Origin of the sequence: Gandjariella thermophila, assembly GCF_005405885.1 — a bacterium.
GTDB lineage: Bacteria > Actinomycetota > Actinomycetes > Mycobacteriales > Pseudonocardiaceae > Gandjariella > Gandjariella thermophila.
Genome location: NZ_BJFL01000019.1, coordinates 57,672 through 106,376, shown reverse-complemented (window position 1 = coordinate 106,376; position 48,705 = coordinate 57,672). Strand labels below are relative to the sequence as shown.

Sequence of the window (48,705 nt, the reverse complement as noted above, 5' to 3'; positions counted from 1 at the left end):
CCCCGGCCCTCAGCGCGGTCGGCGACTGGGTGAAGGCCCACCTGAAGGACATCCACGCCGTCCTGTCCACCGTCTCCGCCATCGCCGGCCTGGTCGCCCTGGTCACCCCACCGCCGGTCGACGCCGTCGCACTCGGCGTCTCCGTGGTTGCCGGCGCCGGAGCCCTGGCCACCGACCTCGCCGACCCCCAGTTCCGTCACGGCATCAGCGAACTGGTGCGCGGCCACTTCAACAAGGATTCGATCGGCGCACTCACCACCGGCGGCGCCGACGCCGCCAGCCTGATCCCGGGTATTGGCTTCGGTGCTAAGGCGATCAAGGGCGCCGAGATCGCTACCGAGGCCGGAAGTCGGGCCGCAAACCTCGGTGAGATCGCAACCATGGTGGCGAACAAGCCCGGCCTGCTCGTGAGGGGAATGGCCAAGATCCCCGGCGTCGGCGCGCTCGGTGACGCGGCGAGATTCGCGGACAGAGCATTGGAATTCGGGCATGTCGCGGATCCCGGTGCCGCTGATCGGCTGAACCTGCTCTGGAAGGCCAAGGGCGTGGCATCGCACCTCTACCATGACGTGCGGCAGGAGGCGTCCTGATGGGAATCATTGCCGCATTGCAAGGAGCTACGCGTAACGAGGACATTCCGCTGTGGGTAGCTGTTCCGCCTGGCTACTTTTCGCTGCCACTCGGTGATGTTGTCGGGAGCCTGGAACGTGCCGAATCGGTGCTCACCGATGTCGCCGACGAAGCGCAGGAAATATCGATTCGCGCCCTGATCGGTGTATTGTCCGTCCTCCTGTCGGATCTGGCTTCCTGTGGCGCGCTGTACTGCGGAATCGGTCGCCATATCTCTCCAACTGACAGCACTGTGGTCACGTCCTCGCTGGTCGTCTCGTATCAGGAATACGAGGGCACCCGGAACCCTCGGCTGCTACTCAACGACCTCATCCAGGCCAAAGCGGATTCCAAGGAGCACGGACAGCCTGAACTGATCGACGTGTTGGAGCGGCCGACGCTTTTCTTCGAACGGACCCGGCATCTGCCAACGCCCCAGTTGCCGGGCCAGCCTGACGTACCCGAGGGCTCGACCAGCGCGGTCTACCAACTGGAGGCGTTCGTGCCCTCCGATAACGGCGACAGACTGGCTGCCATCGAGTTCTCCACGCCATTCGATTCGCATGGCCCGGAATACCGGGCCATGGTCGTCCAGATGGCGGCGTCGGTATCCTTCGAACCGCCTGCTGTGTCCCCGGACGCGGGCAACAAGATCACTCGACTGCTTTGGTAACCATGACCATTGACGTACCTATCAGGCCAGGAGCAGCGCTCAACGACCCGGAAACCCGCCGGTTCGTTGAGGATAACATCATCAATGCCAAGTACAACTGGATCATGCGCCACTCGTACATCCCCGATCGTGCGTACAATAAAGAGGGAATCGTCAACATCCTGGCCAACTATCCGTGGCAAGAGTACGGCTACAAGTATGGTCGGTGGCAGAGGGAGCTATTTTTCGACGAGCTGCCCTTCATTCCGCTTCGTACCTGGGAAAAGAAGTACCAGACTCTGCTGCTGATCGACCCCCGCGACGGCAGTCCGGTTGAAGAAGTCAATGGCATGGCAAAGAGCGTTGAGCCCCCATCGGGGCGGCTGCTGTTCGCCGGTGATCCGCACCTCGCCGGTGTGATCAGCACGATGCGCGACGGCAAGCGGAATATCTCCATCGTCGGATCCACGCGCCTTGGCAACCCCGAGGGAGATCAGCAAATTGGGGCGCGTGCCCGCGATCTCACCAAGGTTATGGTGCCGGAACATGCGCCGCAGGTACAACTGTTCAACCCGCCGAAAGAGTATGTGAAATATCTCGGTCCTTGGCTGGCTGACCATCCCGAAAAACCGTCCAATCGATTGTGACGGGATGCGGCACGGCATCGGTCATCTGACGCTATACTACGCCAGTGGACATGTTCGATGTCGTTGTTGTTATGCTCACCCGCAAAGGCCGGGCTTGGGTAGCTGGTTTGCTTGCGGCTGCCCTGGTATATTTTGGGGTTTTTGTGCAGGCTAACCCGCGTGGCTATATGGGTGCGGCGATTTGCGTCGCCGCCGCGGTCGGTGCGGTGGGCTCCGTGTTCATCCCTCAGCGGTGGGTTAGCCGGACGGTTTCGTTGGCTTCGTTCGGGGCACTCATCGGAGGTGCGCTGATCGCTGGAGTGGTGATTACGTTCGGTTGAGCCACGTGCGGTGGCAGGTGACTGAATGGGTCTTGTAAGCCGACCGCCGTCAGGGTGCTACGCCGTCAGCGATGGTCGAGGCGGCTTGACTTGATCTCGCGGAGGAAAGTCGTCGCCGGAGCGAAGGTCAGCGTGGGGCCGCAAGGGTTCTTGGAGTCGCGGGCTGTCGCCCCGTCAGTGGCGACAGCCACCTCGACGCAGTTGGCGCCGTTGCTGCTACGCGTTGACTTCCGCCATGCCACCGGCTCGCCGTGGGTAGGCATCGCCGTCCTCCAGATCAGGTCAGCGCAGTTGAATCGCCGCCGCGGAGTCGGCTGGTGACAACGCCACTGTGCGCATACGCTCCGCAGCCTTAGTGTACGCATCCACCTGGTCTGGATCTTGGACGTACACGGCGCCGTCCGGAACTCGACGTAGCCGATGCTCTGGGGCTCTGCGAACTCGAGCAGTGTGAACTCGCCGTCGAGACCATCGTGGACCGGCACTGAGAGCGGCATGACATGGAGGGTGATGTTGTCCCGGTCCGCCAGACGGAGCAGGTGTTTGAGCTGCTGGCGCATGAGCGTGCACCGGCTCTTCTCGTTCGGCCGGAAGTTGCACCTGCTGTGGCTCGATCAGCGGCGGACCGACGGAGGCCTGCTGACCTGCGGCTGACTGAGGCTGCTCCGTTCGTGCGGTGGACGGCGAAACGGCCGCTGGTGATCGGTCGAGATCCGTAACGTGGGGAGGGGACGATCGCTTCGTGGTCGTACCGCTCGGCGGTGCGGCCGGTGCTGGGGGATTTCGATGAGCGAGACACAAACCCGTTGGGTGTTGGCCTTTGACGCGTCCTGCCGGGCGTGCTGGTGGCTTTCCCGGCTGGTCAGCCGGACCTCGGGCGGGAAGCTGGAGGTCCGGCCGCTGGCGGACCAGGATGTGCGAGAGTGGCGGGACCGAGCCCTCGGTGCGGGTGCGGTTCAGCGGCCGACACTGATCATGGTGGACGGGCCGGACGTCGTCGCCTGGACGGGGGCGTCCATGGCCGTCAAGGTCATGCGCCACCTGGGGCCGTGGTCCACGATCCGGGCGCTGGATGCGCTGAGCCAGTCGCGGCACGCGGGCGGCCGACCGTCGCCGGCGAGGATGGGCAACGCCGGCGCGCGGCTGCTGTGACCTGACCGACTCGCGGCGACGCGGGTCTAGCGGCGGCCGCCGAGGCGGTGCAGGAGTTCTTCGGCGGCCCGGTGTTCCGGGTCCCAGGCGAGTGCCTGCTGCAGAGCCTGGCGTGCCTCGTCCTTTCGCCCGGCCCGATGCAACCCGCTGCCGTGCAGGTAGCTGCGCTCGGCCAGCAGGCTGCGAATCCGTGCGTTGCTCGGGTCGTGACCGAGCGCGCAGCGTAGCCACTTCTCGTCCCGGCCGAACCCGGCGATGGTGGGGTTGGCCATGGCCGCGACGCAGTGGATGTCGATCATCGCGTCGAACACGTCGGCCCGGTTGGGTTCCCGCTGCCACGCCAGGTGCGCGAGGTTGATCGCCTCCGGGTACTGGCCCTTGTCCAGCCGGCGGCGGGCGAGGCTCAGCAGGTCGGGGGCGTTCCGCCCGCCGGCGGCAGTCTCGTCGGGAGTGGCCGGCGGCTCCTCGGACCCGCCGGCGGTGATCTCGTGGAGCAGTTCCTGCGCCGCGGCGATCAGGCGGCGCAGCTCCGCGGCGGCCTCCTCGCGCCGACCCTCCGCGATCAGCCGCTGCGCCACGGCCAGGCCGGTCGCCTCCTCCGCGGCCGCGGCGGAGGAGGCGCCGCCCGGGGCGGTGAGCAGGGTCGCGGCGAGTGGTGGGGTGTCCAGCACCGGTTCCGCCGCGCCCCCGCCGGCCATGCCGAGCTGATCCTCGTCGCCGGGCGAGGACCGCCGCACGAGCTGGTGGGCGTGCAGCACGGCGCCGCGGGCGAGGTGTTCGTCGGCGGTGGGTACCACGGCGGCGCCCAGCCCGGACACCAGCTTGCGCAGGTGCGGCATCCGCGTGCTGCCGCCGACCAGCACCACGGCCTCCACACTCTCCCGGTCCAAACCGGACCGCTCGAACAGCGCATCCGCGCGGTCCAGCGTTCCGGCCACCAGCACCCGGGTGAGCAGTTCGAACGGCGGCTGTTCGAACTGGACGGTCAACCGCGGCTGCCCGTTCGTTCCGGAGACGAACATCGGGAAGAGCACCGGACCCTCCGCGGCCAGCTGCTCCTTGACCTTCTCCGCCGTGCCGCGCAGCCGTAGCCAACCCGTCTCGCCCTGCCGCACCTCGTCCGGCAGGCTGCCGCGGTCCCGCAGGGTGGCGAGCCAGCCGCCCAGCACCTGCTCGTCGAAGGTGCTGCCGCCGGGCGCGCCCGCCCCCTCGTAGCCGAGCACCCGGTACCGGCCCCGGACCGCCCGGACCAGGCCCAGCTCGAAGCCCTCGTATCCCATGCCGTACACCAGGAACGTGCCGGTGGCCTCACCGCCGGTGTGCCCGACGACCGCGGCGACGGAGTCGGTGACCAGGCTGACCTCGCCGAGGCCGGCGGCGCCCGCCACGTCGAGCAGCGCGCTGCGCTGGCTGGCGAAGAACCGCGCGGGCACGCTGATCACGGTGTGCCCGATCGGCGCGGCGGTCTCCGCGACGATCCGCGCGCGCAACCGGCGCAGCGCCGCGGCCACCAGGTCGGCGGGATTGACGGTGTGCCCGCCGAGCTGGACCGAACCGGCGAGACCGAGCTTGCTCTTCACGCTCGGGAAGGACACCGGCAACGGCCCCCTGGGCACCGGTTCGCACAGCGGCCACGGCCACTCGTTCCCGGCCAGCGCGACGAACCGGGCCGGCTCGCCGGGCGTCCCGTACGCGGCGCGCACCCCGGTGCTGCCGAAGTCCACCCCGACGTTGATCACCGCCACCGCGGGCTCCTAGGCATCGTCGAGTAGCTTCAGCAGACCGGCGAAGTCCTCGGCGTCACCGACCTCGGCCACCTCGTACTGCTGCCCCACCTTGGCGACCATCAGCTTGAGCACCTGGGCCTGCTCCGCCACGGCCTCCTGCTTGCCCTGCTGGAACGACTGCTGCAGGGCGGCGACCGCCTGGTTGATCTGCTGCGCGTCCGTCGCGGTGGCCCGGTCGGCCGCCCGTTCGGCGATGTAGAGCTGCGAGGCGAGCCCCGAGCCGAAGAGGTCGGACTGCAGCACGCTGATCATCCGCCGGCATTCCGCCGGGTCGGAGAACACCAGCGTCTGCTGGGCCCGTTCCAGGTCGCCCTGGATCTTCATGGCCTGGCTGGGACGCAGGTACTGCTCGTAGGTGCGCAGGAACCGCCGGGTGACCTCCTCCAGGTAGACCAGGTCCTCGCGGTAGGTGGCGTCGTCCTCCTCGAAGTCCGCCTTCGCCGGTGCCTCGGCGCGAGCGGTGTCGAAGCGCAGCTTCTTCCGGTACTCCATGTTGGTGCCCGGAACGGCGATCGTGACGTGCAGCTCGCGGTTGCGGTCGAACAGGAAGCTGACCTCCACCCGGGTGTGGATGTCGATCTCCTCGGGCAGCTCGTACTCGATGACCCCCTGCTCCTGGTTCTCGCTGGCGGTGGCGCTGTCACCCTCGTAGACCGGGACCCGGATCACCCGGCCGTCGGTGGTCTGGAAGGTGTGCCGCATCGGCTCGCTCATCGGATACGGCGTGCCCCGGGGGATGATCGGCACGAACGTGTCCGCCTGCGAGCCGCGCACCGCGGCGACGCCGAGCGCCATCCCGGTGACGTCGTAGACGTGGGTGTCCCCGGCGGAGCGCGCGTTGACCAGGCTCTGCCGGCACTTCCGGCACTCGCTCGCGGTCTCGTCGTTGACCGTGGCGCAGCTCAGGCACTCCACCCCGTGCAACGTGCTGGCCAAGATGCCCGCCCCGACCGCGACGCACTCCATCGGGTCGATGTGTCGGCGCACCTTGCCCGTCCCGAAGAAGTTCTCCACTGCCTCCCGCACCTTCGGGATCTGCGTGGAACCGCCGACCAGCAGCACGTCGGAGATGTCGTCGGGGGAGAGGTTCTGCCGTTCCAGGGCGGTGCGGACCAGGTGGATGGTCCTGTCCACCAGCGGCTCGATCAGCGCCTCGAAGTCGTCCCTGGTGAGGGTCATCTCGACGTCCACCGGACTGCCCGCCGCGCGGAACGCCGCCGGGATGATGATGTCCGCCCAGTCCGCCTCGCTGAGCGTGCGCTTGGCCTCCTCGGCGGCCTTCTTGGCGATGAACAGGAACTCGTCGTCGCCGGACGGGTCGACGGCGGCGTTGCGCCGCACCCACTCGATGATCTTCTCGACGATGAGCAGGTCGAAGTCGTCGCCGCCCAGCCAGTTGTCGCCGACGAAGTCCAGCACCTGGAAGTGGTTGTGGCCGTCGGCGTCCTTGGCGGTGTTGAGGATCGAGATGTCGAACGTGCCGCCGCCGAGGTCGTAGACGAGCACCCGGCGCCGCTCGCCTTCGCGGAGTTCGAGGCCGAACGCGATGGCGGCCGCGGTGGGCTCGTCGATGATCCGCTTGACGACCAGGCCGGCCTGCTCGCCGGCCTCCCGGGTGGCCGCCCGCTGCGCCTCCTTGAAGTAGGCCGGCACGGTGATCACCGCGTGGGTGACGTCCTCCTTGAGTTTCTCCGCCGCCCCGTTCTTCAACCGCTCCAGGATCATCGTGGACACCTGGGCCGGCGTGTAGGTCCTCTCGCCGATCACCACGTGCGCGCGCGGGTCGTCGTTCGGGCCGGACACGATCTGGTAGCTGCGCCGGGCCCGGGTCTCCGCGACGGCCGGGTCGGCGAAATCCCGGCCCATCAGCCGCTTCACCGAGAGGATCGTGTTCGCCGGTGCCGCCTTCGCCCAGTTCAGCGCGGGACCGCCGACGAGCAGGTCCTCCTTGCCGCCGCGCTGGCGCAGGCTGACCACGGACGGCGTCGACCGCGCGCCACCGATGGTCACCACCGAGGCGCGGTCCTGCTCCGGGTCGTATCGGGCAACCACGGAGTTCGTGGTGCCGAGGTCGATGCCGATGGCGGTCACTGCTGCTCCCTTCCGGAGGCGACGATCACGGAGGCGGGGCGCAGGAGGTCGCCCCGGTACCGGATGCCGCGCTCGATCACCCTGATCACGGTGTCCTGCGGCGCGCCGGGCTTGTCGCGCACCTCGACGACGTTGTGCGTGGCGGGCTCAGCGACCTCGCCGGGTTTGCCGAGCAGTTCCAGGCCACTGTGGTTGCACAGGACGTCTGTCAGCACGTCGGCGGTGCGACGGACGCTGGTGCGGTAGGAGTCGACGTCCGTGCCGTCGTGGGCCAGCAGCCGGTCGAACGCGTCGAGGATGTCCGCGATGCCGCGCAGCAACCGGCGGGTGTCCAGTTCCTGCCGGTTGATCTCCTTGAGCAGCAGTTCGGTCTGGTCGCGGTGGGCCTGCAGGCTGCGCACCAGGTTCGCGGTCTCCACCCTGGTGCGGGCCAGCGCGCCGAGCAGGTCGCCGTCCGCGGACGGCGCCGGCCCGGCCGTCTCCGGTGGGGCGGCGCGGTCGCTGTGGCGGCGACGTCGTGCTTTCCGGCTGCTCATCGGGTACTCCCTGCGGCTAGCGGTCGAAGGAGATCAGGCTGTCGATCAGCGACTGGGGCGGAAACGCGTCGAGGTCGCGGGGCAGCACGGGCGGCGGTGGCGTCAGCGTGACCTCGGACAGGTCGCCGGCGAGGTCGTCGAGGAACTCGACCGGGGCGGCGAGCGCGTCGGTCACCTGCGACGGCTCGCCCGGATCGGCCAGTTCCCGCCGCACGTGTTGCCGGGCTTCGTCGAAGTCGGCCGGATCGACGTCGTAGAGCAGGAAGTCCGCGAGTAGCCGGCGACGGACGTCCCGCAGCTCGTCCCATGCCTTCTGGGTGACCGGGTTCATCAACCGCCTGGTCATCAGGGTGAACGAGGCGTCCTCCACCTCCGCCTGGGTGGACCGCGGCGTGATGCCCGCCGGGGCGAGCGCGTCGTACGGAAACGGTCCATTCCAGACGGTCAGCGGATCCTTGATCATCAGCCGGTACTCCCTTCGTCCCGCAACCGGGCCAGTTCCGCGTCCAGCGCGGCGAGCAGCGCCGCCCGGATCGGCGCGCTGGACGGGTCCGCTCGGGTGGCCCGGACCAGGTCGTGCAGGGCGCCGGTGAAGTCACCGTCCGCGCGGCGCCGTTCGGCCTGCTCGGCCAGCGTCTTCGCCCGCTCGCGCGGGTCCGGCGGCGACCCGTCGCTCTCGCCGTAGGATTCGATCAGCCGGCCCAGGTCTGTGACGCTGAGTTTGTCGAGCAGCACGGACTCCAGTTCCTCCAGGACGTCGCCGAGGGTGTCCCGCAGCCGGTTGTTCGCCGCGGCACGCTCCAGACCGGCGTTCACGATGGCCAACGCCTCGCGCAGGATGGCCAGGCTGCCCGCCACGGTGTGGTCCAGGCGCAGCTCGTCCTGGCCGTAGATGAGCGCGCGGGCCAGGTTGTCCCGGGCCCGCGCGGACTCCGGGTTCAGGTCGAGCGCCCTGCGCAGGTCGGCGACCGCGCGGCGGATGTCCGGGCGCAGGCCGAAGTCGCGGCAGCCCGAGCCGTACCACACGCCGCGGTCGATGAGGAGTTCCGCCCACTTCAGGGTGAGCGTGCTGCGGCCGGCCGCGCCCACCACCGGCAGCGTCTTCTCCACCAGGGTGACGGCCTCGTCGAGACGGTTGATCTGTTGCCGGCTCTGGTCGGTCAGCGCGTCCACCCGGCCCAGGACCATCCGCAGCACCGCCTGCCTGGTGCGCACGGTCATCGCCGCGTTCGCCGAGACGGCGATCGCGCCGTCCAGTTCGGACATTGCCCGGTCGACCTGGCCGCCACTGGTCAGCAGGCCGCGGGCGATGGCGAGGTGCGCCCGTACCGCCAGCTCCACCGCGTCCTGCAGCAGCCGGGCCCAGCGTCGCGGCAGGTAGGTGTAGGCCGGGTTGCGGGCAAGGAACTCCCGGCACCGCGGGCACTCATCGAGATCCGGGTGGCCGGCCTCGGTCGGGTCGGCGCAGTCGGCCGGCAACTCGGCCAGCCGTTGCCGGTGGAACGCCGGCAACGCGGGCAGCGCCGCCTCGAACCGGTGGTGCTCGATGAGCGAGAACGCGGTAGACAGTTCGGAGAACGACCAGCGCAGCCGGCGCACCACCGCCCGGCTGGACTGGGTGTCGTCGACGCGCAGCGCGTCCGCCGCCGCGACGAACTGGCCGAACTCCCGGGCCAGGCCGACCATGCTCAGGTAGGCCGGCCCGCAGGCGAGCGTTTCCTCTGCCCGGCCGGGCAGCGGGAGTCCGCCGGCCTCCTTCAGACTCTGCGCGGCGTCCAGCTCGGTCTCCAGGAACGAGATCAGCTCCCGGTAGCGCTCGCTCTGCCGCGACCGGCCCGCGTTGGCGTGGCCCTCCGCGTGCCCGGCCACCACGTCGATCAGGTACCGGCCGAGTTCGGTGCGCAGCCGCGCGGTGTCCGCCGGCGTGACCGCGTGGCCGTAGCAGGCGGCCCTGGCCTGCCGCCAACCCGTCCAGCAGTCGTCGTCGGTGAGCACCGCCGCCCAGCAGGCCAGCGCGGTCCGCCACACCTGAGGCGCCTGCTCCCACGCCCCGGTGTCCTCCAGCTCCTTCGCCTGCCAGAACGACGCCACGGCCAGGCTGTGCGCCAGGGCCATGTCGCCCGGCGTCTCGGTGAGCCGCTGCCGCCACGCCGCGACAGCGTCGGCGCGGTTGCCGGCGAGCAGGGTGAGCAGCCCGGCGTCCTCCGGCAGCCGCTCGCACAGCCGGGCCAGCAGCGCCGCCGGGGCGCCCGGCTCCAGCGCGTTCAGCTCCCGGCCCAGGGACGCGGCGTCGCGGAACCGGTAGAGCAGTGCGTCCAGCAGCAGCCGCTTGGCCGGGGTGCGCAGCCGATCCCAGGCGACCCGCTCCTGCCACGTCATCCCGCCCCGCTCCATCAGCGCGTAGGCGGCGTCCTTGACGATCTCGGTGGCGGATGCCGGGGTGACGCCGGCGGGGAGCAACGCCCGGTAGGGGAAGGTCTCCTCGCGCAGCGCCACCGGGTCGGCGACCAGGGTGGCGCTGGCGACCCCGTCCGCCCAGGGCAGCGCATCGAGCAACCGGACGAGCCGGTCGCGTCGCTGTTCCGCCGCGGGTATGGCCGGCTCCGCCTCCAGGTAGGCGGCGACCGCAGCGGACCACTGCCCGGCGTTCTCCCGCTCCCGGCCACTGGTGTAGGCGCGCCGGGCCGCCGCGTCCGCGTAGCCCGCGCACCCCTGGTACGCGGTGCTCGCCTCGGCCCAGTCCTCCCGCTGCTCGGCGAGCCGGCCGCGCGCGTAGCCGGCCAGCACGGGGGCGTCCCGGTAGTCGCCGAGCGCGTCAGCCATGCCGTGCGCGGTGTCCCAGCGCCCTTCCGCGCCGGCGAGCCGGGCCTGCGCGTAGGCGGAGCGGACGGCTACGTCGCCGAACTCCTCGGGCATCGCGGCGTACGCCTCGATGACCCGCCGCCAGCCGGCCACCTCGTCGGTGTCTGCCGCCGCGGCCTGCTCGGCCAGCCGGGCGTGCGCGTAACCGGCGCGCACGGCGACGTCCCGGTAATCCTCGGGCAGGCCGGCGTACGCGGCCAGCGCCTCGGACCACTCCTCGTCGCGTTCGGACACTCGGCCGGTGGCGTACCGGTGGGACCTGCCGAGATCCTCGTCGGCATGCGCGGCGGGCGCGTAGATGGCCGCGGCCGAGGCCCAGTCCTCCCCCTCGGCCAGCCGGCCCCGCGCCTTGCGGCGGAGCAGGCCGACCAGGCCGTCGCGCTCCTCGTCCGGGGCCTCGCCGAGGAGGGCGAGCACCGAGGTCCACTCGGTGCCCTGCTCGGCCAGCTTGGCCCGGGCGAACCGGCGCCGCCGGCCCACCTCGCCGCCGGCGAAGTCGTTCGGCAGGCCGCCGAAGCTGTCCAGCACCCCCGCCCAGTCCTCCCGGGTGTCAGCCGCCCGCCCGGCCGCGTACTGGGCGCGCGCGGCGGCATCGAGCAGACGCCTGGGCAGCGTCGCGTACTGCTCCGCGGCGGCCTCCCACTCGCCCGCCAGCTCGGCGGAGCGGGCCCGCGCGTAGCCCAGCCGTGCCGTGGCGTCGGCGTGCTCTCCGGCCCGCTGGTAGCCCTCGGCGGCGGCCGGCCAGTCGCCCGCCGTCTCGGCGATCCGCGCCCGCGCGTACTCGGCGCGCGCCGCGGCGTCCCCGTGGTCGGGCGGCAGCACGCCGAACCACTCCGCCGCGCGCGGCCACTCCTGCGCCTGCTCGGCCGCCACGGCCCGCTGGTACAGCGCACCGCGCGCCGCGGCCAGCGGGGCGGCCACCGCCCAGCCGTCGCCGGCCAGCGCCTCCCACGCGCGCACCGCCGCCACCTGGTCGCCGGACTCGGCGGCCACGTGGCCGGCGGCGAACCGCGCCCGTCCCTCGCTGTCCAGAAACGCGCCGAGCCGGGTGAACTCCTCGGCGGCCGCCGCCCACTGCTCCGCCGCCTCGGCGACCCGCGCGGCGGCGTAGCGGGACCACTCGTCAACGGGTGCACCGAGCCGTCCCGCGGCGACGAGGTGGCGATGCGCCTCGGCCCAGTCGCCGGCGTCGGCCGCGGCCCGCCCCCGCACGGCCGCCAACCTGGCCGGCGCGTCCTCGAACCCGCCGCAGTCCTGGTACGCGGCGGTCGCGTCGGCCCAGCGCCCGTCCGCCTCGGCGAGCCGGCCCCGCGCGTAGCCGGCCCACTCGGCGGCGGCCCGGTACCCGTCGCCGCGCAGCGCGAGCACGTCCGTGTACCCGGCCAGCGCGGCCGGCCACCGCCCGGCCAGCCGGTGCTCCTCCGCGCTGGCGTAGCGGGCGGCCAGCCCCGCCTCCTGCCGCGCGGCCGCCAACCGGGCGGGGACGTTGCGGATCCCGTCGGGGCGCTGCGCCAACACCTCCTCGTAGCAGCGCACCGCGGTGGACCAGTCCGCGCCCGCCTCCGCCGCCTCCGCCTTGGCCACCAGGTCGGCGAGCGCCCGCACCTGGCCGATCTCCTGGTGGAGGCGGCGGAACAGCGCGCCGGGCAGCAGCGGGCGGACCCCGTCGAGCAGTTTCGCCGCCTGTTCCGGGTCGGCCTCGGCGGCCAGCACCTCGCACAGCCGCTCGATCGCCGGCCAGGCCAGCTCGATCTGCGCCTCCGTGATCAGCAATGACTGGTCGTGGGTCTGCTTTCGGGTGCGCGCGGTGCGCAGCACGCCGTCCCAGTCGTGCGCGGTGCGCAGGAACCGGGCGGCCGCGAGCACGCTGGCCAGGTCGACGTTGCCCGGCGCGTCGAAGCGGGCGAGCGCCGCCTCGCCGGCGCGCAGCGGATCGGTCACCTCGTCGTCGCCGCCGACCACCTCGCGCGCCTTGAACAGCCAGCCGTGGCCGCAGGCCTCGTGCAGGAACAGCGTCGGCGTGGCCCACTCGATCGTGGTGTGGCCCGGCAAATTGGCGATGTGCTGCCGGGCGGCGGTCATCGCCTCGTCCACCGTCTTGTTCGAGCAGACACCCTCCAACAGCAACGGCCCGAAGGTGATCGCGGCGCGGTCGGTCACCAGCCCGTTCATCCCGGCCACGGCGGGAATTCCCCGCCCGATCAGCGCCTGCGCGACGCCGGCGAACGGTTCCAACCGGGTGTTGCTCGCGCCGTCGCACAGGTTCAGCACGACCAGGCGCAACCGCTGTGCCCGCACCAGGATGCCGCTGAGCAGGTGGCCGGGGACGCGGTCCGCGGCGCCGTCCTCGCCCTCGAGCAGCACGACGCCCTCGTCCCGGGCCCGGTCGTAGCTGCCGTGCGCGATCAGCAGCACGGCGGCGGGCCGGTCGGTGTGCTCGGCCAACCACGTCTCAATGTCCCGCCGGGTCGCGTGCTCGCGCACCGTCATCTGCATGACCAGCGCGGGCAGCGCGGCACGCAGCGCGGCAAGCTCGTGCTCCACGTCGATCGGCGGAAGCCCCGCCTCGACGGGTGACGCGGTGGCGACCAGCAGCCGGATGACCTCCGGTTCGTCCCCCGCGGTGGGCAGCCGGTGGCCGGGGGAGTCCCCGGGCAGGGAACGGACCACGGAGAGGTTGGCGTTGAGCGCCAGGGTCTGCTCCGCCCGGTCCGACGGCGAACGCAGCGCCTCCACCGGAAGGTCGTGCAACTCGGCCGGAAGATCGAAGCGCAGCCGCAGGCCGTGCGTGTGCCGCTGCGTCTGCGCGCGTGCCCGGCGCAGGCAGGCGGCGAGTTCCTCGTCGAAGACCAGGTCGAACACCGACCGGCCGAGCTGGCGCAGCCGGGTGGACACGTTCGTGGCCCCGGTGGGCGCGTTGCCGAGTTCGATGTCGATCAGTTCGTCGAACTCCCGGCGTAGCTCCGCCGGTTCGTCCGCGACGCGCCGGATGGTCGCGGCGTGCGCGGCGCCGTTGGCCAGCACCAGGTACCGCCGCGCGCCGATGCGGCGGACCCGGACCCGTAGCTCGTCGAACTCCAGCACGGCCTACCGTCCCCCCAGCGCGCGGACCAGCGCCTGCAGCTCGGACCAGGCTGTCTCGCGCTCCTCGCGCAGCTCCGGGTGGCCCGGCTTGTCGGCCAGGGCGCGGTCGAACTGCTGGACGGACTCGCTGAGCAGTTGCACGGCTTCCAGGAAGTCGCGTGCCTCCAGCCGGTCGTGCGCCATGATGCGCAGCAGCAGGCCGAGGTTGCGCCGGGCCCGAATCAGTTGGGGCGCCAGGCGGAGCGCGCGGGTGAGATCCGCGTGCGCGGCCCGCGCGTTGCCGCGGTCCTTGTTGACCGCGTCGATGCCCCGGGTGGTCAGTAGGGACGCGAGCTGCGCGATCAGCCGTTCCGCCTCGGCGGGAGCGCCGCTGCCGACGACGGTCCGCGCGGCGTCCAGCACGTCGATCGCGCCGGTCCAGTTCTTCTTGCGGCTGAGCGCCTCGGCCCGGCCCACCGCGGTGTCCACCACGATCCGCAGCACCTCGGCGCGCACCCCGAGGCGGGCGCCGTGCCCGGCCGCCTCCCGCCAGCACCGGGCGGCCTCGGCGATATCCGTCTCGGCCCGGGTGATCGCCGCCCTGGCAAGGTCCAGCAGGGCCTCGGTGACGACCTCCGTGCCCCGGGCGCGCAGTTCCTCGTGCTTGTCCGCCAGGCCGGCGTACGCGGGGTTGTGCCGGTCGAACTCCGGGCAGTCCGCCGCGCACACCAGCGGCGGCTTGGCCCGGTCCGGACGGGCGGCGCCGGCCCCGCAGGAGCCGCACCGCAGGTCCATGGCGAGGGTCAGCGCCTCGGCCGCGCGCCCGGTGGCCAGCCGGGCCTCGGCGAGACCGACCCGGGAGAACTGGCGCAGCAGGTCCTCGAAGCACTCGGCGTCGCGCAACGCCACCACGAACCAGCCGAACTCCCGGTGCAGCCCGAGCTCGGCGATGCGCACCGGCCCGCAGACCAGCCGGTCGCCGTTCGACGGCAACGGCAGCCCGCCGAGCTCGCCCAGCAGCCGTGCCGCGTCCTGCTCCCGGCGCAGGATGAACGGCGCCTCGTCGACGCCGGCCGCGCTCGCCCGGTGCTCGACGAGGTCGCGTAACCGGGTCCGCAGGGACTCCACCATGGCCGGGGTGACCGAGCGGTCGTACCGGCGTTGCGCGCGCTGCCGCCACTCCTCCCAGAACGTCTCGTGGCACAGCACGGACGTCCACACGGCGATGCAGGTGCTCCAGCTCGCCGCCGGCGGTGGCGCGAGGTCCGGTGCGCTGAGGGTGTGCAGCAGCATCAGCGCCAGCGCGTGGCCGACGCGGGCGTCGGCCGGCGCCCGCCGCGCCGCGGCGGCGAGCCATTCGATCGCCTCGGACCGGTGGCCGCCCATGCCGTACAGCAGCGCCTCGGATGGTTCCGGGCTGTCTCGCCCGGCTGCCGCGGCCCGGTGCAGCAGGGACGCCGCCTGGTCCCACTCGGCCCGTGCCGCGGCGGCGAGCGCGCCGTCCCGCAGCAGCAGATCCCGTTCCCGGCGGACGCGCTGGTCGCCGGCGGCCGCGGCGGTGTCGTCGTCCGGAGCGCCGGCGCGCACCCGGGCAAGCGCCTGCCACGGGTTGTCCGGCAGCCCGTGCAGCTCCGCGTCCCGCCCGCTGCGGTACAGGCATTCCGGCAGCACCTGGGCCCGCCACGGGTCGTCCTCGGGGATCGCGGCGAGCGCGTCCACCGCGGCGGACCACCGGTGTTGCCGGACGTGCCACGCGGCGAGCGCGTGGGCGGCGGGCCGGCGGACACGGTCCGGGACGTCCGGCCCGCTCAGTTCGGCCAGCGCCGCTTCGTCCGGCCGTCCCTGGTGCAGCGCGCAGAGGGCGAGCCCGAGGCGCGCCTGCGGGTCGCTGGGCGTGCGGTCGAGCACCGCGCGCCAGTGCCGCTCCGCGTCGGCCGACTCGCGGTCGAGCAGGCTCAGCAGCCCGAGATACCGGGACGCCCTCGGGTCGCCGCTGGCGACGAGGTGTGCCCGCGCCCGTTCCCGGTCGCCGGAGGCGAGGGCCCGCGCCGCCGCGTGCAGGTTCAGCTCGGGAATCGCGGCGTCCAGCTCGCCGGACGGGACGGCGGACCGGGCAGCCTGGACGTCCTCGATCGCGCCGGCGAAGTCGGACCGGGCCGCCCGCTGCTCCGCGCGGGCGTGGTGCGCCGTGGCGGCGAGCCGGACCAGCGCGTCGCGCCGCGGGTGACGGTCACGCAGCGCGGTCCAGGAGTCGACGCTGGCGGTGAACCTGCGTAGCTGGTAACCGGCCAGGCCGTGGCGCAGCAGGACCACGTCCGGGCGGCAGCCGCCGGCGATGGCGTGCTGGTACGCCTCGAACGCGGCAGCGACCCTGCCCTGCTCGTGCGCGGCGATGCCGCGGATCGCCGCGGCCACCGGCTGCTCGGCGCCCGCCGCGGCCGCGAAGGACTCGGCCGCCGCCCACTGGCGGTGCCGTAACAGCAGCGCGGCGGTCAGCAACCGCGCCCTGCCGTCCAGCGCCCCGCACCGGTCCGCGGCGGCGAGGTCGGTGAGCGCGAGATCCTCGCGGCCCAGCCGCGCCCGGACCTGGGCGCGCTGCAGGTAGGCCCGGCCCAGCCCGGCGTCCCTCTCCAGTGCGGCGCCGAAGAACCATTCCGCGCGCGCGAAGTCGGCCGCGTGGGCCGCGGTGCACCCGGCCCAGTAGAAGCCGTCGGCCCGTGCCGGCCGCAGCCGCTGAACCTGGCCGAAGCGCAGGTCGGCCGCACGGAGGTCGTCGCGGGCAAGGCAGACGCGGCCCAACCCGAGGCTCGCCGCGGCGGCGATCTCCGTGGCCGGACTGTCCGGGGACGGACGGCGGACCGCCTTGTCGCCCACCTGTTTCAGTGCGGCGGTGAAGCCCCGTTCCGCCACATCCAGGTGGCCGCTGGCCAGCGCCTGTTGACCCTCGGTGTTCGCCCTGCGTGCGCGGCGTAGCCCGATGTGTGGCCACATGGCCGTGACTTACCCGGCCGCCTCGTCGCGTTCGGACCGCCATGTGCCCCGCTGCCGGTCGTAGCGCAGCCGACCGAGCCGGTAGGACGTCAGGTCGAGCGCGACAAGCTGGTGGTACGCCTCGACGGGCAGATCGTCCTCCAGCACGATCTGCAGCTTGCTCTCGCTATCTTGCAGGATGAGCGGAACCCGGTGGCCGGTCTCGGTTTTCCGCCGCCCGGTGGCGCGCCGAGCCACTGTCTTGACCGCGCGGTAAACGTCTTTCACCGCGGCCGAGCCGAGCCCGCTGAGAAAGGCGTGCAGCGGCAGGGCGGCCAGCACCAGCCAGTCGAGTTCGGCGGCGCCCCGGTGGGGCAGCTTCCTGCGGCTCTCGGCGTGGAAACCCATGGCGCCGAAGGTGGCGACGAGTTCGTGTTCCGACTCGTCGGTGACCTCTGGGTCGAGCAGCAACTCCGCACGGCGCGCAGAACTGACCATCGTGACGGTTCCTCCCCCGGAGATCGTCTGTGGTGCGTGGCGGCTGATACGTCGATTCGACCACTGATCCACGGCTGGCCGTTCCCCCCTTCACCCGGACGGCCCAAACGCGTGCCCGCCGGTCGCGGCGCGCGATCTTTTGCCGGCTCGCGGTCATAGTCGGACCGGCGGGCCCAACCGTTACGCCGGTCGTCCGATCAGCGGCGGGCGAGCCGCAGGGTGAGCACCTGGAACGGGGTGAGGCTCACCGAGAAGCCGCCGTCGGTGACGGGGTACTCGGCGGGCGTGGGCCACGGGCGTTCCAGCAGGTCGGTGGATGTCGCGCCGGCCAGGGGGAAGCCGGCGGTGACCCGGGCACGGGCCCGGCCGCCAGCGGCCTCGTACAGCCGGAGCACGACGTCACCGGAGCGGTCGTCGGCGAGCTTCACCGACTCGACGACCACGGCCGGGTTGTCCACGGACACCAGCGGCTCGACCGGGCGGCCGCCGCGGAACTCCCGGCCGGGCAGGTTGATCCGGTAGCCCTCGCGCACGGCGTCGAGTACCGAGGCGCCCGGGACCAGGGCGTGCCGGAACCGGTGCACGCCATGGTCGGTGTCCGGATCGGGGAACCGCGGCGCGCGCAGCAGGGACACCCGAACCGTGGTGGTCAGCCGGGAGTTGGTCACGTCATGGCCGTAGGTGGCGTCGTTGGCCAGGGCGACGCCGTAGCCGGGTTCCGCGACGTGCACCCACCGGTGCGCGCACACCTCGAACTTGGCCGCGTCCCAGCTCGTGTTGGCGTGCGTGGGCCGGTACACGTGGCCGAACTGGATCTCCGCCGCGGCGCGGTCGGTGCGCACGTCCAGCGGAAAGGCCAGCTTGAGGAACTTCTCGGTCTCGTGCCAGTCCACCTCGGTGTCGATCTCCAGCCGTTTCGCCCCGGCGGGCAGCCGGAGCACCTGGGAGACCGTGGAGCGGGAGAACGAGCGCGTCACGCGGATCGCGTCCGGCTCCTCGGCGACGACCTCGTCCACCGCGGTCAGGTCGGTGACCGTGTTGCGGTAGAACGCGTCCACGTCCCAGGCGTCCCACGCGTTCGGGAAGTCGGGGTGGAGCTGGAGCAGGTTGGCGCGCCCGCCGGGCGCGACCACCTCGCGGTCCGCCTCGACGTCCACAATGGACGTGATGAGTCCGGCGGCGTCCACGGTCACCCGGAGCAGTCCGTTGTCCAGCACCCCGTCGCGCACCCGCACCGGAGCGGCGTCCACAATGGACACCGCGGCGCCGAGCGCGGGCACGCCGTCCCTTGCGTACGGCGCCGCGTTGAACACGATGCGCTCCGTGCCGCCACCGGCCAGCGCGCGCTGCGCACCGGCGATGATCTCCGCCAGTTCGGTGGCCACGGCGGCGTAGGCACGCTCGGCCTCGCGGTGTACCCAGGCGATCGACGATCCGGGCAGGATGTCGTGGAACTGGTGCAGCAGCACGGTCTTCCAGATCCGGTCCAGGCGGTCGTACGGGTAGCAGAAGCCGGTGCGGACCGCCGCGGTGGCCGCCCACAGTTCGGCCTCGCGCAGCAGGTGCTCGCTGCGCCGGTTGCCGCGCTTGGTGCGCGCCTGGCTGGTGTAGGTGCCGCGGTGGAACTCCAGGTACAGCTCACCCACCCACACCGGCGCGTTCGGGTACTCGGCCTCGGCGTGCCGGAAGAACTCGGCCGGCGCACCGATCGTCACCCGAGGCGAGCCCTCCAGATCGGCCAGGCGCGCGGCGCGGGCCAGCATGTCCCTGGTCGGTCCTCCGCCGCCGTCGCCCCAGCCGAACGGCACCAGCGACGAGTTCGCGTTGCCCTTGTCGGTGAAGCTGCCCGAGGCGTGCGCCAGTTCCCGCCCGGACAACTCGGCGTTGTAGGTGTCCACCGGCGGGAAGTGGGTGAAGACCCGGGTGCCGTCGATGCCCTCCCACCAGAACGTGTGGTGCGGGAACCGGTTCGTCTGGCTCCACGAGATCTTCTGGGTGAGGAACCACCGCGACCCGGACAGCGCCACGAGTTGTGGCAGCGCGGCGGTGTAGCCGAACGAGTCGGGCAGCCACACCTCCTCGGTCTCCACCCCGAACTGCTCGACGAAGAAGCGCTTGCCGTGCACGAACTGCCGCGCCAGCGCCTCGCCGCCGGGCATGTTGGTGTCCGACTCCACCCACATACCGCCGACCGGGACGAACCGCCCGGCGGCCACCTTCTCCCGCACCCGGGCGAACACCGCCGGGTGGTGCTCGGCTAGCCAGGCCAACTGCTGGGCCTGGGACATCGCGAACACGAATTCCGGATGGTCGTCCATCAGCGCGGTCACGTTCGCCGCCGTGCGCGCCACCTTGCGCACCGTCTCCCGCAGCGGCCACAGCCACGCCGAGTCGATGTGCGCGTGACCCACCGCCCAGATGCGGTGCGCGCTGGCGTGCGCCGGGCTGGCCAGCACGCCGGCGAGGTGCTTGCGCGCGGCGGCCGCCGTGCCGGGCACGTCCTGCAGGTCGAGCGCGTCCAGCGCGCGTTCCAGCGCCCGCAGGATCTCCCAGCGGCGCGGGCTGATCAGGTCCACCTCGCGCATGAGCTGGGCCAGCACCTCGACGTCGTGCGCCAATCCCCACACCTCGGCGTCGAACACCGCCAGCTCCACCCGGCCCAGCCGGTACAGCGGCGCGTCGCCGGCGGTGGCCGGATCGCCGAGCGGGGTGGGCGCGAACGGCGGGTTACCCAGGATCGTCGGGTTGGCCGCCGCCTCCACGTACAGCTCGACCGGCTCGCCGCCGGTGGCCGGATCGCCCACCGGCACCCAGGCGTTGCGCGGGCTGAGGCCCTTCACCGGGGTGCCGTCCGCCCGGTACACCAGCCCCTCGGCCTGGAAGCCGGGCATGCCCCGGTCGAAGCCGAGGTCGACGACGGCCTCCACGGCGCGGCCCGCCCAGCGCTCCGGAACCTGGCCGCGCACCCGGAACCAACTGGTGCCCCACGGTGGACCCCACGGTTCCCCGGGCCGGATCGGGGCGTAGCAGGCGGCCAAGCCGTCGGCGACCGGCACCGGCTCGCCGGGCGCGTGCCACACCGCCACCTCCGCGGGCACCGACTCCGGGTAGACCGCCGGCCACAGCCGCTCGGCCAGCACCCGGTTGACGCGGCCCTCGACCAGGATCCGATCGTCGTGCATGGTTGCCCCTTCGCGCATCGGCGTCCCACGGTCAGTCTGCCGAGGCCGCCCACCGAGGGCGAGGAACCTGTCGGGGGACAGACGTACCCTGCGGGCCGTGCGGTTCGAGGGATTCGGGGACGGCGCCGTCGACTTCTACGAGGGCCTGGCGGCGGACAACTCCAAGGCGTACTGGCAGGACCACCGTGCCGTGTACGAGAACGACGTGCGGGCGCCGATGGAGGCCCTGCTCGCCGAGCTGGCCGAGGAGTTCGCCGAGTTCGGCGAGGCCAAGGTGTTCCGGCCGTACCGGGATGTGCGGTTCAGCAAGGACAAGGCGCCGTACAAGACGCACTGCGGCGGCGTGATCGAGCGTGGCCGTGGCGGCGGCGCCTGCTACGTGCAGGTCAGCGCGGATGGGCTGCTGGCCGGCGGCGGTGCGTTCCACCTGCAGCCCGACCAGCTCGCCCGGTACCGGGAGGCGGCGGCGGAGGACCGCCGCGGCGAGAACCTGCGCCGCATCCTGGACGGGCTGCGAAGCGGCGGCTGGGAGATCAGGGGCGAGACGCTGCGCACCCGGCCCCGCGACTACCCGGCCGACCATCCACGGCTGGACCTGCTGCGGCACCGCAGCATCTACGCGGTGTGCCGCTGGCCGCCGGACGACCTGCTGCACGAGCGCGGCTGCCTCGACCGGGTGCGGGACGCCTGGCGCGCGCTGCGGCCGTTCAACGAGTGGGTCGCCGACCACGTCGGCGTCAGCGACCGGGTGCCCTGACAGCCTGTTCCGAGCAGCCACGGAAACCTCACCGCCGCCCGCCGGCACCGGCGGATTCCGTGCCGAATCGGTCTCGGCGACACATTACCGACGGGTACTTCGGGATCGGTCCAGCCACTCCGGTTAGGCTGCTGTGATGTGAGCCGACGTGCCAAGATCGTGTGTACTCTCGGGCCCGCCACCGCGACCGCGGAGAAGGTGCGCGACCTCGTCGCGGCCGGTATGGACGTGGCCCGGATGAACTTCAGCCACGGCAGCCACGCGGACCACAAGCAGGTGTACGAGCTGGTCCGGGCCGCCTCCAACGAGTCGGGCCGAGCGGTCGGCATCCTGGCCGACCTGCAGGGACCGAAGATCCGCCTGGGCCGCTTCGCCGCCGGCCCGGTCGAGTGGCGCACCGGCGACGTGGTCCGCATCACCGTCGAGGACGTCCCCGGCACGCACGACCGGGTCTCCACCACGTACAAGGGCCTGGCCAAGGACGCCAAGGCCGGCGACCGGCTGCTGGTCGACGACGGCAAGGTGGGCCTGGTCGTCGCCGAGGTGGACGGGCCGGACGTGGTCTGCGAGGTCACCGAGGGCGGCCCGGTCAGCGACAACAAGGGAATCTCGCTGCCCGGTATGGACGTCTCCGTGCCGCCGCTGTCCGACAAGGACGTGCAGGACCTGGAGTTCGCGCTCAGCCTCGGGGTGGACTTCATCGCGCTGTCCTTCGTGCGCTCCCCGGCCGACATCGACTTCGTGCACCAGGTGATGGACCGGGTGGCGGGCGGCCGGCTGCCGGTGGTCGCCAAGCTGGAGAAGCCGGAGGCGGTGGACAACCTCGAGGCGGTCGTTCTCGCCTTCGACGGCGTCATGGTGGCCCGCGGTGACCTCGGCGTGGAGCTGCCGCTGGAGCACGTGCCGCTGGTGCAGAAGCGGGCCATCCAGATCGCCCGGGAGAACGCCAAGCCGGTGATCGTGGCCACCCAGATGCTCGACTCCATGATCGGCAACTCGCGGCCGACCCGGGCCGAAGCCTCCGACGTGGCCAACGCCGTGCTGGACGGCGCGGACGCGCTGATGCTCTCCGGCGAGACCAGCGTCGGCCGGTACCCGATCGAGTCGGTCGAGACGATGGGCAGGATCATCGAGGCGGTGGAGTCGGAGTCCACCACGGTGCCGCCGCTGACCCACGTGCCGCGCACCAAGCGGGGCGTCATCTCCTACGCCGCCCGGGACATCGGCGAGCGGCTGAACGCGAAGGCCCTGGTCGCGTTCACGCAGTCCGGAGACACCGTGCGGCGGCTCGCCCGGCTGCACACCCACCTGCCGCTGCTGGCGTTCACGCCCGAGCAGAACGTCCGTAGTCAGCTTGCTCTCACCTGGGGCACCGAAACGTTCCTGGTGCCTAAGGTGGACTCGACCGACCAGATGGTGCGCCAGGTGGACCAGGCGATGCTCTCGATCGGCCGCTACCAGCCCGGCGACCTGGTGGTGATCGTGGCCGGCTCGCCGCCGGGCACGGTGGGGTCCACCAACCTGATCCGGGTGCACCGCCTGGGCGAAGAGGACCACGCCTGACGCCCGCCCGGTGCCGCGGGCGGACGTCCGCGGGACAAGGGAGTGCAAGTGACAGAGCTGGCGCGCGCGGCAGCGGCCGATCCCGCCGCCGCGACCTCGCCGGAGCCCGTGCCGACCACCCCGGACGGGGTGCCGCGCGGTCAGCCGGTGCTGGACCGCCTCGTGGCCCTGCTCGATCTGGAGCGCATCGAGGAGAACATCTTCCGCGGGGTCAGCCCGGCGGAGTCCCCGGTGCGCGTGTTCGGCGGCCAGGTCGCCGGCCAGGCCCTGGTCGCCGCTGGTAGGACCGTGCCGGAGGACCGGCACGTGCACTCCCTGCACGCGTACTTCATCCGTCCCGGTGACCCGCGGGTGCCGATCGTCTACGAGGTGGACCGGATCCGGGACGGCCGGTCGTTCACCACCCGCCGGGTGGTCGCCATCCAGCACGGCAAGGCGATCTTCTCGCTGTCCGCCTCGTTCCAGCTCCGCGAGCACGGGCTGGACCACGCCGACGCGATGCCCGAGGTGCCCGACCCGGAGTCGCTGCCCAGCTTCGCCGACCGGGTCAGCGAGTACGGCGCCCGGCTCGGCGACATGGCGAAGCTGCCCCGCCCGATCGACCTGCGCTACGTCACCGAGCCGGCGTTCCTGTCCCGGGAGAGCGGCCCGCGGGACGCCCGCCACCAGGTGTGGATGCGGGCCGACGGCAGCCTGCCGGACAACGACCTGCTGCACGTGTGCGTGCTGGCCTACGCCTCGGACATGACGCTGCTGGACGCCGTGCTGGTCCGGCACGGCGTGTACTGGGGGCTGGACCGGGTCATCGGCGCCAGCCTGGACCACGCCATGTGGTTCCACCGGCCGTTCCGCGCCGACGAGTGGGTGCTCTACGACTGTGCCTCGCCCAGCGCCTCCGGCGGCCGCGGCCTGGCCACCGGGCGGTTCTTCGACCGGGACGGCACGCTGATCGCCACCGTGGTCCAGGAGGGCCTGCTGCGCATCGCCTCCTGAACAGGCCGTCAGACGAGGGTGAACCAGGCCAGGCAGCCGAGGCCGGCGACCACGCAGTAGATCGCGAACGGGGTCAGCGTCCGGGTCTCGAAGTACCTGGTGAGGAAGCGGACCGAGAAGTACGCGGCGACCCCGGCGAGCAGGCTGCCGAGGATCGCCGGACCGAGCACACCCTGCGCCTGGGGGGTGAGCAGCTCCGGGATCTTCAGCAGGCCCGCCGCCCCGATGACCGGGGTGGCCAGCAGGAACGCGAAGCGGGCGGCGTCCTCGTGGCGCAGCCCGCGCAGCAGCCCGGCGGCGATGGTGGCGCCGGAGCGGCTGAACCCGGGGAACAGCCCGAAGATCTGCGCCGAGCCGATGACCACCGCCTCCTTGACGCCCAGCCGGGACAGCCGGCGGTCTGAGGCGACGTCCACGGCCACCGCGCTCAGCGGCGTGGTGTCCTCGGTGGCGAACACCACGGTGTCCCGCATTTCCAGCGGCAGGTCGTCGTCGCGGTCCCTGCCCCGGCGGAGCCGCTCGACCGCGTAGAGCACCACCCCGTTGAGCGCCAGGAACAGCGCCGAGGGGATGGGCTTGCCCAGGTATTCCCGCGCCACGTGGTCGAGGACCAGACCGACGATGCCGACCGGGATGGTGCCCGCCACGAGCAGCCAGGCCAGCCGCTGGTCCGGCGTCTCGATCCGGCGATGGCGAATCGACGTGACCAGCCCGCCGACCACGCGCACCCAGTCCCGCCAGAAGAAGATCACCAGGGCGGCTGCGGTGGCCACGTGCATGGCCACCAGCACGGCCAGGTACGGCGAGCCCTCGGCGGTGATGCTCAGGTCCTGCGCCCACTTGCCGCCGATCAGCGCGGGCAGCAGCACGCTGTGGCCCAGGCTGGACACCGGGAACAGCTCGCTGACTCCCTGCAGCAGGCCGATCACGATCGCTTCGGGGTATGTCAAGTCGGGCATCGATCGCCTTCCGACGAGGGATGTGCCTGGTCCTGGCACGGGGCGTCGGCTGGCGCCGCGACGCCCGAGGCTTGTCCTCGGCAGCCTAAACGAGTCCGGCCCTCCGGGAACCGCCGGGCTCGGGTCGCGGACGCGCCCCCACCGGGGTGAGTCAGGGTTCGCCGAACAGTTCGGCCCGGGCCCGGTCCACCATGTCCCTGGCGTGGTGCAGGCCGGCCCGCTCGAACTGGGCGCGCAACTCGGCGAGGTCCCGCTCGGTCTCGGCCCGTGGCCAACCCAGCCGGGCCAGGCTCTTCACCAGGCCGAGCCGGGCCAGGGCCTCGCCACGCGGCTCGCCGATAGCTCGGAACTCCCGCACCGTCGAGCCGTACACCTCGCGGGCCTCGTCGTAGCGGCCGGCCCGGTAGAGCACGTTTCCGCGCATCTTGTGGTTGTAGGCCAGCGCGCTTTCCAGGTTCATCCGCCGGCACGTTTCCGCGGCCTCGTCGAGCAGTTCCAGCGCGCGATCCGGATCGCCCTGCAGGGAGACGATGTCGGCGACCCCGCGTAACGCCCAGGCGCGGCCGCGCGCGTCACCGGCGGCGGTGGCGATCCGCACCGCGTCGCGGAACATGGTCAGCGCGCGATCGTGCCTTCCGGTGTTCCGGTAGATCTGCGCGAGCCCCTCCATCGCCCACACGATGTGCCGGGCCTCGCCGCGTTCCCTGGCTTCGGCCAGCAATTCCTGGTGGAGTTCGATGACGTTTTCGTAGTCGCCCTGGATACGTCCGGTCTCGGCGATCCCGGCGAGCGCGTAGCCGCGGGCGAGCCGGTCCCCGCCGCGCTCGGCGAGCCGGGCCGCGGCGGTCAGCCAGCGGCGGGCCAGCGGGAAGTTCCCGCGCTGCCGGGCCAGCGTGCCGCCGCTCCACAATGCCCAGGCCATCGCGGGGAGGTCGGCTGCGGTGCGGGCCGCCCGGTAGCTCTCCTTCCACGCCCGGTCCGCCTCGTCCACCCGGCCGAGCCGGCGGCACGCCTCGGCGACCGCGAGGTTGGCCTGCGCCGCCGCCAGTGGCGAGCCGGACCGCTCCGCTTGCCGCCGCTGCTCCTCGGCGCTGCGTAGCACGTCCGCATAGGAGGCGTTGACCGAAAGGGACTTCAGCGCTCCTTGGTATTCCGGCGCGAATGCCTGACGGTACAAGGCGTTTCTCTCCCTCCGTTCCCGGGTTTCCACGATCTGTGGGGGTGAACGTAGGACTGGCGGACCGCTCCCCGAATCGGTCTGGTGTCGAACCGTGCTCTCGCCCGTCGGCGTATTCGTCGGCGCCGGTTGTCATACCGGAGTCGGGGATTTGGACGGTAAACCCTGAGGGGATCGGCGGCCGGCGGGTGACTCGCCTGCGGGGGAGGTGGCCGTCCGTCGGCGGAAAGGGCAGGCTTGGGGCATGGTGAACAGCACGAACGGCACGGCGCGAATCGGGGTCACCGGTCTCGCGACCATGGGCGGCAACCTCGCCCGCAACCTGGCCCGCCACGGCTACCGGGTGGCCGTGCACAACCGGTCCATGACCCGCACCCAGACCCTGCTGGACAAGCACGGCGACGAGGGGGACTTCGTGCCGGCCGAGTCCATGGCCGACCTGGTCGCGTCGCTGCAGCGGCCCCGGCAGGTGATCGTCATGGTGAAGGCCGGCCAGCCCACCGACGCCGTCATCGACGAGCTGGTGGAGCTGCTGGAACCGGGCGACATGGTGGTGGACGGCGGCAACGCGCACTTCGCGGACACCCGCCGGCGGGAGACCGTGCTGCGCGAGCGCGGGCTGCACTTCGTCGGCACCGGCATCTCCGGCGGCGAGGAGGGCGCGCTGAACGGGCCGAGCATCATGCCCGGCGGGTCCGCCGAGTCCTACCAGCACCTCGGCCCAGTGCTGGAGTCCATCGCGGCGCAGGTGGACGGCCAGCCGTGCTGCACCCACGTCGGCCCGGACGGGGCCGGCCACTTCGTGAAGATGGTGCACAACGGCATCGAGTACGCCGACATGCAGCTCATCGCCGAGTCCTACGACCTGCTGCGCCGCGCGGCCGGCCTGGAGCCGGCGGAGATCGCCGAGGTGTTCCGCACCTGGAACTCGGGCGACCTGGAGTCCTACCTGGTGGAGATCACCGCCGAGGTGCTGGGGCACGTCGACGCCGCCACCGGCCGGCCGTTCGTGGACGTGGTCGCCGACGAGGCCGAGCAGAAGGGCACCGGCCGGTGGACCGTGCAGGAGGCGCTGGAACTTGGCATCCCGGTCACCGGCATCGCCGAGGCGGTGTTCGCCCGCTCGCTGTCCGCCCGGGCCGGCCAGCGCGCCGCGGCCCGGGGCGCGCTCGGCGCCAGCAGCGGCACCGCGAAGGTCGGCGACCGGCAGGCGTTCGTGGAGGACGTCCGGCAGGCGCTGTACGCCTCCAAGGTGGTCGCCTACGCGCAGGGCTTCGACCAGATCCGGGCGGCCAGCGAGTTCTACGGCTGGGGCATCGACCTCGGTGCGATGGCCACCATCTGGCGGGGCGGCTGCATCATCCGGGCCCGGTTCCTGGACCGCATCCGCCAGGCCTACCACGGCAACGCCGACCTGCCCTCGCTGCTGGTGGACGACTACTTCGCCGGCGCGGTGTCGGACGGCGAGGCCGCGTGGCGGCGGGTGGTGGCCACCGCGGTCGAGTCCGGGGTGCCCGCGCCCGGGTTCTCCTCGGCGCTGGCCTACCACGACGCGCTGCGCGCCGAGCGGCTGCCCGCCGCGCTGGTGCAGGGGCTGCGCGACTTCTTCGGCGCGCACACCTACCGCCGGGTGGACCGGGACGGCGTGTTCCACACCCTCTGGTCGGAGGGCCGCACCGAGATTGGCACCTGACGCCGACTCCCCCGCATTCAGCGGGCTCGATGGGCGTTTCGGGTGTTCTCCGAGCGCCGTCGAGCCCGCTGAATGCGGAAAGGGGGGTCCTGCTGTCCGCCGCGGCACCCGGCTGGGCCTGGGACGACGAGCCGTGCTACTACGACGCGCAGGTCTCCGCCCTCACCATCGCCCCGGACACCGACTACGACGCCGGCTCGGTCATCGTCCGGGTCGCCCCCGGCGCCGCCGGGCGGCCGGCCACGGTCACCGTGGACCCGCCGAACGGCGTCATCCGGGTGGACAACCGGGCGGTCACCGGGCCGGCGGGTGGCGCGTCCACCGTGACCGTGGACCGCGACCACGGCACCAACGTCGTCCGGGTCACCGGGTCGATCCCGGCCGGTGCCGCGCCGGACACCGAGTACATCGCGGTGTGGCACCCGGCGGCGTTCGTGGCCGCGGTGTTCCGCGGGGCGCTCGCCGACCACGGCGTGCGGGTGCTCGGCGGCACCGCCTACCGCGCCACCCCGGCCGCTGCGCGCACCGTGGCCCGGCGCGACTCGATGCCGCTGTCCCAGCTTCTCGTGCCGTTCCTCAAGCTGAGCAACAACATGCACGCGGAGGCCCTGGTCAAGGCGGCCGGCCGGAAGGTGTCCGGGCAGGGCAGTTGGGACGCCGGCACCCAGGCGCTGGCCGACGCGCTCGCCGGCCTCGGGGTGAGGGCGTCCGGAGTGCGCATGGTCGACGGCTCCGGACTGTCCAGAATGGACCAGGTGGCCCCGGACGACGTCGCCGCGCTGCTCGTCGCGGCACGGGGGAAGCCGTGGTTCCCCGCCTGGTACGACGCGCTGCCCGTCGCCGGCGAACCGGACCGGCTGGTCGGCGGCATGCTGCGCAACCGCATGCGCGGCACCCCCGCCGAGGGCAACGTGCACGCCAAGACCGGCTCCTACACCGGGGTGTCCGCGCTGTCCGGCTACGTCACCGCCGCGAACGGGGAACGCCTGGTGTTCTCCCTGATGGAGAACAACGCGCTGGTGTCCGCCGCCGACCTGCGGCCGCTGGAGGACGCGGTCGCGGTGCGGCTGGCCAGCTACCGCGGAGCCGACGACCGGCCGCGGCCGCATGCCGTGCCCGCGCCGCGCGGGGCGGCGGCACCCTCGCGCGGCGCGGACCTGGAGTGCACCTGGGCCAGAACCTGCTAGCTCAGGCCGGAACCGGTTGCAGCGCGGCTCGCTGCGTGTCCACCAGGAACACCCGCGCGGCGGAGATGTCGAAGTACAGCCCGGCCAGTTCCAGCCGGCCGGCGTCCACCGCCTCCCGCACGGCTGGGTAGCTGCGCAGGTTGTCCACCTGCTGGCTGACGTTGACCAGGCACAGCCGCTCCTCGGCCGGCAGGTCCTCGGGACCGGCGGCGCCGGTGGCGTGGAAGCGCCGCACGCTCGGCTCGGCGTGGCGCAGCCAGGTGTGCAGGTGCGAGCCGGGCGGCGCGGACCCGGCCAGCACCGCGGCCATGGCGCCGCAGTGCGAGTGCCCGCACACCACGATCCGCCGCACACCCAGCACACCCACCGCGTACTCGATGGCGGCGCCGACCGAGGCGTCGTCCGCGGCGTCCGCGGCGGGTACCAGGTTGCCGATGTTGCGCACGCAGAACAGGTCGCCCGGCCCGCTGCTGGTGATCAGGTTGGGCACCACGCGGGAGTCGGCGCAGGTGATGAAGAGCTGCCCCGGGCGCTGCCCCCGGCTGGCCAGCTCGGACAGGAACGGCCGGACCAGCTCGGCGGACCGCCGCTCGAACTCCCGCATCCCGACCAGCATCGGGTCGACGCCGTCGCGCGCCGCCTGCCCCTCCGCCTCGTGATGCACCCGCTGCCAGTGCGACCACGGCGCGAACCAGCGCGGCAGCGGTCCGGGCAGCGTCCTGCGCGGCCCCAGCCGGCCACGGACGGCGCGGTCGTACCAGGTGTCGTGGACCTCGTCCACCTCGACGGTGCCGCCGAGCCGCTGGTAGCTGGTGCGCCAGTCGTCGATCGCCTCGAAGCCGGCGTGGTCCATCAGGTCCACATGCAACTCCAGCCGCACCCGCCGACCCTGGGGGATGCGGCGCAGCTCGCGGGCCAGCCGGCCGACACCGAGGAACACCAGCGAGCCGTGCACGACCACCCGCCACGCACCGTTGTCCTGCTCCTCGGTGCGCACCGCGAAGTGGGTGAGCCGGTACAGCGCGCCGACCGCGGCCACCGCGAGACCCACCAGCACGCCCTCGAGCAGGCCGAGCAGCACCACGCCCACCACGGTGGCCAGGTAGGCGACCAGCTCCCGGTGCCGCCACAGCGCCCTCACCTGCGCGATGCTGATCAGCTTCGCACCCATCACGACGAGCACGCCGGCCAGTGCCGCCATCGGGATCAGCTCCAGGGTGGACGCGAGCAGCAGCACGAACACCGCCACCCACACGCCGTGCAGCACAGCGGACGCGCGGGTGCGGGCGCCGGCCGCCACGTTGGTCGAGCTGCGGACGATCACGCCGGTCACCGGGAGGCCGCCGAGCAGGCCGGACACCGTGTTGGCCGCGCCCTGCGCGATGAGTTCGCGGTCCAGGTCGGCGCGCTGGCCGTCGTGCATCTTGTCCACCGCGACCGCGGAGAGCAGCGACTCCACACTGGCCACCACCGCGATGGTGACCACGGCGACGAGGATGCCGGCCAGCTCGCCGGAGGGCAGCCGTGGCAGCGTGATCCCGGCCAGCGGTGCGTCCGGGAGGTCCACGCGTTCCACGGGCAGCCGCAGCGTCGTGGCCAGCGCGGTCGCCGCCACCACGGCGACCAGCGGCGCCGGCACCACGGACATGCGCGGCAGCCTCGGCCAGACCAGCAGCAGCGCGATGGTGACCGCGCCGACCAGCGCCGAGGCCCCGTTGATGCCGGTCATCATCCGTCCGGGCAGGCCGCTGAGGTTGTCCAGCACCTCGCTGGCGGCCTTGCCGCCCAGCACCACGTGCAACTGGCCGGCCATGATGGTCACCCCGATACCGGCCAGCATGCCGCGCACCACGGCGGGGGACAGCGACATCGCCAGGCGGCCCAGCCTGGTCAGACCGAGCAGCAGTTGCACCACGCCGGCGGCGGCGACGATGGCCGCGGTCGCCGCCCAGCCGTACTCGCTGACCACCCCGGCGACCAGTGCGACCAGCCCCGCGGCCGGCCCGCTCACCGCCAGCGGAGTCCCGCCCAGCAGGCCGCATACCAGACCGCCGACGACCGCGGCGATCAGGCCGGCGATCAGCGGCGCACCGGACGCGGCGGCGATGCCCAGGGAGAGCGGAATGGCGATCAGGAAGACCACCAGCGAGGCGGGAACGTCGTGCCGCAACAGCGTGTGCAGCCCGGTCGAGGCGGGTGGTGGGTCGGCCGTGCGGGATTCGGCTGCGGGTGTGCGGCGGTCGGCCATGCCGATCTCCTCGGGTCGGTGTGGTCGGGACGAGCGTGGGCGCGGGCAGTGCGACCCGGCTCAACCGTGGACAACGGAACTGCCGGTCGGGGCGCGGCAATGGGACCCGGACGACGGCGATGTCCACTTCGCGAACTACGTCCATAACGTCGCATCTCCACTCATACCACAGATGACCTTCGCCCGGCGGGTGAACGGCCACCCGGACATGTGGTTTGTCCGCTGTGGACGGACCGTTCTGGTGCGGAGACACGGGAAGGCGGTGGGGCCGGCGCCGGTCGGGGACGGTTCCGGCCCCACCGCCGTGGGGCAACCGGATGACGCACGGAGCGGGCGCGTCGAGGAGGATGCGTCATCCGGGTGCGAGCCACCGGGGTGCCCCGGAGGCCCGTTCGGGAAGGGGTGGCTACCCCGTGGAGGTGGCGTTGCGCCGGGCGCGTTCCGCCGTGGCCAGGGTGAGGCAGAGGTGCGCGGCCAGGTAGGCGCGGCAGGGCGTGGGCGCACGGCGGCTCAGCCACCTGGTGCGGCAGGTCGGGCATCTGCCGTGGTCGTCCGGCCGATGCTCGCGCAGCAGCGCCTCTAACGCCGTGACGATGCGAGGAAGTTCGTCCCTGGCCAGGCCGGCGGCGGTACGGTCATCCGCGTACGAGGCCAGCCGCATGACGTCGGCCAGGTGATCGTGCAGGGAGCGGTCGAGTTGCTTGAACACCGGTGTGGGCATGGCGATCACCGTCCGTGCCCGTCAGGGCGGGAACGGTCCTGGCGTCTGTCGCCCCGATCCTTGCTGTCGGTCATCGCCTGCCCCCTTGTCGCCTCGTTCGGTGTTCCCCGGTGGACTGGACACTGTCTGACGGCTGATCAGCTTTCGCCTGGTCGAGGGGAATCTGCAAGTTGCAATACACGATTGGATGACAGCTCTTTGCGTGTCATCCGGCCAGTCACAGACTGTGCGCGTGACGGGAGGTAGGTAGTCGTGGCTCGGGGTAAAAGTCCCACGGTTCGGAGGAGGCGCCTGGTGAACGAGCTGCGACGCCTCCGGGAGAGTGCCGGGCTCACCATCGAGGAGGTGGCCGAGAAGCTGGAGTGCTCGGCGTCCAAGATCAGCCGGATCGAGACCGGCCGGGTCGGCGTCGGCCCCCGCGACGTCCGCGACATGCTCGCGCTGTACGGAGTGGACAGTGCCCAGGTGGACGAACTCGTCCAGCTGGCGAGGGAGGCCAGGCGCAAGGCCTGGTGGACGGCGTACGGCGACGTCGTGCCGGGTCCGTACGTCGGCCTGGAGGCCGAGGCCGAATCGGTGCGCACCTACCAGGGGCTGCTCATCCCCGGGCTGCTGCAGTCCGAGGGATACATCAGGGCCCTCATCCGCCAGGTGCGCTCGGACGTGTCCGAGGAGGAGATCAACCGCCGCGTCCAGGTGCGCGCGGCCAGGCAGGCGCTCCTCGTGGAGGACGACCCGCTCACCCTGTGGGCGGTGGTGGACGAGGCCGCGTTACGCCGTTTGGTGGGTGGCCGTGCGGTCATGCGCGAGCAACTGGACCGGTTGCGGGAGGCCGTCACGCTGCCCAACGTCACCCTTCAGGTGGCTCCGTTTTCCGCTGGTGGACACGCCGGGATGGATGGCCCGTTCGTGATCTTGGGCTTCCCCGAGCACCGCGATCCCGACGTGGTATACATCGAAAGCACCAGAAGTGGCGTCTATTTGGAGCACAGCGAGGACGTCCAGAGGTACGCAAGCATGTTCGAGCAACTGACGGCATCGGCGTTGCCCCCTGACCAGTCGGACGCGTTGATCGCTGCCATCGCTCGCGACATGTCCTGACGCGCGGGAGGTAGTGGCCGTGGAGTTCTTAGCCGCTCAGTGGCGGAAGAGCAGCCGAAGCACCAGCAGCGGGGCCGACTGTGTCGAGGTCTCTCACTGGGGCGGTGGTACAGCGGTGCGGGACTCCAAGCGGCCCAGCGGCGGCGCCCTGCTGTTCGGTCCCTCCCTGTGGGCGGCGTTCCTGACCGCCGCCAAGGGTGGAGTGTTCGATCTGGACACCGGTGCGGTCGACGTGCAGGGCTGAGCACTGGCCGATGAGTTGACTGATCTGTCTTGTCACGAACGCGGCGGCGACGGCCTGATGGCTGTCCCGCCGCGTCCGTACTTCCATGGCGTTCGTTCGCCCCGGCGCTTGTTCTCCGATGGCCGGGAGTCGTGGGCTTGACGACGGCGACGGTTGGACGCTACTCCGTGCACTGACCAGTTCGGCGGGCCGGTTCGTCGCCGCGCCGGGTCCACGTGTCACGGGTAAGGGATCCGCGCCGAAGCACTGCGTGATCGCCCGATGCCCGCCGTACCCCCTCACGACCAGCCTCAGTGTCGTACGAGAAGCACCGACGACGAGGTGATCGAGATGGACTGGACGCCGGAAGCCATCAAGGCGGAGGTGGACTACCGGCAGCGGAAGCTGCGCGAGCTGGCCGCCGCACGGCAGCTTGAGGACGCGCGGTCGGCCGCCTGGCACGGGCAGCCGCGGCTGCGCGTTTCCCGGCCCCAGCCCCGCTGGTGGCGGCGGTTGCGCACCTGGGCACATGCCCGCGGCGAAAGCCGCCGCTGATTGTCGGGGTGGTGTGCGAACATGCCGACCGTGGCGCGGCTCGGCTCGGGAATTCCGCTGGTGGCGCGCGGCCGGGAGATGCGCGGGCTGCGCGCCGCGCTGGACCGTGCCGCGGCCGGCTCGGCGGGAGCCGTGCTGCTCTCCGGTGACGCGGGCGTGGGCAAGTCCCGGCTGGTCAGCGAGCTGACCAGGGTGGCAGAGGAGCAGGGCGCCCTCGTGCTCACCGGGCGCTGCGTGGACGTGGGCGAGACGGGGCTGCCGTACCTGCCCTTCGCCGAGGCGTTCGGGCAGGTTCCACCCGAAGCCCTCGGCGCCGTCCGCGCCCGCCCCGCGCTCGGCCGGCTGCTGCCCGGGCTGGCCACGCCCGCGGCATCCGAGCGCAATCACGACTCCGGGGCCGGCATGGTCGCCCCCGAGGTCGGCGTCCGCACCGCGCAGGACATGGGCCAGCTTCAGCTCTTCGACGCGGCGCACGGCCTGCTCGGTGAGCTGGCCGAGCAGCGATGCGTGCTGCTCGTCGTGGAGGACGTGCACTGGGCCGAGGCGTCCACCCGGAACCTGCTCTCCTTCCTGCTCGCCCGGCTGCGCGCGCAGCGGCTGCTCGTGCTGGTCAGTTACCGCGCCGACGACCTGCACCGCACCCATCCGCTGCGCCTGCTGCTCGCCGAGCTGGTCCGGCTGCCCGCGGTGGAACGGCTGGAGCTCGCCCCGTTCGGCCCGGAGGATGCCCGCGCCTTCGTCTCCGCGCTGGCCGACGGCACACTGCCGGAGTCCGCGGTCGCGCAGATCGCGGAGCGCTCTGAGGGCAACGCCTTCTTCGCCGAGGAACTGGTCGCCGCGTACGCGGACTGCGCCGACGGGCTGCCCTGGGTGCTGGTCGACGTGCTGCTGGCCCGGGTGGAGCGGCTCAGCCCGGCCGCGCAGCGGGTGGTTCGGATGGCCTCGGTGTCCGGTCGCTGGGTGCGGCACGCCCGGCTGCGCGCGGTGGCCGCACTGGACGCCGACGACACCGGCCGTGAGCCCATGACCGACGCCGAACTCCACGACGCGCTGCGCGAAGCGGTGGCGCATCACGTGCTCGTGGTGGACGGCGACGAGGACCTGCTGGCGTTCCGGCACGCGCTGCTGCACGAGGCGGTGTACGGCGACCTGCTGCCCGGCGAGCGGGTGCGGCTGCACGCCGCCTACGCCCGGCAGCTGGCGACCGAGCAGGGCGTGCGCGGCGCGGCGGCGGCGCTGGCCCACCACAGCATGGAAAGTCACGCGTTGCCGCAGGCCCTGGCCGCCTCCGTGGCCGCCGCCCAGGAGGCGCGTGACCTCGGCGCCCCGGCCGCCGCGCTGCGGCACTTCGAGCAGGCGCTCAAGCTGTGGTGCGCGGTGCCGGAGGCGGCCCGCCCGCCCGGGGTGGACGAGGCCTCGCTGTACGGCAGGTCCTCCTACGTGGCTGGCACGGCCGGCGAGCCGGAGCGGGCGGTCGCCTACGCGCGGTCCGCGGTGGAGTTGGCCGACCGCACCGGCGTTCCCGAGCGGGCCGCCGAGGCCCGCCGCCGGCTGGCCCAGGCGCTGTTCGCGCTGGACGGCAAGGAGGCCGAAGCGGCGGAGTGCGTCGAACGCGCCTGGGAGTTGGTGCGGGACCGCCCGCCCAGCCACACCAGCGCCTGGGTGCTGGCGGTGCGGGCGAGGGTGCTGCGCGCCTCCGCGGGCATGGCGGAGGCGCGCGTGTGCGCCGAGCAGGCGGTGCGGCACGCGCGCGAGTCCGGCACGGTCAGCGCCGAGGCGGACGCGCTGATCACCATGGCGGTGCTGGACGACATGGCGGCCAGCCCGGACACCAGCGCCAAGCGGCTGACCGAGGCGGTGGAGCTGGCCCGCGGCGTCGACGCGCTGAACGTCGAGCTGCGCGCCCGGTACAACCTCGCGGTCAACCGCTACGAGCAAGGCCTGCTGGACGCGGCCGCACTGGTGGTGGACGAGGCGGTGGCCCGCGCCAGGGACGCCGGGCTGACCTGGAGCGCCTACGGGCTGGAGCTGCGCATCCTGCAGATCGTGGTGCGGGAGGCCCGGGGCGACTGGGACGGCGCGGCGGCCGCCGCCGAGCCACCCGGCCGGCGGGTGTCCAGCACGGTGTCCGCCCGGCTGGCCGCCGCCGGGGCGTCGCTGCTGGTGAACCGCGGCCGCTTCGGCGAGGCCGAGCGGCTGCTGGCGCAGCTGACCGCCGAGTGGCACCTGGACATGCAGATCGTGCGGCTCAGCGCCGCCGCGGGAGCCGAGCTGGCCTGCTGGCAGGGCCGCCCTCGGGAGGCGGCGGAGCTGCTGGACCGGGCGTTGCGCCGGATGCGTGAGATCGACCCGGACTGGCCGATCCCCGCCATCCGGCTGGCCGCGCTGGGCGTCGCGGCGCACGCCGACCTCGCCGATCAGGCCCGCCGGAACCGGGACGCCGAGGCCGAACGCGCCGCGGTCGCCGCGGCCGCCACGCTGGTCGACCGGCTCGGGGACCCGTCCGGGTCGCGGCCGCGCAGCGGCGAGCTGGGCCCGGAGGGGCGGGCCTGGCTGGCCAGGCTGGCCGCGGAACGCGGCCGGCTGGGCGGCGCGGGTGACCCGGCCGCGTGGCGGGCCGCCGCCGAGGCATTCGCCGGGTACGGCGAGGTGTACCGGGCCGCGGTGTGCCGGTGGCGGCTGGGCGCCGCGCTGATCGCCGCGCAGCGCCGGGACGAGGCGGCCGAGGAACTCAGCGCCGCACACGAGGCGGCGGAGTCCCTCGGTGCGCTCCCGCTGCGGGACGCGGTGACCCAACTCGCCCGCCGGGCCAGGATCGCGGTGGCCCCCGCCGCCGCCCCGCCGGCCGCCGGGCCCGACCCGCTGACCCCCAGGGAGCGCGCCGTACTCGATCTGGTCGCTCTCGGCCGCACCAACCGCCAGGTCGGCGAGGAGCTGTTCATCAGCGAGAAGACGGTGAGCGTGCACCTGTCCCGGGTGATGGCCAAGCTCGGCGCGAGCCGCCGCGCGGAGGCCGTCGCCATCGCCTACGATCGCGGACTCATCGCCCGCGTCCCCGACGGCTGATCTCAGTGCTTATTCCGGAACGCGCGCCGCGATCGTGTCGCCGGGGCTCGCGGCGACCGGGCACGCCCCGGTTTGTCCTGGTGGCTCGCCCCGCCCCACGATCGCAGGGGCTTCGCCCCGGCGCGTTCCCCCCGAAATCAGCATCGCCGGTCAGTCCGGCTCCGGAACAGCCTGTCAGGGTTCCCTGCGACCCGGGTGCCACCGGCGTCATCCCCCGGTCTGACGCGCTCCCGCTGGGCCGTGCGCGCCCAGGCGGAGGCGGCACGGAACCTCGAGCCGATGTCCGCTGATCCCCGCACTGCCTAGCGTCCCTGCCGAGATCGCAGCAAGGCCAAGACAGCGAGTAGGGGAGAGGACACATGTCCGTGGCGACACCACAGGCCGCTGTGCGTACCGCCGTCACCGCGCAGGACGTGGTGAAGGTGTATGGCAGGGGGGAGACGGCGGTGCGGGCGCTGGCCGGCATCAGCATCGGCTTCGCCGCCGGCGAGTTCACCGCCATCATGGGCCCGTCCGGGTCCGGGAAGTCGACGCTGATGCACTGCCTGGCCGGGCTGGACACGGTCGACGCCGGCACCATCCACATCGGACGAACCGAGATCACCAGGCTGGCCGACCGGGAGCTGACCAAGCTGCGCCGGGACCGGATCGGCTTCGTCTTCCAGGCGTTCAACCTGCTGCCCACGCTTACCGCCGAGCAGAACATCCTGCTCGGCCTGGAACTCGCCGGCCGCCGGCCGCACAAGGCGTGGTTCGACCAGATCATCGACGTGCTCGGACTGCGGGACCGGTTGCGGCACAAGCCCAGCGAACTGTCCGGCGGCCAGCAGCAGCGGGTGGCCTGCGCCCGCGCGCTCATCGCGCAGCCCGACGTGGTGTTCGCCGACGAGCCGACCGGCAACCTGGACTCCCGGTCCGGCGCCGAGGTGCTCGACTTCCTGCGCATGTCGGTCAAGCGGCTGGGCCAGACGGTGATCATGGTGACGCATGATCCGGTGGCCGCCGCGTACGCGGACCGCGTGGTGCTGCTTGCCGACGGCACGCTGGCCGGTGAGCTGCGCCAGCCCACGCGAGACTCGGTGCTCGCCGCGCTGAAGCACCTGGGGGCGTGAGGCGATGCTGCGCACCATCGTCGCGGGCCTGCGCGCCCGCACCGCGCGCCTGGTGCTGTCCTCGGTGGCCATCGCCCTGGGCGTCGCCCTGGTCACCGGCACCCTGGTGCTCGGCGACGCGATCAAGGCGAGCGTGGCCGACGAGTTCGCCAGGGACGCGCGCAACGTCGACGTCGCCGTCGACCCGAACACCAGCCACTCCGCCACCGAACGGGCCGGGCTCACACCGGCCATGCTGGACACCGTCCGCAGGGTGCCGGGGGTCGCCGCCGCGGACGGCCGGCAGAGCGTGGCGGTCCCGCTGGTGCACGCGGGCGGCCGGGCGAAGCCGGCGCTCGGCGTGGCGGTGGCCAGCGACCCCCGGTTACGCCCGTACGACCTGGTGTCCGGCCGTGACCCGGAGCGGCCGGACGAGGTGACCGTCGACCAGCGGACCGCGGCCGCCGACCACATCCCGCTCGGCGGCCAGCTCACCTTGCTGGACAGGCGGAACACGCCGCACCGGTTCACCGTGGTCGGCACCTACCAGCAGGGCACCAGCCGCAGCGAGGCGTTCCTCGCCGACCAGGTGGTGCTGCTGCCGAGCGTGCTGCCCACCCTGGGCGAGGGCCACGGCTACGAGCAGATTGTCGCGGTCGCCGCGCCCGGCGTCGACCAGGCACAGCTCGCCGCGCGGGTGAGAAGCGCCCTCGGCGCGGCCGGCGTCACCGTGCGTACCGGCGCCGAACTCACCCAGCAGCGGCTGCGCTCGGTGGCCGAGTCGGCCGGCAGCTTCAGCACGTTCCTGCTGGTGTTCGCGCTGGTCGCGCTGGTCGTCGCGGCCATGGTCATCTACAACACGTTCACCATCCTGCTCGCCCAGCGCACCAGGGAGATCGCCCTGATGCGCTGTGTCGGGGCGAGCCGGCCGCAGGTGTTCCGCAGTGTGCTCGCCGAGGCGATCGCCATGGGGCTGGCCGCGTCCGGGCTCGGCCTGCTCGGCGGGCTCGGGCTGTCCGCGGCGCTGCAGCGGGCGGTCGGCGCGCTGGGCGGCACGGCCACCACGGTGCGGCTCCCGCTCAGCGGCAGCACGGTGATCGTCGGGTTCGCGGTGGGCGTGCTGGTCACCGTGCTGTCCGCGGTGGTCCCGGCGCTGCGGGCGACCCGCGTGCCGCCGGTGACGGCGCTGCGGGCGCTGCCGGAGGGGCACGACGAGGTGATGCGCACCAGCAGGAAGCGGATCGCCTTCGTGCTGCTGCTCGCGCTGGCCGGCTCCGGGCTGGCCGCGCTCGGTCTGGTGGCCGGCCGGGACACCGGCATGCTGCTCACCGGCGCCGGCACCGTGGCGTTGCTCGGCGCGGTGGTCGCCGCGGGCCCGCTGATCGTGGGGCCGATCAACCGGCTGCTCGGCGTGATCCCCGGGGCGCTGTTCGGCGTGCCGGCCCGGCTCGCCTCGGCCAACGCCACCCGCAACCCGCGGCGCACCGCAGCCACCACGGCCGCGCTGATGATCGGCGTGACCATCGTGACCATGATCACCGTGGTGGCGAACAGCGGGAAGCAGACCGTGAACGCCGAGATCGACAAGCAGTTCCCCGCCGACTTCACGGTCACCTCGGCCATCTCCGACCGCGCGCTGCCCGCCTCGCTGGTGGACGACCTGCGCCGGACCGGTGAGCTGCGCCTGGTCGCCCCGGAGTACCGCGGCTACGCCACCCTCGACCGTCCCGGCACCGCCGGCGCCACCCCCGGCGACACGTTCAGCATCTCCGGCGTCGGCACAGACTCGCTGGGCGAGCTGCTGCGGCCGACGGTGGTGGCCGGCCGGCTCGACCGGCTCGGCGGTGACGAGATCGCGCTGCGGGACACCGCGGCGCGGGAGGCCGGCCTGCACGTCGGTGACCGGGTCTCGGTGCGCGTGGCGGACCTCGCCGAGGACGAGCGGGTCGATCCGGGCCGGGGGCCGGCCACCACGCTGCGGGTGGTGGCGATCTACCACGGCAGCGGCCCGCTCGCCAGCGCCCTGGTCGACGCCGCCGCATACACCCGGATGCAGCCGAACGTCGCCGGGTTCGACCGCATCCTGGTCAGGTTGCGCGACGGGGTGAGCGCGGCCAACGGGCGGGACGCGGTGGAGCGGGCGACGCGTGCCGTGCCGATCGCCGAGATCGACAGCGCCGCGCAGACCAAGGAGGAGCTCAACAGCGAGGTCAACAAGGTGCTCGCGCTGGTGTGGGCGCTGATCGGGCTGGCCGTGGTGATCGCGCTGTTCGGCATCGCGAACACGCTGACCCTCTCGGTGATCGAGCGCACCCGGGAGTCCGCCCTGCTCCGGGCGCTCGGCCTGACCCGAGGCCAGCTCCGGCTGATGCTGCTGGTCGAGTCGGTGCTGCTCGGCGTGGCGGGCGCCGGTCTGGGCATGCTGCTGGGTAGCGGGTTCGCCTGGCTGCTCGACCGGTCGCTGTCCACCAAGGACGAGGTGATCACCTTCGCGGTGCCGTTCGACCAGGTCGGCGTGATGCTGCTGACCGCGGTGGTGGCCGCGGTGCTCGCCGCCGTGCTTCCCGCCCGGCGCGCGGCCCGCACCTCGGTGGTGGCCGCCATGGTCGACGCCTGAGCCGTCAGGCGGACGCGCGGCGGACGAGTTCGACGGGGAGGACCTCCCGCTTGGGGCGGGGGTCCTCCCCGCACAGCAACCGGTGCAGCCGCTGGACCATCCGCCGGACCTGGGACACCGCGTCCTGCCGAACGGTGGTGAGCGGAGGGTCGGTGTGCGGAGCGATCATCGGGTGGTCGTCGAAGCCCACCACGGCCACGTCCTCCGGCACCCGCCGGCCGGCATCCCGGAGCGCCTGCAACGCGCCCGCCGCCATCAGGTCGCTGGCCACGAACACCGCATCCAGGTCCGGCACCCGGTCGAGCAACTCCGCCATGGCCCGCCGGCCGCCGTCCCGGGTGAAGCCGCCGCAGGCGGACCACCGCGCCGCGGTGGCGTCGTCCAGCCCGGCGGCGGTGCGCCAGCCGGTCATCCGGTGCACCGCGGACAGCTCGTCCTCCGGCCCGGCGACCGTCACGATCCGCCGCCGGCCCAGCCCGACCAGGTGCTCGGTGGCCAGCACGGCGCCGCCCTCGTTGTCGTTGTCCACCGAGTGGATGCCGCGCAGCGAGCCCCACGGCCGGCCGCCGAACACCATCGGCAGCGGCAGCTCACGGGCCAGCGCGGGCAGCGGGTCCTCCCGGTGCGGGGTGAACATCAGCGCGCCGTCCACGTGCCCGCCGGAGAGGAACCGCCGCACCCGCCGCTGCTCTTCCGGCGAGTGCACCAGCAGCAGCACCATCTGGTTGTCCGCCGCGGACAGCTCGGTGGCCGCGGTGGAGATCACCCTGGCGAAGTGCGGATCATCGAAGATCTTCGCCTCGGGTTCGGAGAACACCACGGCGATGGCGCCGGTGCGGCGGGTCACCAGGGTGCGGGCGGCCTGGTTCGGCTGGTAGCCGAGCGCGGCCATGGCCGCTGTGACCGCGTCCTTCGCCTCCGGGCTGACCCGGGGCGAGGCGTTGAGCACCCGGGACGCCGTCGCCCGGGACACGCCGGCCCGGGCCGCCACGTCCTCCAGCGTCGGACGGGCGTCCGGCTGCCGTGGGGGGACGTGCACGGGCACCACTCCTCGGCGTTGACACCTCTCGCCGCGGGGGCGGCGGCTCACCGGAAACGATATTCGAGCCGTGCCCGGTGCGGGGCGGTGTCGCCGGGTTCACCGCTGGTCGGCCTGGCCCTCCGCGGCGGGCGAGCCCAGCTCGACGGCGACGTCGGGCATGTGGTGCAGCCGGATCCCGACACGGAGCAGGCCCTGCTCGCGCCGGACGGTGGTGGCCAGCCCGGCACGTCTGGCCGTGCGGTGCATCGCGGTCTCCCCGGGCATCGTCCAGGCGACCAGCTCGGCGCAGCCGGAGGACCGGGCCGCTGCGGCGAGCTGGGCGAGCAGCGCGGTGCCGATTCCCCGGCGCTGCCAGGCGTCCTCCACCAGCAGGGACACCTCGGCCACCTCGGGCGCGCCGGCGCGCAGCAACTGACCCATGGCGACCACGTCCGGGCCGTAGGTGCCCACCACGGTGTTCCCGCGCGGCGGGCTGAGCAGCCGGTGCAGCCAACGCCGGGGCATGTTCCGGGTGCCCGCGTGGTACCGGCTGAACAGCGTGTGCATCGAGCAGCGGCCGTGCATCGCCGCCACGCCGAGCGTGTCGTTCGGGCCGCCGAGACGCAGCACCACCCCGGCGCCGTCGCTGGTGAGCACGGCGACCGGATCGCCGAGCGAGGTGCGCGCGGCGGCCAGCAACTCGGTCAGCGCCGCCGCCCTGGCCAGCTCGACCTCGGTGAACGGGGTCCACCCCCGGCGGGCCAGCAGGTCCGGCCCGCGCGGGTTGCTGACCACCAGCCGGTGGCCGCCCGACGTTCGGCCGCCGGCGTCCCCGTCGTGCAGCACCTCGACGGCGTCCGCGGCGAGCACCGTGCGTACCGCCTCGGCCACGCCGGTGGCCTGCACCGGTCCATCCGCCAGTGCGGCGGCCGCCGCGCGCAGGGCCGCGGTGGGCGTGTCGACCAGTTCCCGCACGTCGGCGGGTGCCACGGCGGGGTTCCGGCCGCCCTCCGCGCGGACCAGTTCAACCAGGTCGGCGGGCAGCACGCCGGGAGAGATCCGGACGACCAACTCGTCGACGACGCCGCCGGGCACCGGCAGCACGGCCAGCGCGAGGACGTTGCAGTCGCGGTCGGCCAGGCGGGTGGTGACCCGGGCCAGCGCGCCGGGATGGTCGTCCAACTCCATGCGCAGCCGCCAGGTCAGGGGCGTTGCGGTGGTTCGTCTCGCGATGTCCACGGATCCGAGCCTGGCCGGCGGTTGTTACCGACCCGAGACATCAGGATTTCCGTGTCATCAGGATTCGACCGGGATCAGCTCTGCTGGCTGCCCCGGTCCCTGGTCGGCTGCGGGCGGTCGCAGTTTCCCGGCGGGAACGGGTACAGCGAGCCGCAGGCGGTCGTGCTGCTCGTGGTGGGCACCGGAGCCGGCCGCGGGGACGTGGCGGAAGGCTGGCCTCCCGACGATGTGAGATCGGCCACCTGCCGCTGCGTGGTGGTGCTCGGCGAGCGCGGCCGGGACCCCGCCGACGATGCCGCCGGGCCGTCGGAACCGCCGGTGACCGTGACGATCACCGTGGAAACCTCGGTCTGTACGGTCGTCGCCGGGCCGGCAGGGCGGGAGGCGTTCCGCTCGTTGACGGTCACCTCGTGGATGTAAGCGCCGAGTAGGACACCGACAAAGGCGGAAGCGACCACCGCGGTACTGGAGATCGCCCACATGGTGCGCACGCTAGCCTCCGGTCGGAACCTTCCAACCCGTGTGCGCAGCGTACGGCACCCGGCTCCGCGCCGGGGCGAGAACCGGGCAACGTCCTGCTCAGCTCTTGGGGCGCAGCCCGGCGGGGCTTCCCGCGTTCCGCGGCCGGCCGGCCGCGTCGACCTCGTTGGCCAGCGCGAACAGTTGGTGACCCAGCTCGCGTGCCTGCTCCGGTGTGAGCACGGCGGCCTCGGGCGGCGGGGTGAGCAGCACCACGTGGTTGTTGGTCGTGTACAGCGTCACCTGCTTCGCCCGGTTCATCCCGTCCGTGCAGGAGACATAGCGGCTGGGACGTGCTCCGGTCTCCTCGCTGGGGCTCGTCATGGCGTCTCCTAACTTCGGCCGCGTTGGGACTGGTGGCCGGAGGCAGAGCGCGGCCGGACCCGGACGGTTCGTCAGGGCAGGGTACAGACCCGACCCGTCTCCAGATTATGTGGGTAAGAGTTGAGCCTCAACTTTCGGGTGGCTGACGGGTTACCTGTCGAACGGTGCGCCCACGCGGTCGTCGGCGAAGTAGAGTTGATCAAAAGATGATCGCGAGGAGGCGTGCCATGTCCGTGGCGGGTCCAACGGCGCGACGCAGGCGGCTCGGGGCGACCCTGGTGGAGATGCGGGACGCGGCGAACAAGACCCAGCGCGACGCCGCTGACCTACTCGGCTGCTCGGTCGGGAAGATCGTCAACATCGAGAAGGGCCGATCCGGCGTCAAGAAGGCCGAGCTGGAGAAGCTGCTGGAGTTCTACGGCACGGACCCGGAGCAGCAGCAGGTCCTGGAGGAGCTGCGCAAGGCCGGCGCCAGGCGCGGCTGGTGGTCCACCTACGGGCTGCCGGACTGGGTGAAGCCCTTCGTCGGCTTCGAGAACGACGCCTCCTCGGTGCGCAACTTCGAACTCGGCATCATCCCCGGGCTGCTACAGACCGAGCCGTACGCCCGGGCCGTGCACCTCACCGCCCGGCACCTGGCCCCGCCGGGCACGGTGGACAAGCGGGTGGCCGCCCGGATGGAACGGCAGCGCCGGCTGACCGCGACCCCGCCGCTGGAGCTGTGGGCGGTGGTGGACGAGGCGGCGCTGCACCGGATGGTCGGCGGCCCCGAGGTGATGACCGAGCAACTCGAGCACCTGCTGCGGATGGGGCAGTTGCCCAACGTCAAGATCCAGGTGTTACCGGCCGACGTCGGGGCGCACGGCAGCATGTCCGGGCCGATCTGCGTGTTCTCCTTCGCCGACGCCGCCGAGCCCGACATCGGGTGGTTGGAGCACCCGCTCGGCGGGAACATTGTCGACGACCCCAAGGACGTGGCAACCATGGCCACCCTGTTCGACGACCTTCGGGAAGCCGCCCTCGGCGTCCGCGAGTCGGCCAGGTTCATCGCAGCGATGGTCAACGAACGGGGAGGAGGGGGCGAACATGCTTGACCTGTCGGGCGCGCGGTGGCGGACCAGCAGCCGCAGCCAGGCTACCGGCAACTGCGTCGAGGTCGCCTTCGTCGGTGCCAGGGCCGCCGTGCGGGACAGCAAGAACCTGGACGGGCCGGCCGTGGTGGTCGCCCGGCCCGCCTTCGCCGCCTTACTCGACCGGGCCAAGGCCGGCGCGCTCACCCCCGCCGTGGTGCCGGGTGCTCGGCCGCCGCGCCAGCTCGCCGGCGGGTCAGCGGAGCGCGGTGAGGACGCGTGGTCCGTCGTCCGTGACGGCAACCGTGTGCTCGACGTGGGCGGCGCGGCTGCCGTCGTGGGTGAGCACCGCCCAGCCGTCGGGGGCCATCCGGACGGCGTCCCGGCCACCGGCCAGGAACATCGGCTCGATGGCGATCACCATGCCGGGGCGCAGCGCTAGGCCCCGGCCGGGGCGGCCGTCGTTGGGCACCTGCGGGGCCTCGTGCATCGCGCGGCCCACGCCGTGCCCACCGAGTTCCGCGGGAATGCCGTAACCGGCGCGGCGACCGATCCGGCCGACGGCGTGCGCGATGTCGCCGATCCGGGCGCCCGGGCGGGCCGCCGCGATGCCGGCGTCCAGCGCCCTGGCGGTGGTCTCGATCAGCGTCAGGTCGTCGGGGCGGGCCTCGCCCACCACGAAGCTGATCGCGGAGTCGCCGTGCCAGCCGGCGACGTGCGCGCCGCAGTCGATGCTGACCAGGTCGCCGTCGCGCAGCCGGTAGCCGTCCGGGATGCCGTGCACCACCACGTCGTTGACCGAGGTGCAGATCACGCCGGGATACGGGCTCGGCGCCCAGGTCGGCCGGTAGTGCAGGAACGAGGGCTTCGCGCCGTGCTCGTCGATCACCGTGGCGGCCAGGTCGTCCAGCTCGGCCAGGGACACGCCGACCGTGGCGTGGCGGCGCACCGCGTCCAGCGCGGTGGCGACCACTCTGCCGGCCTCCCGCATCGCGTCCAGCTCGGCGTCACTCTTCAACTCGATCAATGGTGCTCCCGTTGGTCTACAGCAGCCGGAGCTGCTGGGTGCGCGACCGGGATCGGCTGGCGCCCGGGCGGTTCAGCCGCTCGATGAGGTCGTCGCCCAGCGCGGACAGGAACGACGAGGGCCGTACCTCGCTGGTCTGCCCGGCGCGGGTGCGGCGCAGCGGGTGGCTGAGGTAGAGGTGCGACCGCGCCCGGCTGATGCCGACGAAGAACAGCCGGCGCTCCTCCGCCTCCTCGGCCGCCAAATCGTCCACTGTGGACCGCAAGTGGGCGCCCGGCCAGCGCAGCGGCAGCAGCCCCTCCGCGCAGCCGACGAGGAACACCACCGGAAACTCCAGGCCCTTGGCGGCGTGCAGGGTGAGCAGCGAGATCCGGTCGGCCCTCGGGTCCCAGGTGTCCACCTCGGCGCCCAGGGTCAGCTCGCCGTGGAAGCCGCGCGGGTCGTCCGCGTGCGCCGTGGCCAGCGGGGTGAGCAGGTCGACGGCCTCCCGGATGGCGCCCAGTTGCTCCGCGTACACCCGGTTGTCCGAGCTGGCGAACAGGTCGCCGTCGAGTTCGTCGATGGCCCGCTGCGCGGCCCGGCGTACCGCCAGCGGCAGCGGCTCGTCGGCGGCCGACCCGGTCAGGTGCCGCAGCACGGTCTGCACCCCGGCGTGGTCGGCGATCCGGTTGTGCGAGCGCTTCTGGAACGGCAGGCCCTCGCGGGACAGCGCCTCGGCGATCGGCCGGGCCTGGGCGTCGGTGCGGTAGAGGACGGCGATGTCGTCGAAGGACAGCCCGTGCTCGAAGCCGTCCGAGGTGACCCGGCCCGAGTCGCGGGAGTGGAACGACGAGCCGCCGAGCAGTTCCTCGATGGTGTCCACCACGAACCGCGCCTCGGCGTCCTGGTCGGCCGCCGCGTGCAGGCCGACCCGCTCGGCGGCCGGAAGCGCCCGCATCGCATGCAGTTCCCGGTCCGGCACCAGCGTGCTCGGCGCGACCGCGGCCACCGCGGCTGCCACGATCACCTTGCTCGACCGGTAGTTCCGGGTGAGCTGGACCTCGCGCGCGGTCGGGAAGTCCCGCCGAAAGCGCAGGAAGAAGCCGACGTCCGCGCCGCGGAACCGGTAGATGGCCTGATCCGGGTCGCCGATCGCGCACAGGTGGCCGCCGGCCGGGGTGAGCAGCCGCAGCAGCCGGTACTGCAGCTCGTCGACGTCCTGGTACTCGTCCACGCAGATCCGGCGGAACCGGTCGCGGTAGTGCTCCCGGAGGTCGGCGTGCTCGGCGAGCAGGGTCACCGGCAGCGCGACCAGGTCGTCGAAGTCGACCAGGTTCCGGCCGTGCAGCGTCTTCGTGTAGCGCTCCAGCAGGTCGACCATCTCCGGGGTGAAGCCGTCCTCGGCCGCTGACTCCCCGGCGGCCGCCGCGGCGAACCGGGCCGCCCGGATCCGCTTGGCCTGGGATACCGTCTCCAGGCAGCGGCGCGCCTCCCGCTCGTCGCTGACCAGGTCGCGCAGCACGGCCAGCCGCTGCGCGTCGTCGGCGACCGCGAAGGTCCTGCCCAGCCCGGCCCGGTCGGGCCGCTCCCGGAGGATGTTCAGACCCAGCCCGTGGAAGGTCTGCACGGTTATCCGCGGCGCCTGCTCGGGCACCAGCCCGGCCAGCCGCTCCCGCAGCTCCTCGCAGGCGCGGCGGGTGAAGGTGATGGCCAGGCAGTGCTCCGGGTCGACACCGTGCTCGGCGACCAGGTGGGCCAGCCGGTGGGTGAGCGTGCGGGTCTTGCCGGTGCCCGGGCCGGCGACGATCAGCAGCGGGCCGTCCACCGTGGCGGCGGCCGCCCGCTGGTCCGGGTCCAGCCCGTCCAGCAGCGACCCGGTCGGCTCCTGGGGGGCAACCGGCGGGTGCTCGACCACCGAATCGGCCGGCTCGGGACGCTTCGGCGCCGGCCTCGGCCTCGGCTCGGCCGCGTCGAACGGCGGCCGAGCCGGCGCCGCGAACAGCGCCTGTTCCGGCGCCTCGAACAGGCCGACCACCCGCTCGTTCAGCTCGTCGATCTCGCCGGGGGAGAACACCGAGATGGTGCCGTACTCGCCGTCATAGCCGGCCTCGCGGTGCACCTTGCCGGCGCGCAGCCGCTCCACCGCCTCGCTCAGCAGCGGCGAGCGCGCCTCCCGGACCCGGTCCATCGGCAGGTCCAGCAGGATCGCCAGTTCCGGGCCGAGCCGGCCGACCAGGTCGGATACCGCCTGCTGCACGGCCTTGCTCTTCGGGCCGACCCGCAGGATCTCGCCCATGATCTCCGGCAGTGGGATCAGGCTGAGGAACTCGCCCGCGGTGTCCGGGCGCTCGCCGGGCGCCCGGTCGGCGAGGTCGTCCACCCGGTGCAGCACGCCGACGGTGAGCGGCTTGCCGCACTCCGGGCAGTCGCCGTGGTGGGCCTTGGTCTCCGCCGGCTCCAGCCGCACCCCGCACTTGCGGTGCCCGTCCAGGTGGTATTTGCCCTCCTCGGGGAACATGTCCACGGTGCCGACGTAGCCCTCGCCGGTCTGTAACGCCCGGCGCAGCGCGAAGTAGTCCAGCTCGGTGTCGTAGACGGTGGCGTTGCGGGCCAGCATCGGCGGCGAGTGCGCGTCCGAGTTGCTGACCAGCCGGAACCGGTCCAGCCGGGACACCCGCCAGTTCATCTCCGGATCCGAGGACAGCCCCGTCTCCAGCGCGAAGACGTGGTCGGCGAGGTCGGCGTAGCAGTCTTCCACGGCGTCGAAGCCGGACTTGGAGCCGAGGACCGCGAACCACGGGGTCCAGGCGTGCGCGGGCACCAGGTAGGCGCCGTCCCCGGACTCCAGCGTGATCTCCAGCAGGTCCCGGGAGTCCAGCCCGAGGATCGGCCGGCCGTCGGATTTCAGGTTCCCGATCCGGGCCAGCCGGCGGGTGAACTCCTCGGCGGCGTCGAAGTCCGGCACGTAGCAGAGGTGGTGCACCTTGCGGGTCTTCCCGTCCCGCTTGTAGATCGTGGAGATCTCCACCTGCAGCAGGAAGCGGACCTCGCCGTGGCAGCTCGGCGGCAGGGTACGCAGCACCTCACGGTCGAGGTCGTCGCGCAGCTTGAACAGCCCGGCCTCGGCCGGCACCAGGGCGGAACGCAGGTGTTCCGCCCATGCCGGGTGGGTGAAGTCCCCGGTGCCCAACACGGTGATCCCCTTG

General features: G+C 72.8%; 36 protein-coding genes and 1 pseudogene (1 of these 37 cut by a window edge). 19 read left to right on the top strand and 18 right to left on the bottom strand.

Features of this window, described 5'->3' with window-relative positions; all coding sequences use genetic code 11:
* The 4 genes from FFT21_RS29200 to FFT21_RS17870 form a co-directional block, all read left to right on the top strand.
* Window positions 1–590 (top strand): hypothetical protein (locus tag FFT21_RS29200; RefSeq protein WP_225978512.1); only part of this gene is annotated, 590 nt, incomplete at its 5' end.
* Entirely contained in the window at window positions 590–1,282 is a 693-nt protein-coding gene (locus FFT21_RS17880) for a hypothetical protein (protein ID WP_137815030.1), read from the top strand. The genes FFT21_RS29200 and FFT21_RS17880, both read left to right, overlap by 1 nt.
* A gap of 2 nt (window positions 1,283–1,284) precedes the next feature.
* Window positions 1,285–1,908 carry a hypothetical protein gene (locus FFT21_RS17875; protein ID WP_137815029.1) on the top strand — a complete coding sequence of 208 codons (624 nt, stop codon included), beginning with the start codon at window positions 1,285–1,287 and terminating at the stop codon, window positions 1,906–1,908.
* Between the two features lie 44 nt (window positions 1,909–1,952).
* Window positions 1,953–2,228 (top strand): hypothetical protein, encoded by a 276-nt coding sequence (locus FFT21_RS17870; protein ID WP_137815028.1) that lies wholly within the window; start codon window positions 1,953–1,955, stop codon window positions 2,226–2,228.
* 65 nt (window positions 2,229–2,293) lie between these two features.
* On the opposite strand, the gene FFT21_RS30725 is transcribed toward FFT21_RS17870, so the two are convergent.
* Complete coding sequence (locus FFT21_RS30725; protein ID WP_371856819.1) at window positions 2,294–2,788, bottom strand: DUF397 domain-containing protein; 495 nt, start codon at window positions 2,786–2,788, stop codon at window positions 2,294–2,296.
* A gap of 226 nt (window positions 2,789–3,014) precedes the next feature.
* Between FFT21_RS30725 and FFT21_RS17860 the strand changes: the two genes are divergently transcribed.
* Window positions 3,015–3,380: a hypothetical protein gene (locus tag FFT21_RS17860; protein ID WP_137815027.1), complete on the top strand. Its 366-nt coding sequence runs from the start codon at window positions 3,015–3,017 to the stop codon at window positions 3,378–3,380.
* A 26-nt stretch (window positions 3,381–3,406) separates the two neighbouring features.
* Here the strand turns inward: FFT21_RS17860 and FFT21_RS17855 are convergent, their stop codons facing one another.
* From FFT21_RS17855 to FFT21_RS17820, 8 genes are all read right to left on the bottom strand, one after another.
* Window positions 3,407–5,125, bottom strand: a complete 1,719-nt coding sequence (locus tag FFT21_RS17855) for an Hsp70 family protein (RefSeq protein ID WP_137815026.1) — start codon at window positions 5,123–5,125, stop codon at window positions 3,407–3,409.
* A gap of 9 nt (window positions 5,126–5,134) precedes the next feature.
* Window positions 5,135–7,258 carry an Hsp70 family protein gene (locus FFT21_RS17850; RefSeq protein ID WP_137815025.1) on the bottom strand — a complete coding sequence of 708 codons (2,124 nt, stop codon included), beginning with the start codon at window positions 7,256–7,258 and terminating at the stop codon, window positions 5,135–5,137.
* Entirely contained in the window at window positions 7,255–7,794 is a 540-nt protein-coding gene (locus FFT21_RS17845; protein ID WP_137815024.1) for a nucleotide exchange factor GrpE, read from the bottom strand. The genes FFT21_RS17850 and FFT21_RS17845 overlap by 4 nt, the downstream gene beginning before the upstream one ends.
* Window positions 7,795–7,810: 16 nt before the next feature.
* Window positions 7,811–8,257, bottom strand: a complete 447-nt coding sequence (locus tag FFT21_RS17840) for a hypothetical protein (protein ID WP_137815023.1) — start codon at window positions 8,255–8,257, stop codon at window positions 7,811–7,813.
* Window positions 8,257–13,740, bottom strand: coding sequence for a CHAT domain-containing protein (locus tag FFT21_RS17835; RefSeq protein ID WP_137815022.1), 5,484 nt, complete (start codon window positions 13,738–13,740; stop codon window positions 8,257–8,259). The genes FFT21_RS17840 and FFT21_RS17835 overlap by 1 nt, the downstream gene beginning before the upstream one ends.
* 3 nt (window positions 13,741–13,743) lie before the next feature.
* A complete protein-coding gene (locus tag FFT21_RS17830) occupies window positions 13,744–16,710 on the bottom strand; it encodes a tetratricopeptide repeat protein (RefSeq protein ID WP_137815021.1) in 2,967 nt (988 codons plus the stop codon).
* 9 nt (window positions 16,711–16,719) lie between these two features.
* Window positions 16,720–17,187, bottom strand: coding sequence for a hypothetical protein (locus FFT21_RS17825; RefSeq protein ID WP_137815020.1), 468 nt, complete (start codon window positions 17,185–17,187; stop codon window positions 16,720–16,722).
* Window positions 17,188–17,384: 197 nt separating this feature from the next.
* Window positions 17,385–20,369 (bottom strand): alpha-mannosidase, encoded by a 2,985-nt coding sequence (locus tag FFT21_RS17820; RefSeq protein WP_137815019.1) that lies wholly within the window; start codon window positions 20,367–20,369, stop codon window positions 17,385–17,387.
* A gap of 97 nt (window positions 20,370–20,466) precedes the next feature.
* Between FFT21_RS17820 and FFT21_RS17815 the strand changes: the two genes are divergently transcribed.
* From FFT21_RS17815 to tesB, 3 genes are all read left to right on the top strand, one after another.
* A complete protein-coding gene (locus FFT21_RS17815) occupies window positions 20,467–21,126 on the top strand; it encodes a DUF2461 domain-containing protein (RefSeq protein ID WP_137815018.1) in 660 nt (219 codons plus the stop codon).
* A gap of 138 nt (window positions 21,127–21,264) precedes the next feature.
* On the top strand, window positions 21,265–22,689 hold the full coding sequence (pyk, locus tag FFT21_RS17810; protein WP_137815017.1) for a pyruvate kinase: 1,425 nt from the start codon (window positions 21,265–21,267) through the stop codon (window positions 22,687–22,689).
* Between the two features lie 48 nt (window positions 22,690–22,737).
* The gene (gene tesB, locus FFT21_RS17805) at window positions 22,738–23,682 is read left to right on the top strand and encodes an acyl-CoA thioesterase II (RefSeq protein ID WP_137815016.1); all 945 of its coding nucleotides are present in this window, start codon (window positions 22,738–22,740) and stop codon (window positions 23,680–23,682) included.
* An 8-nt stretch (window positions 23,683–23,690) separates the two neighbouring features.
* On the opposite strand, the gene FFT21_RS17800 is transcribed toward tesB, so the two are convergent.
* Together FFT21_RS17800 and FFT21_RS17795 are read right to left on the bottom strand one after the other, a co-directional pair.
* Complete coding sequence (locus tag FFT21_RS17800; protein ID WP_137815015.1) at window positions 23,691–24,641, bottom strand: undecaprenyl-diphosphate phosphatase; 951 nt, start codon at window positions 24,639–24,641, stop codon at window positions 23,691–23,693.
* A gap of 151 nt (window positions 24,642–24,792) precedes the next feature.
* Entirely contained in the window at window positions 24,793–25,818 is a 1,026-nt protein-coding gene (locus tag FFT21_RS17795) for a tetratricopeptide repeat protein (protein WP_137815014.1), read from the bottom strand.
* Window positions 25,819–26,062: 244 nt separating this feature from the next.
* Here FFT21_RS17795 and gnd point away from each other — a divergent pair, with 244 nt between their 5' ends.
* Window positions 26,063–27,511, top strand: coding sequence for an NADP-dependent phosphogluconate dehydrogenase (gene gnd / locus FFT21_RS17790; protein ID WP_137815013.1), 1,449 nt, complete (start codon window positions 26,063–26,065; stop codon window positions 27,509–27,511).
* Window positions 27,512–27,540: 29 nt separating this feature from the next.
* Window positions 27,541–28,698: a D-alanyl-D-alanine carboxypeptidase/D-alanyl-D-alanine endopeptidase gene (gene dacB, locus FFT21_RS17785; RefSeq protein ID WP_137815012.1), complete on the top strand. Its 1,158-nt coding sequence runs from the start codon at window positions 27,541–27,543 to the stop codon at window positions 28,696–28,698.
* Between the two features lies 1 nt (window position 28,699).
* Here dacB and FFT21_RS17780 read toward each other — a convergent pair whose 3' ends face one another.
* Together FFT21_RS17780 and FFT21_RS17775 are read right to left on the bottom strand one after the other, a co-directional pair.
* The gene (locus FFT21_RS17780) at window positions 28,700–30,946 is read right to left on the bottom strand and encodes a SulP family inorganic anion transporter (RefSeq protein WP_137815011.1); all 2,247 of its coding nucleotides are present in this window, start codon (window positions 30,944–30,946) and stop codon (window positions 28,700–28,702) included.
* A 406-nt stretch (window positions 30,947–31,352) separates the two neighbouring features.
* Window positions 31,353–31,667: a hypothetical protein gene (locus tag FFT21_RS17775; protein ID WP_137815010.1), complete on the bottom strand. Its 315-nt coding sequence runs from the start codon at window positions 31,665–31,667 to the stop codon at window positions 31,353–31,355.
* A gap of 252 nt (window positions 31,668–31,919) precedes the next feature.
* Here FFT21_RS17775 and FFT21_RS17770 point away from each other — a divergent pair, with 252 nt between their 5' ends.
* From FFT21_RS17770 to FFT21_RS17745, 6 genes are all read left to right on the top strand, one after another.
* Window positions 31,920–32,768: a helix-turn-helix domain-containing protein gene (locus tag FFT21_RS17770; protein ID WP_137815009.1), complete on the top strand. Its 849-nt coding sequence runs from the start codon at window positions 31,920–31,922 to the stop codon at window positions 32,766–32,768.
* A gap of 13 nt (window positions 32,769–32,781) precedes the next feature.
* Window positions 32,782–33,012: a DUF397 domain-containing protein gene (locus tag FFT21_RS17765; RefSeq protein WP_225978511.1), complete on the top strand. Its 231-nt coding sequence runs from the start codon at window positions 32,782–32,784 to the stop codon at window positions 33,010–33,012.
* 330 nt (window positions 33,013–33,342) lie between these two features.
* Window positions 33,343–33,546: a hypothetical protein gene (locus FFT21_RS17760; protein ID WP_192909604.1), complete on the top strand. Its 204-nt coding sequence runs from the start codon at window positions 33,343–33,345 to the stop codon at window positions 33,544–33,546.
* Window positions 33,547–33,567: 21 nt separating this feature from the next.
* The gene (locus FFT21_RS17755; protein ID WP_137815006.1) at window positions 33,568–36,612 is read left to right on the top strand and encodes a helix-turn-helix transcriptional regulator; all 3,045 of its coding nucleotides are present in this window, start codon (window positions 33,568–33,570) and stop codon (window positions 36,610–36,612) included.
* Window positions 36,613–36,971: 359 nt separating this feature from the next.
* The gene (locus tag FFT21_RS17750; protein ID WP_137815005.1) at window positions 36,972–37,724 is read left to right on the top strand and encodes an ABC transporter ATP-binding protein; all 753 of its coding nucleotides are present in this window, start codon (window positions 36,972–36,974) and stop codon (window positions 37,722–37,724) included.
* A 4-nt stretch (window positions 37,725–37,728) separates the two neighbouring features.
* The gene (locus FFT21_RS17745; protein ID WP_137815004.1) at window positions 37,729–40,320 is read left to right on the top strand and encodes an ABC transporter permease; all 2,592 of its coding nucleotides are present in this window, start codon (window positions 37,729–37,731) and stop codon (window positions 40,318–40,320) included.
* A gap of 4 nt (window positions 40,321–40,324) precedes the next feature.
* On the opposite strand, the gene FFT21_RS17740 is transcribed toward FFT21_RS17745, so the two are convergent.
* Both FFT21_RS17740 and FFT21_RS17735 read right to left on the bottom strand, forming a co-directional pair.
* On the bottom strand, window positions 40,325–41,359 hold the full coding sequence (locus tag FFT21_RS17740) for a LacI family DNA-binding transcriptional regulator (RefSeq protein ID WP_137815003.1): 1,035 nt from the start codon (window positions 41,357–41,359) through the stop codon (window positions 40,325–40,327).
* Between the two features lie 99 nt (window positions 41,360–41,458).
* Window positions 41,459–42,580 (bottom strand): GNAT family N-acetyltransferase, encoded by a 1,122-nt coding sequence (locus tag FFT21_RS17735; protein ID WP_225978510.1) that lies wholly within the window; start codon window positions 42,578–42,580, stop codon window positions 41,459–41,461.
* Between the two features lie 51 nt (window positions 42,581–42,631).
* Here FFT21_RS17735 and FFT21_RS17730 point away from each other — a divergent pair, with 51 nt between their 5' ends.
* Window positions 42,632–43,000, top strand: coding sequence for a hypothetical protein (locus FFT21_RS17730; protein ID WP_137815002.1), 369 nt, complete (start codon window positions 42,632–42,634; stop codon window positions 42,998–43,000).
* A gap of 159 nt (window positions 43,001–43,159) precedes the next feature.
* On the opposite strand, the gene FFT21_RS17725 is transcribed toward FFT21_RS17730, so the two are convergent.
* Window positions 43,160–43,423: a hypothetical protein gene (locus FFT21_RS17725; protein WP_137815001.1), complete on the bottom strand. Its 264-nt coding sequence runs from the start codon at window positions 43,421–43,423 to the stop codon at window positions 43,160–43,162.
* A 227-nt stretch (window positions 43,424–43,650) separates the two neighbouring features.
* On the opposite strand from FFT21_RS17725, the gene FFT21_RS17720 reads away from it, so the two are divergent.
* Window positions 43,651–44,517 carry a helix-turn-helix domain-containing protein gene (locus FFT21_RS17720; RefSeq protein ID WP_192909603.1) on the top strand — a complete coding sequence of 289 codons (867 nt, stop codon included), beginning with the start codon at window positions 43,651–43,653 and terminating at the stop codon, window positions 44,515–44,517.
* A pseudogene (locus FFT21_RS17715) lies at window positions 44,510–44,674 on the top strand (DUF397 domain-containing protein); the annotation flags it as partial. The gene FFT21_RS17720 and the pseudogene FFT21_RS17715, both read left to right, overlap by 8 nt.
* A 75-nt stretch (window positions 44,675–44,749) precedes the next feature.
* Here the strand turns inward: FFT21_RS17715 and map are convergent.
* Both map and FFT21_RS17705 read right to left on the bottom strand, forming a co-directional pair.
* Window positions 44,750–45,520, bottom strand: coding sequence for a type I methionyl aminopeptidase (gene map / locus FFT21_RS17710; RefSeq protein WP_137814999.1), 771 nt, complete (start codon window positions 45,518–45,520; stop codon window positions 44,750–44,752).
* Window positions 45,521–45,536: 16 nt separating this feature from the next.
* Window positions 45,537–48,705: the 3' portion of a UvrD-helicase domain-containing protein gene (locus tag FFT21_RS17705; protein WP_137814998.1), read on the bottom strand. Its footprint extends 95 nt past the window's final position; 3,169 of the gene's 3,264 nt are visible here — the last part of the coding sequence; its start codon lies off the right edge, out of view; the stop codon is at window positions 45,537–45,539.

Bases quoted from the DNA above. Each gene is read 5' to 3' on its own strand.
- FFT21_RS17820 (WP_137815019.1), bottom strand. From the start codon at position 20,369: ATGCACGACGATCGGATCCTGGTCGAGGGCCGCGTCAACCGGGTGCTG.
- gnd (WP_137815013.1), top strand. From the start codon at position 26,063: ATGGTGAACAGCACGAACGGCACGGCGCGAATCGGGGTCACCGGTCTC.
- FFT21_RS17725 (WP_137815001.1), bottom strand. From the start codon at position 43,423: ATGACGAGCCCCAGCGAGGAGACCGGAGCACGTCCCAGCCGCTATGTC.
- FFT21_RS17880 (WP_137815030.1), top strand. From the start codon at position 590: ATGGGAATCATTGCCGCATTGCAAGGAGCTACGCGTAACGAGGACATT.
- FFT21_RS17775 (WP_137815010.1), bottom strand. From the start codon at position 31,667: ATGCCCACACCGGTGTTCAAGCAACTCGACCGCTCCCTGCACGATCAC.
- FFT21_RS17875 (WP_137815029.1), top strand. From the start codon at position 1,285: ATGACCATTGACGTACCTATCAGGCCAGGAGCAGCGCTCAACGACCCG.
- FFT21_RS17845 (WP_137815024.1), bottom strand. From the start codon at position 7,794: ATGAGCAGCCGGAAAGCACGACGTCGCCGCCACAGCGACCGCGCCGCC.
- dacB (WP_137815012.1), top strand. From the start codon at position 27,541: ATGGGCGTTTCGGGTGTTCTCCGAGCGCCGTCGAGCCCGCTGAATGCG.
- FFT21_RS17860 (WP_137815027.1), top strand. From the start codon at position 3,015: ATGAGCGAGACACAAACCCGTTGGGTGTTGGCCTTTGACGCGTCCTGC.
- FFT21_RS17760 (WP_192909604.1), top strand. From the start codon at position 33,343: ATGGACTGGACGCCGGAAGCCATCAAGGCGGAGGTGGACTACCGGCAG.
- FFT21_RS30725 (WP_371856819.1), bottom strand. From the start codon at position 2,788: ATGCGCCAGCAGCTCAAACACCTGCTCCGTCTGGCGGACCGGGACAAC.
- FFT21_RS17755 (WP_137815006.1), top strand. From the start codon at position 33,568: ATGCCGACCGTGGCGCGGCTCGGCTCGGGAATTCCGCTGGTGGCGCGC.
- FFT21_RS17825 (WP_137815020.1), bottom strand. From the start codon at position 17,187: ATGGTCAGTTCTGCGCGCCGTGCGGAGTTGCTGCTCGACCCAGAGGTC.
- FFT21_RS17750 (WP_137815005.1), top strand. From the start codon at position 36,972: ATGTCCGTGGCGACACCACAGGCCGCTGTGCGTACCGCCGTCACCGCG.
- FFT21_RS17780 (WP_137815011.1), bottom strand. From the start codon at position 30,946: ATGGCCGACCGCCGCACACCCGCAGCCGAATCCCGCACGGCCGACCCA.
- FFT21_RS17830 (WP_137815021.1), bottom strand. From the start codon at position 16,710: ATGTGGCCACACATCGGGCTACGCCGCGCACGCAGGGCGAACACCGAG.
- FFT21_RS17800 (WP_137815015.1), bottom strand. From the start codon at position 24,641: ATGCCCGACTTGACATACCCCGAAGCGATCGTGATCGGCCTGCTGCAG.
- FFT21_RS17745 (WP_137815004.1), top strand. From the start codon at position 37,729: ATGCTGCGCACCATCGTCGCGGGCCTGCGCGCCCGCACCGCGCGCCTG.
- FFT21_RS17720 (WP_192909603.1), top strand. From the start codon at position 43,651: ATGTCCGTGGCGGGTCCAACGGCGCGACGCAGGCGGCTCGGGGCGACC.
- FFT21_RS17840 (WP_137815023.1), bottom strand. From the start codon at position 8,257: ATGATCAAGGATCCGCTGACCGTCTGGAATGGACCGTTTCCGTACGAC.